Genomic DNA, 57,671 nt, shown 5'->3' on the forward strand with positions numbered 1-57,671 from the left:
GTCCAGCTTCATCACCTCCGACCCGAGGTCCCGCAGCGTCTCCTTGGACAGCGCCTCGAGCGCGGCCGCCTCCCCCTTCGCGCCGGCGACCATCGCCTTGAGGGCGTCGACCTCCACCGTCCACGCCGTGGTGTGCGAGCCCATGCCCGCGACGCCGGTCGGCGCGGCCGCCCGTCCGTTGACCGAGAGCGGATCGGGGGCGCTGCTGTCGTAGGTGACGACCAGTTCCTCGTTCGAGGAATCGACGATCCAACTGTTCCGCGTCGCCGGCGTCGGTGTGGAGCCGATCTCGGCGTACCTGGCGGCGACGGCCTGGGTCAGCGCGATCATGGGTGGGGTGCCGGTCGCCTTCGGCTCCCCGTCCTTGGGCAGCGGCGGCGGGAACGCTCTGGCCATCTCCGTGGTAAGCCGGTCGAGTGCGGCCCTGCCGGCATTGGCGGCGGCCTCGGCGTCGGTGTCGGCGGTCGGGCCGAGGAAGCCCGAGACCGTCACCGCCCGGGGGTACGAGGTGGCCACCGTCCGTTGGTGTTCGTGCAGCAGGTTGGCGAGGATGAGGGAGGCACGGGGTATCGCGTCGCGCGCCCGTTCGACAAAGTCGTCAACCGCGGTAGCCGCCTCGCTCATCGCCGGGTTGAGGGCGATCCGTCCCTTGACGATGGTGTTCCGTCGGGTGCTCAGCCGGGCCTGGTTGTCGCTCCAGAGCAGGTTCGCGCTGCCCCTGATCTTCAGCGCAGCGCGCATGATCGCCGGCTCCGTGGTCGACAGCCGGAGTTCGTCGGCCAGCTTTTCGATCGCCCGAGCCTCGTCCTGCGCCTGGGACCCATCGGAGTGTCTGGTCATCTCCGCGTCAAGGCGGGCCCAGAGCGCCTTGAGCTTGTCGTGGTCGGCCTTCACCGTGTCGACCAGCGTGGGGTTGAGCACCAGCCAGGCGTCCGACTCGCGCATGGCGGCGTCGAAGGCGAACATGCCCCACAGATCGTCGCGCAGGCTCTTCGCCTGCTCCGGGTCGGGCGCCAAGGTGGCGCCCGCCAGCGGCCCGGCGCCCTCGACGGCGAGGATCCGCTTACGTTTCGCTGATTCCGCCGATCCCTTCGATCCCCGCTCCGACGCCGCCGGCACCGTGGCGAACGGGAGGTAGTTGAGGTAGGCGAGGTGGTGGGCGATCGCCTGCGCGAGCGCGGTGGCCGCTGCCGCGTTGTCGCCGCGTTCGGCCGCCGCCGTCGCCGTGTCGAGCTGGGCTGTCGCCTGCCAGGCCCAGTGTTCGAGCGGGCCGACCCGCCGCTCCCGGTCGGGCAGCATGTCGAGCAGCCGCATGCCGGCCGAGTCTGGGTCGGCCATCCACGACTCGGCGTGCTCCTGCGCTGTCCGGAGCACCTCGACCGCCTCCTCGACCGGGAGGCCGTGGACGCTGGCCCGGACGGCGTCGACCAGGGCCGACCAGGCGACCGTGTGGTCTCCCATCGGGCCGCCGAACGGGGAGGGTGTGCGCTGCTGGGAGCTGATGGACAGGTTCTTGACGTTGCCGTCGTCGTCGAGTACGACCAGCGGCTTCATCCGTACGGTCGCCATCGCGGGCAGGTCGTGGTGCGGTCGCGGCGTCAGCGACGCATCCGGCAGATTCTCCTCGTCCGACTCATCCGATTCGTCCCCGGAGCGGTCGAGTCCGGACGGTGCCCGGGTGAGCGTCAGGGTCTTCGATCGTTTGGTCTGCGGTAGCGACAGATCCCGCCCGGTGTCGGTGTCCGTGTCGCGGTCGGAGAGGTCCACGCCCGACAGCGACAGCGACAGGTCGGAGGTGAGCGATCGGTCCAGCCGGGTCGGGGTGCTCGTCCGGCGGAGCGTGTCCCCGGTGTCCATCAGGTCGGGCTTGCGGGCGGAGCCCGAGTCGCTGTCCTTCAGGGGGGTACGGCTGGGGGTCTTGCGCTTGCCGGTGGTGGTCTTCTTCCGCTTCAGCGGCACCGCCGTCTCCTCTCGGATCGGTCCGCACTCAGGCGGTGGCTCGGTAGTTGACGATGAGTTCGAGGTTGGCCAGTTCCGCCGGTTCGCCGTCGAGGGCGAGGCTCAGCCCCGACCCGTCGGCGGGCAGGGTGAGACCGGGAGTGGGCAGCAGGCGGCCGTCGGCCAGCGGCAGGTTGCGGTTGTCGTTGAGCAGGAACCGGGCGCTGCCGCCCTCCTCGTACGCGTAGGCGGCGTAGATGCCGGTGACCTGCCGACCGGACATGCCCGGGAACCAGTCCGGGGTGAGCGGGAGGATCACCCACCGGTCCTCGCCACCGAGGAACCGTTCCCACTCCTGCGGGAACTCCGCGGCGACGTCGAGGTAACGCGACGCCGGGTAGGGCTTGAGCAGACCGCGTACCGCGCTGGTGAAGACCTCGCCCCCGTTGTCGGCCGTGTACCGGAGGGTGAGTTCCACGTCGCCCGGCTCCTGTGGCGGCCGACCGCCGGTCAGCGTCAACCGCCAGGTGGAGACGGCGCCCGTACCCTCGAACGGCAGGTACCGGTCGTCGTCGTAGCGCAGCTCGAACAGGCCGTTGTTGTCGTAACCCTCCGGCACGTCCGACAGGGCGATCTGCTGGTCGGCGCGCCAGTCGAAGCGCAGCGACGCCGGTGGGGTGCCCTGCGGGTCGAGCAGGTGCTTGACCGCTCGGGGATCGGGTTCGAGGACGGTCTTGTGGCCGGTCTGGGTCAGCACCGCGTTCAGCCGGGTGACCGCCCCCTCGGCGTCGGTGAAGGTGACGGCGACGGTACGGATCTGGCGCCGGTAGTGGCCGGGGAAGTCGCGGTCGAACAACTCCTCGGTGAGCGCGAACTCGCACACCCCCTCGGTACGCAGGCGCAGCAGCGCCACCGCGTCGAGATCACGCAATGACACCCGTTTGGTGATCTCCATGCCCCGGCTGTGGCTGTCCGCGTACGCCTTGCCCAGCCGGTCCAGGTCGAGGGTGAGGCTCTCCCCGGCGAGCAGACCGTTGCGCCGGGTCTCCCAGTACGCCGCCTTGACGTACGCCACCGTGCTCTCCGGCACGCCACGCTCGAACTGGAAGGCGCGTTCGGCCGACCGGGCGGTCTCCTCCGCCAGCCCGTACGCCTGGAAGTACAGGGCACCGAGCCGGGTCGCGGTCCACTGGAACAGCTCGGCACCGGTGAACTTGTCGCGCAGGAACGCGGCGACCTCCTCCTGGTGGGCGGTCTGCCGACCGAGGATCTCCAGTTCGCGCTGGATCATGACGAGCTGGTACTCGGCGGCGGCGACCTCCGGCTCCAGTTGGGCCAGGTCGTTGCGGGCCATGTCGAGCTGGAACTGCCAGTCCTGCTGCGCCTGCTCCTGGTCGGAACGTACGCCGAGCAGCTCACCGACGACGCTGAGTCCCTCGCCCAGCGACTCGGCGATCTCGGCGGCGTTCTCCAGCGAGTCGCCGACCTGCTTGCCGCCGTACTCGGTGCCGAGGATGAACGGGCCGACGAGGACCTGCGGGGTGGCGTGGGCGACCGAGGCGTAGATCTTGAGTCCGCTGGCGACCAGGTGCGCCGTGGAGGCCGCCGCCATCGCGGTGAGCTGGGCGATCTGGAGGGCGGACAGCCCGTCGTCGAGCACCCTCTCGTAGTGGGCGATCCGCGCCAGGGCGGAGTCGCGTGCGGCTCGCGCGGAGCGCAGTCCCGCCTCGGCGGCACCGACCTGCGCCTCACGGGCGCCACGGGTGAGGGCGAGGATCTCCCCCTCCTGCCGGGTCTGGAGCAGGTTGAGCTGCTCGGCGTCGCGTCGGTCCAGAGCGCCCAGCAGGTCCTGCCCGAACTGGCGCAGCCGGTCGGCCAGCTCCTGGGCGCGGCGGAACACGACCGCGAACCGCTGGTGCGGTACGGGCACCGCCGTGCCCTGCAACGCCGCCTCCACCCCGACGCCGGAGGCGACGCTGCGCACCAGGTCGGCCGGGTCGATCGGCGGCGCGAACAGCGGCACCGGACGGCTGATCCCCATGATGTCCAGCGACATCCGGATCTTGCGGAGCCGGTCCGCCACCAGGTCCCAGTAGTCGCCGAGCGCGGTGTTGCCGGGCACGTGGAAGTAGGCGTCGGCGACGCTGGCGTGCACCGCCCCGGCGCCGTCGAGCATCGCCCCGCCGGCGGTCAGCACGGCCAGCGGGCCCTCCGGTGACCAGTGGCCGTCGAGCGTCCCGTAGCTGCGCGATTCCGTCAGCGGCCGGGGCCCGGCCACGTCCGGGCGTACGCCGAGCAGGTCGTGGGCGAGGATGTAGAGCATCCGTGCCTCGTCGATGCTCTCCGGTGTGTACTGGCGGAACAGCAGGTCCGCCCAGTCGAGCAGGTTGTCGATGTAACCCATGACGGTGGCCCGCCGGTAGGCGATCGGGCGCAGTTCGGCGATGGCGTGCGGGTCGAAGGGGTCGTCGCGGTAGGCGTCGAGCATCCGACCCCGGTCGCCCATCAGGTCGTACTGGCGTTGGAGTTCCTTCGCGACGGCCAGCGCCTCGTTCAGCGGGACGAGGTCGTCGGGGGAGGGCAGGCCGGGCGGCGGCGTCACCGTCACGGCCGCGACCTCGGCCAGCGCCCGCCGGTCGGCGGTGGTCAGCTCGCGTACGCCGTGGAAGACCGGCGCCACCGACCGGAGCGTCTCCAGCGTCGGGCCGAGCCGTCGCTCCAGCGCGCCGGTGTCGGCGCCGATGCGCTCCAGTTCGGCCAGGGCGCCGGTGAGGTCGTCGGCGAGGGCGGCCGGGTCGACGGCGAGGAAGGGCAGGAACCGCCAGTACCGGTCCGGCCGGGTCGGGTCGAAGACGTACTCGTACCAGACCCGCGCGTCCTCGAACCGCTGGGCGCCGTTGAGTGCCTGCGCGATGAGCAGCGGAGCGTGGAAGAAGATCTCCCAGTAGTAGATGCCGTTGGCGCTCTGGAAGTCCAGGTGGGCGCTGCCGGGCAGCCAGGCCGGGTTGACCCTGCCCGGCCGGACCCGCACCGTCGTCGCGTCCGAGAGGTCGGTACGGAACGCGGGCAGCTCGTCGGTCTCCTGGGTCGCGGTGTCCAACAGTCCCGCCACCCCACCGGCCAGCAGTCGCTGGTTCAGCTTGTACGCCGTACTCGTGGTGAGCCGGACGATCTCGTGCTGGAGCGAGGCGAACTCGTACGGCCGGGGCACGGTCGCCGAGCGCGGATACGTGACGTACGTGGTGTCGAGGAACAGGAAGAGATCGGTCGCCGCGTCGAGGGCACCGGTGATCCCGGTCGGCAGGTCGCCCCAGTGGCCGGCGATCCGGGTGAAGGCACCGAGCGAGCCGAGTTCCCCACCGGCGGGTACCGCGGCGTAGACGTCACCGCTGAGGGCGTACCGGCGGTCGCCCTGCTGGAAGACCGCGTCGAGCGGCCGGGCCAGCGTACGCGGATAGCCGTCGTCGACCAGGTCGGGAATCGTGCCGTCGGCGCCGAGCGTGTAGCGGACGTACTCGGTGCCGTTGGTGAGGTGGAGCCGGCCGCCGTCGACGTAGCCGGCGTCGACCGACCACCAGCGGGCCAGCAGGTCGACCTGCGGCGGCGGTTCCAGCGTGCCCTTGGCGGGCTTGTGGCCGGCCTTCACCGCGGCCTCCAGGAAGGAGGCGCCCAGCCTGCCGAGCAGTCCACCGGCGAACCGGTTGAGCAGCGAGATCCGGTCGGCCTCCGGCAGCGCGCCGGCCTCCCAGCCCCGGTCGACGGGACGCAGGGTGTTGAGGTCGGTCGAACTCACCCAGCCCTTCAGGTCGGCGGAGAAGAAGTACTCGACCCCGTTGGTCCCGGTGTACGCGTAGTCCACCTTGTTCCAGCGCGGCAGTCGCTCGGTGTTGGTCTGCAGGTCCTTCGGGTATCCGGCGTCGGCCGGGGCGGTGAGACCGTTGGAGTAGCGCAGGTACTGGTTGCCGGAGAAGGCGAAGACCTGGTCACCCCGGGTGAGACCGGCGTCGACCACGCCACTGCGGGTGATCGACCGTCCGGTCCGGCCCCACCGGCCCGAGATCGGCGAGCTGGGTCCGGAGCGGCTGCGGCCGGGGCGGATCAGGACGTACCTCTGGGCGGTGTTGTCGAAGAAGTAGCGGGAGCCGTCCGGTAGCTCCACGGCCGCGTCGATCCGGTCCCACGCGGGCAGGATCTCGGCGCTGCCCCGGATCGGCGCCGGTGTCGGCGGATCGGCCGGTGCCGGCACGACCGGCCGGCAGAGGAAGCTGCCGCCCTTGTGGTCGACACTGAACCAGGCGCCCTCGGTGAACGACGCGGGCGAGCTGAACCAGACCACCCCGAACGGGTCGATGCCGCCGGGCTCGTCGAGGATCAGGCTGAGGTCACCGGTACGGGGCGGCTCGCTCGGGATCCCCTCGACCGGGACGGTGTACAGCTCGGGGGTGAGCGCGAAGGCCGCCCCGGTGATCTCCCCGGCACCGGTGGTCGCGGTGTAGGTCACGACGATCGCCTGGTGGTCGCCGGACCCCGACTGGCCGGGCAGCGGGCCGGAGCGTACGGACAGGGCGACGTTGCCCAGGCCGTCCGGGCGCGGCGCGCCGGTGGCGAGGACCTGGGCCGGCACCCACTCCTGGTTCAGGTTCCGGAACGAGAAGTAGATCTTGACGCTCTGCTGCACGTCCGGGGCACTGACCTGCTGGGTGTCGCCGGTCTTCTTCGCGATGATGGTGGTGGAACCGGTTCCCTCCGGCGTGACCGTCTCGATCGTCGCCCAGAAGACGAAGACCCGGTCGAACGCGTGCACCGGGTACACCTTCTCGGCGTCGATCTGCACGTCGACCTTGAGCCACGGCCCCCAGGTGGCGGAGAGCCGGTCCCCGTCGCGGAACGTCGCGCCCCGGTAGTAGTACCGCCGGGGACTGGTCCGGGTCCGTCCGAACAGGACCAGCGACCGGCTCCCCTCCGCCGCCTCCCGCGCCGCGTAGACGTAACCACCCGCGATCGCGAGCCGGGACACCTCGGTGTACTCGTCGAGGTAGCGCTTGTACGCCGCCTGCGCCGCGCCGGTGGTGACGCCCGCCTGGAGCAGGTCGCTCTCCAGCTGCAGGAACGCGGGTGTCTTGGTGTCGCGCAGCTCGGGCCGGAGGTAGTTCTCCGGGTAGAGGAAGACCTTCCGGTTCGCCTCCCAGGTCCGGTAGTTCTTCATCCAGGCCCACCACCGCTTGATCCGCAGCCGGGCCTCGTCCTCGTCGCGGCGGGTCGGTGCACCCACCGGCTCCAGGTCGAGCAGGTAGCGGTGCAGGTAGAGCTGCGCGGCGGCGATCGCCTCCCGTACCCGGGAGGTGGTGCCCTGTGCGCCCATGTCGACGTCGACGAGCAGCCGTTCGAACAGCGTGCCGGGGGTCGGCGCCGCGACCGGGGCGAGCACCGCCGAGGCGAGCGCGTTCCGGCGTACCGCCGCCAACTCGTCGTGCAGCCGGTCGGTGAGCACCGCGAGGTCGGTCGCGGGCAGCGTCTCGGCGAGCAGGCCGTGCAGCGCGACGACCGCCCGGTCCAGTGCGGCGGCACGTTCCGGTCCGCCAACGGCACCGGCCGGGCCGTGGATCTGCGACCAGATGTCGGAGTGCAGGCGGGACGGACCGGTGCCCAACCGGCGGGCGAGCGCGAACAACTCGCCCAGCTTCAGCACGAACTCCAGCTCGAAACGGTCCTCCTCGCCGGGCGCGGTGGGCAGGAAACCACCGTGCCGTTTCACCCACCGGATCTCGTCGACGTCCCAGCCCAGCAACTCCGCCAACCGCTGGTACGGATCCTCCACCGCCGGACCGGCCGCGAGGACGACGGCCAGGCTGCCGTCACCGCTCCCGTGCGCCAACCGGGCGAACCGGGCGATCGTGTGTACGTCGCTGAGCCGGTAGTCGGCCGCCTCCGAGAACCGGTGCCGGATCTCCTGGGGGAAGGTCCGGTCGACCGTCTCGTACCAGCCGGTGGAGTAGCGGACGTACTCGTCGCCCCGGAGCAGGTAGGTGGCGTCGTCGAGGCTGAACGCGCCGTCGATGCCGGCCTCGAACGCGGCGGGCAGGTCACCCCAGTCGTCCCTGATCGTGCGCGGGTGGCCCGGGTCGACGTACCGCAGGTCGGTGCCGCTGTAGCGGACGAACTGGCCACCACGGAAGGCGTACAGGGTGCCGTCGGGGGCGACGAAGGCCGCGTCGACCGGTGTCCCGGGCGCCTCGAACTCGTTGCGTACCCGGCCCCACAGCTCGGCGGCCGGTCGCACGACCGGGGTGGCGGCGTCGGCGCGCAGGTAGTTCGCTCCCCGGAACAGGTGCACGCCGCCGTCGGCGTCCCGGAACGCGGCGTCGACACCGTCGCGGAACTGCACCGGCAGCTCCGCCAGCTCCGGCGTGCCGGACTGGCTGAACTCCCCGGCGAGCGAGGACTCGATGGTCCGCGGGTAGCCCTCGTCGACGAAGGTGTGGTCGGTCCCGCTGTACCGCACGTACTGGTCCCCGGAGAACAGGTACGTCCGCGTCCCGACCACCATCGCCGCGTCCACCTTGCCGGTGTCGACCACGGTGTTGCGGACCCGGCCGAGGGTGGCCAGGTCGTACGTCGCGTACGCGGACCGGGAGACCACCTGACATCCGCCACCGGCGAACAGGTAGACGTGGCGACCGTTCGCCACCACCGCGTCGACACCGCGTACCGCCGGTGTGTCCTCGAAGGACTCCGGCAGGTTGCGGAACGCCTCCTCGGTGCGCAGGTTCGCCGCGATCGGCCGGGGGTAGCCCGGATCGGCGTCCCGGTAGTCGGTGCCGGTGTAGCGGGCGTACCGGTCGCCGCTGAACAGGAACGTGGCCCCGCCGACCGGGTCCACCACGGCGGCGTCGACCCGCTCGAAGGCGGGCAGGCCCCAGGCCGTACGCACCTCGACCGGGGCGGTGAAGGCACGGTCGGTGTACCGGGTGTACCGCTCGCCGAAGAAGAAGTGGGTGGTGCCGTCACGGCCGACGAACGCGGTCCGCAGGGTCTCGTCCGGCTCCGGGTCACGGCCGTACCCGCGCCACAGCAGACCGATCGGCTGCGGGGCGGACCAGGCCCCGGTCGGGCCGGTGCGCTGCACGTACCGCTCGCCGCGCAGCAGCAGCATGGTGTCGCCCTCGACGATGACGGCGGCGGGCGGGCCGAACCCCGGCCCGGCCGCCCAGAACCCGGCGTCGGCGGTGCCCGGTTCCCCGTCGGGCGTCGTGTAGTCGGCGCCGGAGTAGGTCAGGTAACGCATCCTGCCGGTGTGGTCGGCCGGTTCGAACAGGTAGGTCGTCCCGTTGTACACGTAGGCGAGTGCCACCGCGCTCAGGCCGCCCCAGTGGTCTGCGACCGGTCGCGGTCCGCCGTCCGGCTCCCGCGTCGGGTAACCCTCCCCGGCGTACGTCACGAACTGGTCGCCGCTGAACACGTAGGTCCTGCCGTCCCGGCCGACGAGGACCGCGTCGACCACACCGTCACGGGTGATGTTGTCGCGCGGCAACCCCCACGTCTCGGCGATCGGATAGTCGCGACGCAGCCGTACGTCGTAGCACCCGGTGCCCTTGAACAGGTAGGTGGCGCCGCCCGGTGCGGCGAGTACGGCGTCCAGGCCGGTCGCGAAGGTCTCCGGTACCCCGCGCAGGACCCGGGGCCGGACGGGGACCGTCGTCGGAACCTTCGCCTCGATCGCACCGAGCCGGTGCCAGTGGTCGCCCTCGCCGACCAGCAGCGCGCCGTCCTCGACGAAAGCGCAGCCCACACCCGTCGGTCCGGCGTACTGGCGGTAGAGGACGTCGGAGACGACGTGGCAGCGGGAACCCTCGAACAGGTACACGTTGCCCCGGTCGGCGAAGGCCGCGTCGACCCGGGTGAGAGCCACCGGCAGCTTGCCGAGCCGTGGCTCCCCGGCGAGCGCGGACAGTGGGCGGGGGTAGCCGTCCTGCACCGTCGCATAGGTGCTGCCCTCGTACCGGAGATACTGCTCGCCGGAGAAGAGGTAGGTGTGGGTGCGGGTGACCTCGACGCCGTCGACGGTCTCGACCACGTCCATGACCAGCGTGGCGTCCACCCGCCCGGTCCGGGCCAGGTTGTTCGGCACCCGTCCCCAGGCCGTCGCGACCATCGCCGGGTAGCGGTCGTCGATCCGGGTGTAGTCGGCGGTGGAGTACCGGACGTAACGGTCGCCGGAGAAGACGTACGTCCGGCCGTCCCGGCCCAGGAACGCGGCGTCGACCCGGTCGAACGGGAGGCTGTCCCAGTGCTCCCGCAGCGTCCGGGGTTCGGACCACCAGCGCCGCCGGGCGTCGAAGACCACGAACCGGTCGCCGACGAACAGGTACGTCAGCCCGTCCCGCCCGGTCAGTACGGCGTCCACGTCGGCGAGCCCGGCGCCGAGCGCCACCGGCAGGTTCCACCACCCGTCGCTGAGCGGACGGGGATAGCCGGCGTCGGGTGTCGCGTAGTCCCGGGTCGAGTAGCGCACGTAGTACGGGGTGTTGTCGTCGCTGGCGACGGTGAGCCGGTCCGGCCTGGACCGTACGGTGAACCGGGCCCCGCGCTCGTCCGTCAGCCGCCACACCAGTGGTGTGCCGGCCGCCTCGACCCGGGCGTCGGCCGTGAACGACACACCGTGGTCGGCGAACCGGCGGCGCAGCAGCGGCGACAGCCGGCCGCTGTCCAGCCCCGACCGCCAGTCGGCGGGTACGTCGAACAGGTCGCCCGCCACCCCGAAGAGGTAGGTTCGCCCGTCCAGGACGAACGAGGTGCCCACCTCGCGCAGACCGCCCCAGTCCCCGGCGATGCCGCGCGGGTAGCCGAGGTCCGCCATGGCGTAGTCGGCGCCCGAGTAGCGCAGGTAACGCCCGCCGCTGAACACGTAGGTGTGCCCGTCCAGGCCGGTGAAGGCGGCATCGACCGTCCCGTCGACCAGCACCGGCCCGAGCACACCCCAGCGCTGGGCGGTCGGCACCGGTTGCGGGTCCCGCCCGAGTGCCACGGTCCGGTCGCCCTTGAACAGGTTCGTCACGCCGGCCGCGTCGACGAACGCCGCGTCCAGACCGCTCTCGAAGCCCGCCGGCACGCCGGGGAAGTGCGAGGCGATCCGCCGGGGGTAGCCGTCGTCGGTGCGCAGGCCGTTGTTCTCCAGGCCGTCGTGGTGCCGGACCACCAGGTCACCGGCAAGCAGGTAGGTGGCTGCGCCGTCGGTGTAGGCGGCGTCGACCCGGTCGGCGAACGGCGGCGGGGTGTGTCCCCACACCTCGGCGATAGGGCGGGCCTCGATCTGGTTTCCGCCCGAGGTGCCGATCGTCAGGGTGCGGTCGCCGGAAAAGAGGTGCACCCGGCCGTCCCGGTCGTGGAACGCGGCGTCGATCGCGCTCGTGAACGGTGCCGGCAGGTCGGCCTCACCCGCCCACCACTCGGTGACGGGGCGGGGAAAGCCCTCGTCGACAACCGAGTGGTCGGCGCCCGAGTAGCGGACGTACTGGTCGCCGGAGAACAGGTAGGTCCGGCCGTCCGCGTCGACGTACGCGGCGTCGATCCGTTCCGGGGCGGCGAAGGTGTTCCGTACCGTGCCCCAGGTCTGTTCGGTCGCCACCCACCGGGTGCTGCCCGGCTGCCGTACGAAGGCGCGGGAGGCCCCGGCGGTGTCCCGGCCGATGATCCATTCGGTGCCGTCCGGACGGGTGAGGGCGGCGTCGACCCGGCTGAGCGCGCCCAGGGCGGGGGAGAGTTCGGTGAGCGCGGCCGGCAGGTCGTCGAGCAGGGCCCGGGTGGACGCGGCGTACCGGTAGTAGCCGGTGTCGACAAAGAGGTAGATGGTGCCGTCGGCGCTCTGCAGCAGGGCGTCGAACCGGTCGACCCCGGTCGGCAGCGCCACCGGCTCCGGGAACTTGCCCGCGAGGTCCTGGTCCCGGAAGACGACCTCGACCTCGGTCGGGTCGAGGTCGAGTTTTGCCGCGAGCCGGGCGAAGCCGCGGATGCGGCGGTAGGTCAGTCGGGCGCGGGGATCGTCGGCCACCGTACCCGGATGGTTCTGTTCCGCCGGCTGCCCGAGCAGCGTCTCCAGCGCGTCCACGGAGTCGCCTGCCACCGCCCGGGCGATGCCGTCGATGGTCTCGACGGGTACGCCGAACGCGTCCCGCAGTACGGCGAGCAGGTCGGCGGACTGGCTCTGCGCGTGCCCGTCGAGCGTGGCGGTGATCTCCCCGATGCCGGCGGCGAGTTCGAGCGCGACCCCGTGCAGCAGGTGGAACACGTCCTTGCCGTAGTCCTCCAGGCCGGTCAGGGCGAAGTCCAGGGCGTTGCTTGCGGTCCCGAACCAGGCGATGCGCCCGCGCGGGAGGGTCAGCCACGGCTCCAGGTCACCGGCTTGCACCAGGAGCCGGATCAGCCCGTCGCGTTCGTCGGCATCCAGTCCGAGCCCCGTCAGCGCCTCCGGGTCGAGCACGTACGGCCGCTCGTCGCGCTGGATCGCCGCCAGCCGGTCCACGATCATCGTCTGTTCGGCCGCCGGGAACGGGCCGGGGATCGGCGGAAGCTGTTCCGGCGTACCGAGCAGGGGCTTGATCTCCGGCCTGATCATGGCCTGGTCGAGGAATACACCGTCGAGCGCGTGGACGACGCGGGCGGCGATCGCGGTGTCGGCGAGCGACCGGAAGTCGTCGACGGTGAACGTGCACAGCTCGGCCCGTACCGCGGCGATCTGCGCCTGCATCGCGGCCAGGATGTCCTCGCGGTAGGCGTAGAAGTCGAGGGAGAGGTCCAGGTCGTCCCGGCGCAGCCCGGCCAGGGCCTGCTTGTCGCGGTAGTGTCCGAGTTCGTCGAGGTACCCGTTGAACCGCAGACTGGCGAGCAGATCGGCGACCCGTCCCTCGTCGAGCGGCAGCCCGACGAAGGTGTCCGGGCCCAGGTCCACCGCAACGGTCCGGAACCGGTCGACCCGTTCGCGCAGCGCGTCGAGCACTGCCGGTGCGACGTCGTCGAGGTCGGCGTTGACCACGAAGTCCGTGGCCCCGTCCTCGTCGACGAAGAGGTCCCGGTTGACGATCTCGCCGCCCGGCTCCAGATAGCCGTGGTGGACGAGGTTGTCGTACAACTCGTCCCGGGCGGTCTGGTCGAGGTCGGGTAGCTGCTGGAGGTCCGACGGGTAGAGGAAGGCGGCGGCGGCGGCGCCGCCGCCGTCGTCGCCGTCGGACGGGTCGGGGCCGGCCAGGCCCAGGTCACGGATCAGGGCGAACAGGGGCTCGCGCTGCGGCTCGAAGTCGCGGGCCAGCGGCGGCGGGTCCCCGGCCAGGGCGGTCTCCGTCAGCGTGCCGTCGGCCCGCAGGTACCCGGCCAGCACCAGATTCGTGAAGATCTTCGTGGCCAGCCGCTCGTCCAGGCCGAGGCCGAGAAAGTCCTCCGCGGTGACCGCGCCGAACTCGGTGACCGCGTCGTAGGCCGCCACCTCGACGGCCTCGGCGTCCAGCCGCAGCAGCCGCGCGTCCCGATCGGAGACCACACCCTCGTACGACGTGAGCACCTCGTGCACGACCCGCGCGGCCCGGTCGCCGAACCGGGCCGAGACGAACAGTTCCGGGGTGAGCGCGACCTCGTCCAGCCGGGCCCGCAGCGCGGTCAGCACCGAACTCCGCTCCGAATCCTGGGCGCCGGTGGACCCGCCGGGGAGGAAGTCGGCGAGGTCCGCCGTGGTGAGGCCGCTGTCCCGCAGCCAACCGACCACCGCGGTCAGGGTCTGCGCCAGCCACAGGCTCGACGCCGGATCCGGCGCGTCCAGGATGCGGTGGCTGTCGCGTACGGTCGGGCCGCTGTCGAGCAGGACCGGGAACGTGGTGTGCCGCCACAGGGACGGGTCCCGGTCCAGGACCGACAGCAGCTCGAACAGCTCGTCCACCGAGATCCCGAGCGCCGTGGTCAGCCGGCTCACCCGGTGCAGCAGGGAGAGCGCGCCGAGCCCGATCTCACCCCGGTCGAACGGGCTCGGCTCCTGCGGGGTCAGCGCGTAGTGCTCGCGCAGGGCAACGACGGTGGCGACGAGGTCGGCCTCGGCCATCGCCAGCGCACCGGCCAGCCGGCGACGGTACTCCCGGTTGGCGGGTGCCAGCAGGTCACCGGTGCAGATCAGCTCCGTCCGTCCGGCCGGCGCGGCACCGGGCCAGGGCCAGATCAGGCTCCGCTCGATTCCCTCGGGGCCGGTGTCGAACGTACGACCGAACAGGTCCGGTGAGTTCCCGTCGGGGCTGATCCCGATGGTGTCCATCGGCGCAGCCAGACTGCACACCACCTCGACCGGCAGGCTCAACTGGTCGCGCAGCCGCAGCACGACGGCGAGTACCCGCAGCGCGTCGCCGTCCAACCGGTTGCCGCAGCAGCCGCGCAGCACCAGGTCGAGCTCGGTCAGGGTCAGGCCGGTACGCCGCGCCAGCCGGACGAACCGGCTCACCCGTTCGAACCACTCGACCGGTACGGCACCGTCGCCGACCAGCCTCGTCTCGTCGGCGTCCAGCCCCACCGGCGTGCCGCCGTGGTGGACGAAGAAGACCGACGCTTCGGCCCGGCCCGGTGCCAGGTGCCCGAACAGCAGCTCCCGTACCTCGGCCGAGCTGAGGCCGGTGGCCCGCCGGAAGCGGTCGAGCGTCTCCAGGTCGGCGAGCGACTCCTGCTCGGTGAGTCCGTAGAACGCGCGCACGTCGGCCTCGGTGGGCCGCGCGACGGTCATCACCTCGACCTCCTCCGGCGACAGGCCCAGGTACTCGCGGGCCACGATGTCCGGGTCGGCCGGCACGGCGAACCGCCGGTAGAGCTCGGCCGGGGCGACGCCGAGCCGGGTCAGGTACCGGCGGAGCCGCTCGTCGGCGAGGGAGAACGGCTTGTCGAAGGGGAAGCGCATGGTCCGCAGCCGCTCGTACGGCTCCGCGCCGACGAGGCTCTCCAGGATCTCGTTGACGATGTCCAGGTAGGGCTTTTCGGTGAGGGTGTTCTGGGCGTCGAGAAGGATGTCCTTGATGTCCGGCCGGCGAGCGAGCAGCGAGGCTCCCTCGACGTTTTCCTCCAGGAGCCGGAGCAGGTCGGCCAGGTAGGCGGCGGGGGAGTAGACCGCCCGCGACTCGTCCGCCGGCCGCAGATCCAACTCGCCGAAGAGCAGTTCGTAGTTCGGCAGGGAACCATCCCTCGACATGACGTACCTCTCGTCCACGGCGCCAGCCGTCCCGGGGCGCGGGGCAGCCCGCGCGATAACAGGAAAATGTGTCTCGGGGCGGAACTGTGCCGCCGTTTACCACCCTGCTGTGCTCATGCCGATGGGGCGCCGATGGGCTGCGGTCAAGCAGCTCACCTGCGCTAATGGACCGTGGGGTGGCCGGTAGGACCGGCAGGGAAAGCATGCAGACGGCGCTCCACCGTCGTCAATGGAGAGTCGTATATCTGCGGAAGGGCCGACCGGACGGACGGGGAGGGAAATCCGCGCGTCCCGCCAATCACGGCGATTCTCGACGCGGCAAACTCCCACAATCGGTTCGCATCACATCGGTGCCATGGCGTGCGGCGTGACGACGCTAACAACCGCGCGGTCGCGGTCCCGGCTCGGCGGTGGTGGGCGGGGCGCGGTGCTTCCGTACGGCTGTCCCGGTGACCGCGATGTGCGACCGGACGACGGATCCGCGTTGCCGAAGCCGCGCGCAGGTCACGAAAAAGTTGCCGAGTGCTTCCGAAACTTCCGGGGACTTCGACACCTTCGGCGGGTCGAACGAGGCAGTTGTGACGGTGAATGCGCCGATCAGGACGGTTGTCTCGGGTTCGTGGCGAGCGCGCGGTCACAGTGGACGGCAATTTGAGACCCTTGACACACCTTGGCGGTGCATTTAAGTTGCCGAAAAAGGTTACCGAGTTTACCGAAAGTTTCGGAGTGCGACCCGATCGGCCTGTCACCGGTCGGGCGGCGGACGTGGCCGGATCTGAGGGGTTGGATGAGAAGCCAGTTGCCAGTGGAAACCCTTCATACGCCAACGCGTACGCACACCGCCGCCGCGCCGGAGACCACCCGTGCGCCGCGCCCGCGCCGCCACCGCCGGAGCTGGCGGCGGGCCCTGCGTCGGGACTGGCAGCTCTACTCGCTGGCGCTGTTCCCGCTGTTGTTCTTCCTGGTCTTCCGCTACCTGCCGATGATCGGCAACGTGATCGCGTTCCGCCGGTTCCAACCCGGCGGCAACCTGTTCGGCGAGTACTGGGTCGGCCTGCGGTACTTCCGGATGTTCCTCAACGACCCGACGTTCTGGGAGGTGTTCACCAACACCCTGGTGCTGGGCACGCTGACCCTGCTGTTCTGCTTCCCCCTCCCGATCGTGCTGGCGCTGCTGCTCAACGAGGTCCGTACCCGCAGGCTCAAGCGCTTTGTCCAGTCCGTGTCCTACCTGCCGCACTTCCTGTCGATCGTGATCGTGGCCGCCATGGTCATGCAGTTGCTCGCGATGGACGGGGCGGTGAACCAGCTCGTACGCGGTCTCGGCGGCGACGCGGTGCCGTTCCTCCAGCAACCGGAGTGGTTCCGGGCCATCTACGTCTCGTCCGAGGTCTGGCAGACCGTCGGCTGGGGCACGATCCTCTACCTCGCCGCGCTCACCACCATCGACGACAACCTGTACGAGGCGGCCCGGATCGACGGGGCCAACCGGTGGCGGCAGACCTGGCACGTCACCCTGCCCGGCATCCGGCCGACGATGGTGACGCTCCTGATCCTCAACATCGGCACGTTCATGGCGGTCGGGTTCGAGAAGGTCCTGCTGCTCTACAACCCGCTGACGTACCCGACCGCGGACGTGATCTCCACCTACCTGTACCGGATGGGCTTCGAGTCCAGCAACTTCAGTTACGCCGCCGCGATCGGGCTCTTCGAGGCCGTGATCGGGCTGATCCTGGTCCTGTCGGCGAACACGATCTCGCGTCGCACGGTGGGAACGAGCCTGTGGTGACCGTCGGAACCGACACCGCCACCGCGAAGACCGGTCGGCGACGGGGCGTGCGCCCGACCCGGGGCTACCGGTTGTTCCAGGCCCTCAACGCGGTGATCCTGACCGGCGTCGTGATCGTGACCCTGTACCCCTTCGCCAACATCGTCGCCCGTTCCCTCAGCGAAGAGGCGTACCTCATCGCCGGGAAGGTCAACCTCGTCCCGCGCGGGTTCGACCTGACCGCGTACCGGCTCGTGATGTCCGACTCGATGTTCTGGACGAACTACCGCAACACCCTGGTGTACACCGTCGTCGGGACGCTCATCGCCCTCGTTCTGACCACCTGTTACGCGTACGTGCTGTCGAAGCCGCAACTCAAGGGGCGCGGGGCCCTGGTCGGCATCGCGGTGTTCACCATGTTCTTCTCCGGTGGCCTGATACCCAACTATGTGCTGATCACCAGCCTGGGGATGAAGAACACCCTCTGGGTGGTCGTCCTGCCCAACGCCATCAACGTGTTCAACCTGCTGGTGATGAAGGCGTTCTTCGAGAGCCTGCCGGTCGAGTTGGAGGAGGCGGCGGCCGTCGACGGGCTGAACACGTACGGCACGCTGCTGCGGATCGTACTGCCGTTGTCGAAGGCCATCATCGCCACGATGGTGCTGTTCTACGCGGTGTCCTTCTGGAACTCGTGGTTCAGCGCGTTCCTCTACATGGACCGGCTGGATCTCTTCCCGGTGACGGTCTACCTGCGCAACCTCATCTCGGGAGCCACCGGCGCGCAGTCGGCCGGCGGCGTGGCCGAGGGGGACGCGGTCCAGGCCGCGGCCACCCTCCAGGCCGTGACGATCGTGCTCACCACCCTGCCCATCCTGGCGGTCTACCCGTTCATCCAGCGGTTCTTCGTGTCCGGCGTGATGCTCGGCGCGGTCAAGGGCTAGCCCGTACGTCCCATCACCGTTTCACCCGCACCGACCCCGACCCACCCACCACCACCGCCCCGAAAGGACGGGCCATGCTCGACAGAACGTGGCGCCGCGTAGCGATAGCCGCTGCCGGTCTGCTCACCCTCAGCCTCGTCGCGTGCTCCGAGGAATCCCCGCAGACAACGGACCTGTCCGCCAACCGGGCCGGTGCCATGGCCGACTACGGCGTCGGGGACCAGTTCAAGGCCACCGAGCCGCTTTCCTTCTCCACCCTCTACAACAACCACTCGTTCTACCCGCTGAAGAACGAGTGGCTGTTCTGGTCGGAGCTCACCAAGCGCACCAACGTGAAGATCGATCCGGTCGCGGTGCCGTTGAGCGACTACGAGCAGAAGCGCAGCCTGTTGATCGGTGCCGGCGACGCCCCGCTGATCATCCCGAAGACCTACCACCCGCAGGAGAACGCCTTCGTCTCCTCCGGGGCGATCCTTCCGGTGAGCGACTACATCGACCTGATGCCGAACTTCAAGGACAAGATCGCCAGGTGGAAGCTCGAGCCCGAGATCAACACGCTGCGCCAGTCGGACGGCAAGTACTACCTGCTCCCCGGGGTGCACGAGAAGCCGCTGCACGACTACTCGGTCGCCGTACGGGTCGACATCCTCGACCAGCTCGGCCTCCAGGTCCCGAAGACCTGGGACGAGTTGTACACGGTGCTGAAGGCGATGAAGGCGAGGTACCCGGACACGTACCCGTTCTCCGAGCGGTGGGGCAAGCCCACTCCGGGCGGCAACCTGTTGAACATCATCGGTGCCTCCTACGGCACCCAGGCCGGCTGGAACTACCAGCACACCACCTGGGACCCCGGCGCCAAGAAGTTCGTCTACACCGGCGCTACCGAGCAGTACAAGCAGATGCTCCAGTACGTCAACAAGCTCGTGGCCGAAGGGCTGCTCGATCCGGAGAGCTTCACCCAGACCGATGACCAGGCACGCCAGAAGCTGGCCAACGGCAAGTCGTTTGTCATCGGCGCCAACGCGCAGACCCTGGTCAACGAGAACCGGCCGGACCTGGCCAAGACCCAGCCGAACGCGAAGCTGGTCAAGATTCCGCTGCTGGTGGGCCCGGCCGGGGAGATCAACCCCACCTCCCGCCTGGAGAACGGCATCATGATCTCCACGAAGGCCAAGGAGAGCAAGAACTTCGTGGCCATGATGCAGTTCGTCGACTGGCTGTGGTATTCCGACGCCGGCCAGGAGTTCGCCAGGTGGGGCGTCGAGGGGACCACGTACACCAAGGACGCCTCCGGTAAGCGCATCCTCACCGCCGACGTCAACGTACTCGGGCTCAACCCCCAGGGAAGCAAGCACCTGCAGAAGGAGTTCGGCTTCTACAACGGGGTGTTCACGTACGGCGGCAACCCCGAACTGGTCCAGTCCTTCTTCTCCCCGGAGGAGCAGGAGTTCCAGAAGGTGATGAACGCGCGCAAGCCGGTGGTGGTGCCGCCGCCGTACCCGTTCACCGACGAAGAGCGTGAGCAGGTGTCGCTGTGGGAGACGCCGCTGAAGGACTTCGTCACCCAGAACGGGTTGCGTTTCATCCTCGGGCAGCGGCCCTTCGCCGAGTGGGACGCCTATGTGGGTGAGCTGAAGGCGAAGAACTCTGAGCAGTACATCACGCTGGTCAACAAGGCCTACGAGCGCTACCAGAAGGAAAACGGCTGACCGCGCGGTCCGGCCGGGTCCACCACCGGGCCCGGCCGGACCGGGAGGAAGGGAAACAACCGTGAGTGACACCGCGCGGGCCGGGCGACAGGTCGGGGAGGGGCCCCTCTCCCGGGCCGCCGCGTTCGTCTACACCCTGCTGGCCGTCGAACTGCTGGTCCTGGTCACCACCCTGCCGGGCCTGGTCCCGCTGGTCCTGCTCGACCGCGACGCCAGCAACCTGCCGCTGGTCGCGACCTGCCTGCTCCCGGTCGGCCCGGCGATCTCCGCCGCCCTGTACACGCTGCATCACCAGCGCCCCGACCTGACCGACCTGCGCCCCGCCGGCAGGTTCTGGCGGGCCTACCGGGACAACCTCCCGGGCGTGCTCCGGGTCTGGGTCCCGACGGTGCTCTGGCTGACCATCATCGCGATGAACCTCGCGAACCTCACCGCGGCCGCCGTCCCGGCCTGGTGGGGGGTGCTGCTGGTGCTCGTCGGGGCCGGGGTGGCCCTCGTCGGGGCCAACGCCCTGCTGGTCGCCTCCCTGTTCACCTTCCGCACCCGCGACGTGCTCCGGCTGGCCCTGTACTTCCTCGTGCGTACGCCGAGCGTCACGTTCGGCAACGCCGTCCTGCTGGCCGCGGCGGCAGGGCTCACCGCGGTCTTCTCGGAGGCGGTCCTCGCGCTGCTCGGCGCGGTCCTCGTCCTGGCGTTCCTGCGGGTCGGCGAACCGATGATCCGCGGCATCCGGAAGGAGTTCACCGCATGACCCTGCCCGTCACCTCGAAGGTCGCGTTCGGCGGCGACTACAACCCCGAGCAGTGGCCCGAGGACGTGTGGAAGGAGGACTACCGGCTCTTCGACGCAGCCCGGATCGACACCGTGACGCTGGGCGTGTTCGACTGGGCCCTCACCCAACCCGCCGAGGGCGTCTACGACTTCTCTCCACTGGACCGAATCGTCGAGCGGGCCGGCGCACAGGGACGCCGGATCTGCCTGGCGACCGGGACCGGCGCGCATCCGGCGTGGCTGGCGCGGGCGTACCCGGAGGTGACCCGGACCGACTTCGAGGGCCGCCGGCACCGGTACGGGCAGCGGCACAACTCCTGCCCCAGCTCCCCGGTGTTCCGCAGGTTCTCCAGCGAACTGGCCCGCCGGGTCGCCCGGCGGTACGCGGGAAACCCGGCGGTTGTCGCCTGGCACATCGGCAACGAGTACGGCGGCGCCTGCTACTGCGAGCGGTGCGCCGCCGGTTTCCGCGACTGGCTACGACGCCGGTACGGCAGCCTCGACGCCCTCAACACCGCCTGGTACACGACATTCTGGTCGCACACCTTCACGGACTGGGAGCAGATCGAGCCGCCGTCGGCGTTGACCGAACACTGGCGCGGTCCCGACCACACCGCCTTCCAGGGCATCACCCTGGACTATCAGCGGTTCATGTCGGACGCCATGCTGGGCAACTTCCTCGACGAGCGGGCGGCGATCCGGGAGTCCAGCCCCGACGTGCCGGTCACCACCAACTTCATGGGCATGTACCGGCCTCTCGACTACCATCGCTGGGCGCCGCACCTGGATTTCGCCTCCTGGGACAACTACCCGCCGGACGACCGCTCGGCCGCCCGGATGGCACTCACCCATGACCTGATGCGCGGTCTCAAGGACGGCCAACCGTTCTGGCTGATGGAGCAGACCCCGAGCGTGACCGCGTCCCGGGACGTCAACCCGCTGAAGCGGCCCGGACTGATGCGGCTGTGGAGCTGGCAGGCGGTGGCGCACGGCGCCGACGCCGTGCTCTTCTTCCAATTGCGGGCCTCCCGGGGGGCCTGCGAGAAGTACCACGGCGCGGTCATCGGCCATGCCGGCCGCTCCGACACCCGGGTGTTCCGCGAGGTCGCGGAGCTGGGCGTCGAACTGGACCGGCTCGGCTCGGTGGCGCTGGGCGCGCGGACCCCGGCCCGGGTCGCGCTGCTCTTCGACTGGGACAGCTGGTGGGCGTTGGAGATCTCCGACGGCCCGTCCCGGCTGGTCCGCTACCAGCAGGTCGTCCAGGCGTACCACCGGGCGCTCTGGGACGCGGGCGTCGACCTGGACGTGGTCGCGGTGACGGCGGACCTGTCCCGCTACGACGTCGTCGTGGCGCCCGCCCTGCACATGCTCAAGGGTGACCTGGCGAAACGCCTGGAGGCGGTGGCCGCGCGCGGCGGATCGGTGCTGACCACGTACCTGTCGGGCCGGGTGGACGAGCACGACAACGCCTTCCTGATGGACGTGCCCGGTCCGCTGGGCCCACTGATGGGAGTCCGCGTCGACGAGTGGGACGCCCGGGATCCGGAGGTGGTCAACCCGGTACGACTCGACACCGGCGCCGGCCCGCTCGACGTCGAGTCGAGGCTGCTGTTCGAGTTGGTGATCCCGCAGGGGGCGGAGGTGGTCGGCAGGTACCGGGCCGACTTCTACGCCGGCACCCCGGCGGTCACCCGGAACTCCTTCGGCCTCGGTCACGGTTGGTACGTCGCCGCCGGGCTGGACCAGGCGGGGGTTTCCTGGGTGGTCCGGCAGGTGCTGGTACGGCACGATCTGCTCGGCCCGTACCCGGAGGTGCCGGATCTGGAGTCGGCCGTGCGGGTCACCCCCGACGGGATCCGGCTGCTGTTCCTGCTCAACCACCGGGACGAGCCGGTCGAGCTGACCGCCCGTACCGGTGGCGTCGATCTGATCACCGCTGACCGGGTCGAGGCCGGCCGTCCGTTCCGGCTGCCACGGCTCGGGGTTGTCGTCGTGCGGGAGGACCGGTGACCACCGGCCAGCAGCCCGTGCACGCCGCCTGGCTGCCCCCGGAGGCGTTCGGCTCGCTCGGCTCGCGCCGCGTCCTGGTGCACGGGGACGGTCTGCTCGTCGACACCGTGTTCGCCGAGGTCGCCGCCGCCTGTGCCGGGCACGGCGGCCGGGCGCGGCGCACGGGCGGTTACCCGTCCACGCCCGGTGACCCGGCGACCGCCGGTGACCTGGCCGACGAGGCCGCCGACCTGGTGCTCGCGCTGCGTGGCGGCGAGCCCCTGCCCGCACCGGCGGCACGGGTCCTGGCGGCGGGACGGACCGCGCCGGACGCCACCCTCGGCGACGAGGGGTTCCTGCTGGCCCGCGACGCGGGGGTGACGGTGGTGCTGGCCGACGCCCCGGCCGGCCTGCTGTACGGGCTGTTCCACCTGGTCCGGCTCGGCGCGGCGGCCTTCGGCGACCTCCCGGCCCCGCAACGGCACCGGCCCGCGATGCGTCTGCGGATGCTCGACCACTGGGACAACGTGTCCGTGCATCCGGTGATGGGGCAGGTCGAGCGGGGCTACGCCGGCGGCTCGATCTTCTGGCACGACGGCGCCGCCCGCCGCGACCCGGTCCGGGTCCGGGAGTACGCCCGGCTGCTCGCCGCCTGCGGGATCAACGCCATCTCGGTGAACAACGTCAACGTCCACGCCACCGAGGCGACGCTGCTGACCGAGCGGCTCGGCGACGTGGCCGCGATCGCGGAGATCATGCGCCCGTACGGCATCCGGGTGCACCTGTCGGTCACCTTCGCCGCCCCGGTGGTCCTCGGCGACCTGCCGACCGCCGACCCATCGGACGAGCGGGTACGCGCCTGGTGGGCGACCACCACCACGAAGGTGTACGAGCGCATCCCCGACTTCGGCGGTTACGTGGTGAAGGCCGACTCCGAGGGACAGCCCGGCCCGTTCACGTACGGTCGCGATCACGCCGAGGGTGCGAACCTGCTCGCGGAGGCGCTCGCCCCACACGGGGGAGTGGTGCACTGGCGGGCGTTCGTCTACAACCATCGGCAGGACTGGCGGGACCGGGCGACCGACCGGGCCCGAGCCGCGTACGACCACTTCGCCCCGCTCGACGGGCGGTTCCGGGACAACGTGATTCTCCAGGTGAAGTTCGGCCCGGTGGACTTCCAGGTGCGCGAGCCGGTCTCACCGGTGATCGCGGCCATGCCGGCGACCCGGCTGGCGGTGGAGCTGCAGGTGACCCAGGAATACACCGGCCAGCAGCGGCACGTCTGTTACCTCGGTCCGTGGTGGAGCGAGGTGTTGCGGTTCACACCAGGGGAGCCGGGGAAGCCGGGGGAGCAGGGGGGACGGACGGTCGCCGACGTCGCCGCGGGCGGGTCGGCAGCGGGAGGCGGACTGGTAGCGGTCTCGAACGTGGGCGACGACCCGTTCTGGACCGGACATCCCCTGGCGCAGGCCAACCTGTACGCCTTCGGCCGGCTTGCCTGGGATCCCCGGCTGGACCCGCTGGCCGTCCTCGACGAGTGGATCGAGCTGACCTTCCCACCGTCGACGACGGGCGACCCGGACCTGGTACGGCAGACACTGCACGCGGTGATGGACGACTCGTGGCGCACCTACGAGCGCTACACCGCGCCGCTCGGGGTCGGCTTCATGGTGCGGCCCGGGCACCACTACGGCCCCGACGTGGACGGGTACGAGTACACCCCGTGGGGCACCTACCACTTCGCCGACCGGGACGGCGTCGGCGTGGACCGTACCCGCGCGACGGGGACGGGCTTCACCGGCCAGTACCCACCGCCCTGGAACGCGGTGTACGAGTCACGCGAGCAGTGCCACGACGAACTGCTGCTCTTCTTCCACCACGTGCCCTACGGGCACGTCCTGCACGACGGAACCACCGTCATCCAGCACATCTACGACACCCACTTCGCCGGGGTCGAGCAGGTGGAGGCGATGCGGCAGCGGTGGCGGCTGCTCGACGGGGTGATCGACCCGGCCGTGCACCGCCGGGTGAGCGAGCGCCTCGACGAGCAGTTGCGCAGCGCCACGGAGTGGCGGGACCAGGTCAACACCTACTTCTTCCGGAAGTCCGGGGTGCCGGACGCGTGGGGACGCCGCATCCACTGATCCGGCCGGCTCGCCGGGCCCGCTGCTATCCCGGGTCCTCGATCAGGGTGGTCGGCTCGCCGACCCGGAGGTGATCCCCGGGGCCGGTGCGGGGGTCGAGCGCTTCCGCCCTCGGCAGGTGGCATCCTCGCCCGCTGCAATACTGCCGGCTGTGACCCTGTCGAGCGAGAAGAGTCCGTCCGCCGGGCTGATCCTGGTCGCCGTCGTCGAGATGGCGCCCGGGCACGCCGAAGCCGGACAGCGGTACGAGGACGCGGTGCTGGGACTGCTGGACCGGCACGGCGGTGTGGTCGAGCGCCGCCTGCGCGGTACGGATTCCGCAACCGAGGTGCACGTGATCCGGTTCCGGTCCCGAGCCGGATACGAGTCCTTCATGGTCGACCCGGATCGGCTCACCCGTCGCGCTGGTCTCGGCGAGGCCGCGCCGACCACGCGTGTGATCGAGGTACGCGACCTCGGCACGCCCGTCCACGAATCCTGACCGTCCACGGTGGAGGGCACCGTGGCGGTTTGCCGGAGTTACCGGGGTTCGCGCCCGTACGCCGCGGCCAGCCGGGCGAATCCCTCCTCCAGGGTGACCTGTGGTGACCAGCGGAGTGCCGCCCTGGTGCGGCGTTGGTCGAACCAGTGCGCCGTGGACAACTGCTCGGCCAGGAACCGGGTCATCGGCGGTTCCTCGGTCCGCCGCAGCGCCGACCAGACCCGCTCCACCGGGGCGCCACCGATCTTCGCCGCGGCCACCGGCACCCGGAGCCTCGGTGGTGTCGCCCCGGCGGCGACGCAGATCCGGTCGACCAGCTCGGCCACCGTGCGCGGCTCACCGTTGGTCACCACAAAAGCCCGCCCGTGTACGGCGTCGTCGGGAGCCCGGTCGAGCGCGGCGACCATGGCCTCGGCGGCGTTGCTGACGTACGTCGTGTCGATCAGGGCGGTGCCCCGGCCGACCAGGGCCAGCCGGCCGGACCGCGCCCGTTCGACGATCCTGGCCACCAACTGGGTGTCACCCGGTCCCCAGACCAGGTGCGGGCGGACCGCCACGACGGCGAAGTCGGTGGCGTCGGCGGCCAGGGCAAGCAGCTCGGCCGAGGCTTTGCTGCGGGCGTAGTTGCCCCTGGCCCGGTCCGGATCGGCCCGGTCGGCACCGACGCCCACCAGGTCGGTCCCGTGGTGGGCGACCGACGGCGAGGAGACCTGCACGAACCGCGTCACGCCAGCGGCCCGGGCGGCGTCGAGCAGGGTGGTCGTGCCGCCGATGTTGATCTCCTGGAACTGTGGCCATGCACCGGTCATCGACACCTTCGCGGCCAGGTGGACCACCGCGTCCACGCCGTCGACGGCCTCGCGTACGGCCGCCGGATCGGTGATGTCGCCGCGCTGCTCGTCGACCCCGGTCAGGCCGCTGGGCCGGCGCTGCAGGACGCGGACCCGGTCGCCGCGCAGCACCAGGGCGGTGGCGACGGCACCGCCGAGCATGCCGCTGGCGCCGGTGACGAGGACCTTCACAGTCCGCCGAACCTCCCGCCGGCGAGTACCCGTTCCGCCCATCGGCGCAGTCGGGAACGGTCGATCTTCGAGTTGTGCCGGATGTCCGTGGGCAGGTTCGGGACGACCAGTACGGCCGCGACCGTGGGTGCGACCACCGCTCGTACCGCGTCGGTCAGTTCCCGGCCGGCCAGCCCGGCCCGGCGTACCGGGGGCAGGGTCTCGGCGATGACCACGACCTGCGCCGCACCGCGCGGCCCGACGCCGACCACGGCGGCCCGGGCGATCTGCGGCAACGACTCCACCTGTTGCTCGATCCCGACCGGGGTGAGGACGCCCTCCGACGTGATCAACACATGGGTCAGCCGGCCCTGTACCCACAGCCGGCCGTCCGGGTCCACATAGCCGACGTCGCCGGTCCGGTGCCAACCCGGGTTGCGCGAGCTGGCCCGCTCGGTGAACCACAGGGCGTCGTACCGGTCCTTGGCATGCGCGGCGCGGACCATGATCTCGCCGGTCACCCCGGGCACGTCGCCGGGCTGCTCGGCGGGTGTGCCGGTCGGGTCCAGGGCGGCGATCGCCACCTGCACGCCGGGCAGTGGCCGGCCGACGCAGACGCCGTCACCCGGTCCGGCGTCGACGATCTCGTCGAGGGTGATGTCCGTGACCGGGAGGACCTCGGTCATCCCGTACGGGGTGTGCGGCTGCGCCTTCGGCATCAGCGCCCGCGCCCTGGCGAGCAGTACGGCGGGCACCGGTGCGCCCGCACTGAGCAGCAGCGTGACCCCCTCCAGTGCGGCACGATGCCGGGCGTCCAACGCGTTCCCGGTGTCGACCACGTTGCGTAGCGCCGCCGGTGAGGCGAACACCGCCGAGGCGTCGACCGCGGCCGTTGCCTCGGCGAGGGCGGTGGCGGTCAACGTACGGGGCGCGGTCACCCGCATGTCCGGGATCGCCGAGGCGGCACCGAGGGCCGGTCCGAACAGTGCGAACGGCGCGAACGCCGCCACGATCCCGGTTTCGGCGTCGATACCGAGGTCGGACAGTGCGTCGCGCATCGCGGCGAGCTGACGGTGGGTGTAGACCGCGCCCTTCGCCGGCCCGGTCGAGCCGGAGGTGAACAGGACCGCCGCGTCGTCGTCCGGTTCGGGCGCGGCGGGCAGTTCCCGGCCACCCGCACCGAGACGGGCGAGCCGGCCCAGGGTCAACGCGCCGAGTGCGGCGGCGCCCGGCCCGGCCCCGAACCGTCGTCCCGGCCAGCGCAACGCGCGGGCGACGGCCAGTCCCTGACCGACGGCGATGATGTGCGCGGGGGCGGCACCACGCAGTGCCCGGTTCATGCCGGCCAGTCCCAGCCCCGGGTCGGCCACCACGATCACCGCGCCGATGCGCAGGCACGCGTAGACGGCGGCGGTCAGGTCGGCGCCGGGCGGTACGAGCAGCGCCACCCGGTCGCCCCGGCGTACTCCGGAGGCGGACAGTCCCGCCGCGATCTCCCGGATCCGCCGCCACAGCAGCGACCAGCTGACCTGCCGGCCGTTCCGGGCCATCTCGACCAGCGCGACGGACCGGTCGTCGGCGCGCTCGGCCAACGTCGCCCAGAGCGGACGCCACGGCGGTACGGCTTCGGGCGTGGCGGTCGGGGCCGGGGTCGACCGGTCCAGGTCGGCCACCCACTGCGCGACCGCACCGGCGACGTCGGCGTCCTCGGCGAGCAGGTGACCCGCTCCTTCGAACCGGTGCAGTTGCGCGTGCGGCAGTCGGGTACGCAGATCCCGCAGGTGTGCGGCACCGAAGACCGGGTCCCGTGGCCCCCACAGCAGCAGCGCCGGTACGTCTGCGAGCCCGTCCAGGTGCTGCGCGACCTCCTGCAACGCCGACCAGCTCGGATGTTCGGGGCGCAGCGGGATGTCCGCCACAAAATCGCCGATCGCCGCGCGCCGCCCCGGCGTCCGGTACGGGGCGAGGTAGCCGTCCCGGACCGGGGTCGGCAGCCACGGATTCGCCAGTGCGAGAGTGGCCTGCAGGAACGTGGGAGTCCACACGGTGACCGTCGGCAGGATGCCGGGCAGTCCGGCCAGCCGGATCAGCGAGGGTGCCGGTGATCCGCTCGGTTGGTGTACGGCCGTGTTGGTGAGCACCACCCCGCGGAGCTGGTCGCGGTGGTGCAGCGCCCAGCCCAGGGAGATGGATCCGCCCCAGTCGTGGCCGACCGTGACGACCGGTCCGGTGAGGTCCAACGCGTCGGTGACCGTACCGAGGTCGTCGATCCGTTGGGCGAGCCGGCGTACCGTGCCGGTGCGTTCCGAGAACCCCATGTCCAGGTGGTCGACCGCGACCACCCGCCACGGCGGGGCGTCGGGCCGGCTGAACCGGGCCAGCAGGTGCCGCCACAGGTACGACCAGGTCGGGTTGCCGTGTACGCACAGCAGGGTGCCGACGTACCGGGTGTCGCCGGGGTCCGCTGCGCCGGTGTCCAGCACATGCCAGGTCCGCTCCACGCCCTGGCTGTCCACTGCGGTGACCGACCGGGACCAGGCGGGGTCCAGACCGGGCAGGACAACCGGCGGCAGCCCTTGACGGCCGTTCACCACACGATTTCCAGGGCGCAGGTGTTCAGGCCGGAGCCGACTCCCATGCACAGCACCCGGTCGCCGGAGCTGAGTGAGTCGGCGTGGTGCGCGAGGGTCAACGGCAGCGACGCCGGTCCGACGTTGCCCAACAGGGGGAACGTCGTCGGGACCCGGCGCGGGTCGAGGCCGAGCCGGTTGACGACTCCGCGCGTGTGGGCGGCCGAGACCTGGTGCATCACGTACAGGTCCATGTTCTGCCAGTCCCACGGTCCGACGTGCGCCCAGGTCGCCTCGGCCAGTCCCAGGCCGGCGTCGAGCAGACCCTTCGCGTCCGTACTCATCATGGTGTTGTCCCCGACGCACAGCTCGTGGTGCTGGGTCGCGGCCCGGCCCACACCACCGACCAGCCGGTGCCCGGCCGCGTGCGTGTCCGCCGGTCCCAGGACCATCGCCGCCGCGCCCGAACCGAGGGTCAACGTGGCGAACTGCTCCCGGACCTCCTCGCGGGTGGCGTCGGGGCGGCGCAGCCGGTCGATGGTCGCCTGTTGGGCCTGCCGGGAGCTCTCTCCCGCGACGATCAGCGCGTACCGGATCTGCCCGGCGTCGATCATGTTGGCGGCGACCTGGATCCCGTTGACGAACCCGAGGCACGCGTTCGCGATGTCGAAGTTCAACGCCGAGTGGGGCAGTTCCAGCGCGTGATGGATGGCGACTGCCGTCGATGGCTCGAGATGTGCCCGGGACACCGACGTGTTGATCATCAGGCCGACGTCGCGGGCATCGACGCCGGCTTCCGAGAGCGCCTTCGCTCCGGCCATCGCCGCTCCGTCGGCAAAGGAGAAGCCCTCCGGCCACCACCGTCGTTCCCGGATGCCGGCGATCCGCTGGAGCATTCCCCGGCGCATGCGTAACCGTTGAAGGGTGTCGCCCAGTTCGTCGTCGATTTGGTCAGAGGTCACGATGACCGGCGCCTCCAAGGCCGCCACTGACAGTACCGCCGTGTTCGTGTAGCGATACTCAGCATTGCCGTCGGTCATCCAGCCTCCGTCCGTAGCCCGTACCTCGGGGCTCGAAGTTATCCACTCCGGCCTCCGTTCACCAATGATCAATTGTCTTGGCGGTGAACATCACCCCGCGTACCGGCGTCACGCGCGGCTCGCGTCGACTTTGGGTGCTTGTTTGGCGACCATGAGTAGCCGAAATCGACTCCCTACCACCGGTTTCCCGCGCCGTATCCACGAGCGTCGGTCGGATTGTCGACGAGGTCGTGGATCGCGGCTACCCGTCGACGAATCCGACCGGTTGGTCAGGTTCCTAGGATGCTTAGGCGTTGTGCTCCGGGCAACGGAGATGTCGGTGCGGGCCGATGTGTCGAGCACCGGAAAAGGGACATCCGCCGGAGAACCGGGCGGGGGATGCGGGCTAGCATGGCCCGGTTCCTTGGCGGCGGCTGAAACGAGGCGACATGGGGTGGTTCCGGTCTTTGCTGGGCAGGAAGAAGGTCCAGCAGGATCCGACCCGGCAGGAGGCACTGCTCCACGATGTCCGGCGGTCCGGCGCCCGGGCGGAGGTCCGGTTTCCCGACCAGGCCGACGCGGTGGCGCGGTTGCTCGACGGTGACGACGGGTTGTCGGTGGCGGCCCGGATCATGCGCGAGTTCGCCGACGAGGCCCACGCGGAACTCCACGCCCAGGCAGCCGACCTCAACCGGCGGCGTGGTTACCGCCTCGTGGTCGACCGACGGAACTACCGACCGCTGTGGCAGGCCGCCGGGCCGGAGTTGCGCTGGCCACTGTTCGCCCTACCCGGCGGCCTGCACCCGTACGTGCAGGTGGCCGCGGCCGTCACCGTCGTCGGCGCGCAGGCGTCCCGGATCGTACGGGTGACCGACCCGTACCCGTTGCTGGCCCACGTGTTCGAGGTGTTCGACCTCACCGCCGCCGGCTGGGAGTACGGCCGGGTCCAGGTGGACGTCGACGGTGCCGCCCTGGCCAACGGGCTGATCTACACCGCCCGGGAGATCCGGGGCGCGATGGACGACCCACCTCCGCTGCCGCCGCCGGTCCGCGAACTGATGCGACGCAACAACACCATCGACGTGTACGACCCCACCGGCACCAGGGTCGTCGGCGCGATCAATCTGGGCGGGGAGTTGAGACCTTCCCTGCTGGTCTGAGACCCGGCGCGGGATCTCCGGAACCGGGCGGGTCAGCGCGGGTCAGCGGCGTCGGGCCGCGGTCAGCGCCACCACGAACTGGCCACCGCCGGGCTCGATGCTGGCCGTGACGGGAAGCGCGGGGGCGAGTCGGGAGAAGCGGTCCACCAACCAGTCCGCCGTCTGCTCGGCATCGGCTCGGTCCGCGCACCGGACCACGATCTCCCGGCCGCCCTTGCGGTCCAGCCGGTCGGCAACCGTGAGCAGCACCGCCGGCTCCATCAGGACGATCTCCGCCGGCCAGGGGATCACCGGAGTGACCGCGCCCTTTTTCGTGTTGCAGCCCCGGTGGGCCAGGCGCTCCCCACCGGCGAAGTCCGTACCGGCCTTCTTGCCCGCCGCCCGTTGGTTGGTCGTCCTGCTGTCGACACTCGGGCCGCGCGGGTCGTTCACCGACGTGGCCCGGTCGACCGGTTCGTCACAGACCCAGCAGCGCCAGCCGTCCCGGTCTGCAATGTCTTCGAGCTGGCTCATTCGGGGGCTGCCGATCGTCGGAGGGCTGTGGACACCGCACACGCTAGCCTGCCGTCCGGTCGAGCGATCATCGGCCGCGACAGCGCCTCTGCGCGAAGTCGACACGTCTCCGCGCCCCGCCCGTGGACGAGAGACGCGAAGGGCGCCGAGGAAAGAGTCGACATTCTCCTCCGTGCGTTGTCGATTTGAGGGCTGTGCCTTCGTGTAGCTGTCGAGAGGTCGGTGATGGGCCGGCCGCTTCGGCGAGGAGGCCACCGTGGGCAGGGTTGTCGTGGTGGAGAACGTGACGCTCGACGGGGTCATGCAGGCGCCGGGCGGCGCCGAGGAGGGCACCGGGCCCGGCGGCGACCTCGTCCGGCTCGCCGACCAGGACCGGACGCTCTGGGACCGGGCCCTGATCGCGGAGGGTCAGGACCTGGTCAGGTGGTGCCTGCGTCGCGCCCGGCCCGGCCCCTACCAGGTGCAGGCCGCGATCAACGCGGTGCACAGCGACGCCACGACGGCCATGGACACCGACTGGGTGCAGATCCTCGCGCTGTACGACCACCTGACGGCGCTGACGCCCGGCCCGGTTGTCGCGCTGCACCGCGCGGCACCGCGCGGTGGCGTTGGCCGAGGTGCGGGGGCCGGCCGTCGCCCTGCCGCTGGTCGACGCCCTGACCGGCCTCGACCGCCACCATGTCTTCCACGCCGTACGCGCCGACCTGCTCCGCCGTCTCGGAGGTACCGGGCAGGCCGAGGCGGCCTACCGGCGTGCCGCCGCGCTGACCGACAACAACGCCGAACGCCGCTTCCTCGACGCCCGCCGCGCCGCCCTGCCCCGCTGACCGCACCGGCCGGGTGGGGGATTGTTCCGGTGAGCCGTACGCGTCGTCCGGTGATGCGGGACCGGTGGGTACATCCCTAAGGTGATCCCATGCCTGCCACAGTCAGTTCCACGAAGACCCGAGCGGCGCTGCGTACGTCGGCGCGCATCTCGGTGGAGATTCTGCTGGTCCTGGTGATGACGTGGGTGGCGCTGTGGGTGCTGGGTCGCACCTGGTCGGTGGTCTGGCCGCTGGTCGTCGCCCTGCTCCTCACGACCCTGACCTGGCCGATGGCCCGTTTCCTGCGGCGGCACGGGTGGCGTCCCGCCCTGGCCGCGTCGGCGGTGACCGTGCTGTTCCTGCTGGTCGCCGCGGGGACCGTGGTGCTGATCGCGGTGCCGGTGGCGTCGCAGTCCGGTGACCTGGTCAGCGGCGTGGAGGACGGCATCCAGCAGGTGCGGGAGTGGGCGGCCGGCCCGCCGCTGAACATCGGCGACGACCAGGTCACCCAGGCGTTCGACGCCGCGATCGCCCGCGTTCAGGACAGCGTCGGCAGCATCATCACCGTCACCCTCTCCGGGGTGGGCACTCTGGTCAACGGAGTGGTCACCACCGTCCTGGCGATCTTCCTGATGTTCTTCTTCCTCAAGGACGGTCCGAGGTTCCTGCCCTGGCTGACCCGGCAGTTGCCCGGCCGGCTCGCCACCGACGTCCCGGTGGTGGCCGAGCGGTCGTGGGACGCACTGGGCGCGTTCGTACGGTCCCAGGCGTTCGTCGGGCTGCTGGACGCGGTCTTCATCGGCCTCGGCCTGTGGATCGTGGGCGTGCCGCTGGTGCTGCCGTTGGCGGTGCTGACCTTCGTGTCGGCGTTCGTGCCGATCGTCGGCGCCCTGTTCGCGGGCTTTGTTGCGGTCCTCATCGCGCTGGTGTCGAACGGCCCGACGGACGCGCTGATCGTGCTGGCCATCATCATCGCGGTCCAGCAGCTCGAGGGGAACGTGTTCCAACCCATCATCCAGAGCCGTGGCCTGGGCCTGCATGCGGCGGTGGTCCTGCTGGCGGTGACGCTGGGCGGCAGCCTCGCGGGGATCGTGGGAAGCCTGCTCGCGGTGCCGGTCGCCGCCCTGATCTCGGTGGTGTGGAACTACGTACGGGAGCAGCTCAGCGACCCGGAGCCGGAGACCGGTGAACCGGACCCCGACGAGTCGGTGCCCGCGGCGGAGCCGACCTGATCCGAGGTCGGACCGGGGAGGCTTCGGCCACGGGGTTAATGGCTTGCCGATCGTCGTCACGGATTCCACGATCGGTGCCATGCTCCGATCAGAGGTAATGGATTACTACCGGCGTGGCGGCGAACGGGACCGGCTCGCCGACGGGCAGGGCCGGCTGGAGTATCTGCGTACCTGGGACGTGCTGACCCGGGTGCTGCCGGGGGCGCCGGCGGAGGTGTTGGACGTCGGTGGCGCGACCGGGGTGTACGCCGGGCCGTTGGCCGAGGCGGGTTACCGGGTGCATGTCGTGGATCCCGTGCCGGAGCACGTCGTCGCGGCGGCGTCCCGTCCCGGTGTGACCGCCGAGGTCGGGGACGCGCGGGAGTTGCCCGTGCCCGATGCCAGCGTCGACGCGGTGTTGCTGCTCGGGCCGCTCTATCACCTGCTCGAACGGGAGCAGCGGGTCTCGGCGTGGCGGGAGGCCAAGCGGGCGGTCCGGCCGGGTGGTGTGGTGGTGGCGGCGATGATCTGCCGGTGGGCGTCGATGTTCGACGGTTTCGTGCACGGCTACTACGACGATCCGTCGTTCCGGGAGCTGGTCGAGGGTGTCCTCGTCGACGGGGTGCACCGCAACGTCGACCCGGAGAAGAGTTTTTTCACCAGCGCGTACTTCCACGATCCGGCGGAGGTCGCCGGGGAGGTGACGGACTCGGGCCTGGTGGTCGAGCGGGCGGTCGCGGTCGAAGGCCCGCTCTGGCAGGCCGGCCCCCGATTGGCCGGGATCCTGGCCGATCCCGACCGGACGGAGTTGATGCTGGACATGCTGCGGCGGGTCGAGGAGGAGCCGACCCTGCTCGGCGCCAGCAGCCACTTCCTCGCGGTGGCCCGACACCGGTAAGCCACTGTCGCAGGTACGCCCGGGGCCCGCCGTCCACGACGGCGGGCCCTTCCGTATGCCACCTCGGCGGCAAAAACCACACAACCAAAGATCTGTACGGCACCCCCGCCCGACGCTGCCCGGTCGGCCGCCGGAGCCGGTCCTCCGCAGGTCGGATACACCTACTCGTTGGTCGATATGTCCTGGATCACCCTGGATCGAGTCACGGAGATGACAAGAAAGTTACGACCATATGTTGACTGCCCACAGAAACGGGCGTAAACAAAAGCAAAGCCAAAACGAGCAAGCGGGTGAACAGACATGTACGCCGAGGAACGCCAGCAGGAGATCCTGCGTACCGCCAGGGCGGACGGGCGTGTGGACGTGATGGCGCTGGCCGAGGGCATGAACGTGACGGCCGAGACGATCCGCCGGGACCTGACCGTGCTGGAGCGGGCCGGCATGCTCCGCCGGGTGCACGGCGGGGCGATCCCGGTGGAACGGATCGGGTTCGAGCCCGCGCTCGCCACCCGGGACGCCGTCCTGATCGCGGAGAAGGAACGGATCGCCAAGGCCGCCCTGGCCGAGGTGCCGGAGGAGGGGGCGATCATCCTCGACGCCGGCACCACCACCGCCCGGCTGGCCCAGTTGCTCCCCACCGACCGCGAGCTGACGGTGGTGGTCAACTCGCCGGTGCTCGCCGCGACCCTCGGCACCCGGAGCAATCTCAGTGTGTTGCTGCTCGGCGGGCGGGTTCGGGGCAAGACGCTGGCCACGGTGGACGACTGGGCGCTGCGCCCGCTCGCCGAGATGTACGTCGACGTGGCCTTCATGGGCACCAACGGCTGTTCGGTCGAGCGGGGGATGACCACTCCGGACCCGGCGGAGGCGGCGGTGAAGCGGGCCATGATCGCCGCGGCCCGCCGGGTGGTGCTGCTCGCCGACCACACGAAGATCGGCAACGACTACCTGGCCCGGTTCGGCACCCTCGCCGACCTGGACCTGCTGATCACCGACAGCAGACTCGACGAGGAACTGGCCGACGACGTCGAGGCCGTGGGCGTACGGGTGGTCCGGGCATGATCGTCACGGTCACCCTCAACCCCAGCCTCGACCGGGCGATGGAGATCGGCGCCCTGGTCCGCGGCGAGGTGATCCGGGCCGCGTCCGCACACCTCGATCCCGGTGGCAAGGGGGTCAACGTCTCCCGGGCCCTGCTGGCGAACGGGGTGGCGTCACGGGCCGTGGTGCCCTGTGGCGGGGAGGAGGGCGCCCAGCTCGTCTCGCTGCTGCGGGCCGAGGGGGTCGACCTGGTCGCGGTGCCGATCGCGGGGCGTACCCGGTCCAACATCACGCTCGCGGAGCCGGACGGCACCGTGACGAAGATCAACGAGTCCGGGCCGGTGCTCGCCGCGGACGAGTTCGCCGCGGTGACCGAGGCGGTGCTGGCCGCGGCCGACACCGCGCGCTGGGTGGTGGCCTGCGGCAGCGTTCCACCCGGCCTGCCGGCACGGGCTTTCGGTGAGCTCTGCGCCCGGCTGGTCGCCGCCGGGGTACGGCTCGCCGTCGACACCAGCGGGCCGGCGCTGCGGGCCGCGGCGCAGGCGGGCGCCGCGCTGGTCAAGCCGAACCGGGAGGAGTTGGCCGAGGCGGTCGGCACGCCGCTGCGTTCGCTCGGTGACGTGGTCGACGCCGCCGAGCGGTTGCGCGGCTGGGGGGCCGGTGCGGTCCTGGCGAGCCTCGGTGCCGACGGCGCGGTCCTGGTCGACGACAACGGGGTGTTCACCGGCGAGTCGCCGGTCGAGTTCCCGCGCAGCACCGTCGGCGCCGGCGACGCGCTGCTGGCCGGCTTCCTCGCCGCCGGGGCGCACGGACCGGAGGCGCTGGCCGAGGGGCTGGCCTGGGGGGCGGCGGCGGTCAGCCTGCCCGGTAGCCGGATGCCCGGCCCGGACGACCTGAACCGGCACACCGTACGGCTGCATGCCCGGCCGGACCCGGTCCGGCCGCTGATCGCGGGGGGATGACGGCCATGGCGGCGCACTCACCACCCGAGGCAAAGACCACGGGGTACGGCGACAGACCCGGAACCTCCGGGATGACAGACGAATCCACCTGCGCGCAGGCGCGAGCCATCCTCTGCGAAGGAGTCCCCTCATGGCCGTCTCATACACCCCCGAGGTCCAGGGAGCGGGGTTCAAGGCCCAGGTCCAACGGATCGGTGGCCATCTGGCCGGCATGGTCATGCCCAACATCGGCGCGTTCATCGCGTGGGGTCTGATCACGGCACTGTTCATCCCCACCGGGTGGCTGCCCAACGAGCACCTGGCCCAGCTCGTCGACCCGATGATCGGGGTGCTGCTGCCGGTCCTGATCGGATACACCGGTGGCCGGCTCGTGCACGGTCAGCGGGGCGCGGTGGTCGGCGCGGTCGCCACGATGGGTGTTGTCGTCGGCGCTGACGTACCGATGTTCCTCGGCGCGATGATCATCGGTCCGCTCGCCGCGTACGTGCTCAAACTCTTCGACGGGCTGGTGCAGGACCGGATCCGTCCCGGTTTCGAGATGCTGGTCGACAACTTCTCCGCCGGCATCATCGGCGGCGGCCTCGCGCTGATCGGGGTCTGGGTGATCGGCCCGGTGGTCGAGCAGCTCACCACCTGGGCCGGAGACGCCGTCGACTGGCTGATCAGCAACAACCTCCTGCCGCTCGCCTCGGTCCTGGTCGAGCCGGCCAAGGTGCTCTTCCTCAACAACGCCATCAACCACGGCGTGCTCAGCCCTCTGGCGGTGGCCGAGGCCCAGGAGACCGGCAAGTCCATCCTGTTCATGATCGAGTCGAACCCCGGCCCCGGTATCGGCCTGCTCACGGCGTTCCTGCTCTTCGGACCCCGCAGCCTGCGGCCGAGCGTGCCGGCCGCCATGATCATCCAGTTCCTCGGCGGGATCCACGAGATCTACTTCCCGTACGTGCTGATGAAGCCGCGGCTGATCCTCGCCGCCATCGCCGGCGGAGCGACCGGTGTCGGGACCTTCATGATCACCGGAGCCGGTCTGGTCGCCACCCCGTCACCGGGCAGCATCTTCGCCTACGCGGCGGTCACCCCCAAGGGCGGCTGGTTCGGCGTCTTCCTCGGCGTCCTGCTCGCCGCCGCCGTCTCCTTCGTGGTCGCCTCCGCGCTGCTCGGCTTCGGCCGGCTCAAGAGTGACCAGGAAGCGGCGGAGGAAGTCGACGAGGCCGCCGCAGAGGGCCAACTGCCCGAACCACGACAGCCGGCCACCGACGGCAGCCCGGCCGGGACCCGTACGGCGAACGCCGAAGGCTGACCCACCACCACCGTACGAACGAGAGGGGTGCCCGCCATGGGCAGCATCAACGGCAAGGACGTCCGCAAGATCGTGGTGGCCTGCGACGCCGGCATGGGCAGCAGCGTGATGCTCGCCAGCCAGCTCCGGAAGCAGCTCAAGAAGTTCTCGGTCACGGTCGAACACACGCCGGTCAACTCCATCCCGGCCGACGCCGACGTGGTGGTCACCCACAGCGGGCTGGCCGCCCGGGCCCGGGCCAGCGCCCCGGACAAGATCGTCGTGCCGTTCCAGGTGTTCATCGGCGACCCGGCCGTGACCAAAGTGGTCAAGGCGATCGAGAAGGGCGACGAGATCAGTGGCTGACAACCTGGCCGAGCTCCTCGACCCCGCGGCCCTGCGCCTGCACGAGAGCGCGGTCGACCGTGACGACGCGATCCGCCGCTGCGGGCAGGTGCTGGTCGACATCGGCGCGGCCGACCCCGCGTACGTGGAGACCATGCTCGCCCGCGAACGCTCCGTCCCCACCTACATCGGCGAGGGGGTGGCCATCCCGCACGGCACCCTCGCCGGCAAGGACCTCGTCCACCGCGACGCGCTGGCCGTGCTCCGGTTCCCCGACCCGGTGGACTGGGACGGCCAGCCGGTCACCGTCTGCGTCGCGATCGCCGCCCGAGGCGACGGGCACGTCGAGATCCTGGCCCGCCTCGCCGACATCCTGCTCGACCCCGACCAGGCCCGCGAACTGCGCGAGGCCTCCCAACCCGACGACGTGCTGCGCCTGTTCGCGGCGGCACGGGAGGACAGCAACTCATGAAGGTCGTTCGTTTCCACGCCCCCGGTGACGTACGGATCGAGGACGTACCGGAGCCCACCCCGGGCACCGGCGACGTCAAGATCCGGGTACGCAACTGCTCCACCTGCGGCACCGACGTCAAGATCTCCAAGTTCGGGCACCACCACATCCACCCGCCACGAGTGATGGGGCACGAGATCGCCGGTGAGGTGGTCGAGACCGGGGCGGACGTCACCGGCTGGGCCCCCGGCGACCGGGTCCAGGTCATCGCGGCGGTCCCCTGTGGGCAGTGCGCCGAGTGCCGGCGGGGCCGGATGACCGTCTGCCCGAACCAGGAGTCGATGGGCTACCACTACGAGGGCGGGTTCGCCCAGTACCTGGTCGTACCGGCCAAGGTACTCGCGGTCGACGGGCTCAACCGGATCCCGGACGGGGTGGACTTCGCCGAGGCATCGGTCGCCGAACCGCTCGCCTGCGTCCTCAACGGACAGGAACTCGCCCGCGTCGGCACCGGCGACGACGTGGTGGTCATCGGCTCCGGCCCGATCGGCTGCCTGCACGTACGGTTGGCCCGCGCCCGCGGTGCCGCCCGGGTGTTCCTGGTCGACCTCAACCGGGCCCGGCTGGACCTGGCCGCCGACCTGGTCGCCCCGGACGCGGCGATCTGCGGCGCGGAGGTCGACCCGGTGGACGAGATCCTGAAACTTACCGACGGCCGGGGCGCCGACGTCATCATCACCGCCGCCGCTTCGGGCGCCGCCCAGGAGCAGGCGATCCAGATGGCCGCCCGGCAGGGCCGGATCAGCTTCTTCGGCGGCCTGCCGAAGGACAACCCGATCATCGCCTGCGACTCCAACCTGGTGCACTACCGGGAGCTGACCATCGTCGGCGCCAACGGTTCCAGCCCGGCCCACAACGCCGAGGCACTACGGCTGATCGCTACCGGGGCGGTGCCGGTCGCCGACCTGATCACCCACCGGCTCCCGCTGGACCGGGCGATCGACGCGTTCGGCATCGTCGCCCGTGGCGAGGCCATCAAGGTCACCATCGAGCCCTGAGCTGTAGCGGGCCGAGCTGAAGAGGGAGGGCCACTCATGCCCACGCGTACCGTCGCCGTTGGATCCGCCAGCGGTCTGCACGCCCGCCCGGCGGCGCTGTTCGTCGCCGCCGCCGCGGCACAGCCGGTCCGGGTCACGATCCGGGTCGGTGACAAGCGGCCGGTACCGGCCAACAGCATGCTCTCGGTGCTCTCCCTCGGCGCCAAACGCGGCACCGAGGTGGTCATCGAGGCCGAGGGGGAGGGGGCCGAGGCCGCCCTGGACGCCCTCGCCGACCTGCTGGTCCGGGACCTCGACGCCGAAGAGGCCGCCGATGCCTGAGTCGTCGGCTCCGCAGCCGCTGCGCGGCATCGGGGTCAGCCGGGGCGTGGCCGGTGGCCCGTTGCTCCGGGTCGGTGCGGTGCCCACCCTGCCCGCACCGGCCCCGGTGGACGATCCGTCGGGAGAGGCCGATCGGGCGATCGCCGCGCTCGCCGAGGTGGTCGCCGAACTCGGCCGGCGCGCCGACCGGGCCCGCGAGCAGACCGTCGCCGACGTGCTCCGGGCCCAGGCGATGATGGCCGACGACCCGGTCCTGGCCGACGGCGTACGCGAGGAGGTGGCCGCCGGTCGGGACGCGCCGCACGCCATCGACGCCGCCTTCGCCACTCACCGGGCGGCGTTCGAGGCGGCCGGGGGTTACCTCGCCGAACGGGTCGCCGACCTCGACGACCTGCGTGACCGGGCGGTCGCGGTGTGCCTGGGACTGCCGATGCCAGGGGTGCCCGCACCCGGTCACCGGTACGTGCTCGCCGCCCGCGACCTCGCCCCGGCCGACACGGTCGACCTGGACCCGGAGCAGGTCGTCGCGCTCGTCACCGAGGTCGGCGGCCCGACCAGCCACACCGCGATTCTCGCCCGCGCACTGGGGCTGCCCGCGGTCGTCGGCGTCATCGGGCTCGGGGACCTGGACGACGGAACCGTGGTGCTGGTGGACGGCACCACCGGTCTGGTCGAGGCCGGTCTCGACGACGCAGCCCTGGCCGCCCGCCAGTCGGTCGCGAAGGCAGCCGCCGCCGGCACGGCAACCGTGACCGGGCCGGGGCGTACCTCCGACGGGCACCCGGTTGCCCTGCTGGCCAACGTCGGGGCCGCGCGGGAGGTGCCGCCCGTCGACGACGCGGAGGGCGTCGGCCTGTTCCGAACCGAACTGCTCTTCCTCGACCGGACCCGCGAACCCGGTTTGGACGAGCAGGCGGCGGCGTACCGGGAGGTGTTCGACCGGATGGCCGGACGCCGGGTGGTCATCCGTACCCTCGACGCGGGCGCGGACAAGCCGTTGCCGTTCCTGCGTCAGGCGGAGGAGCCGAACCCGGCGCTCGGGGTCCGCGGGTTGCGGGTGGCCCGGCGACAACCGGCGGTCCTGCGTACGCAGCTCGAGGCGATCGCCCGCGCGGCGGCCGACACGGGCGCGGACGTGTGGGTGATGGCCCCGATGGTCGCCACCCGCGCCGAGGCGGCCGGTTTCGCCGAGGCGGTACACGCCGCCGGCCTGCCGAAGGCCGGGGTGATGATCGAGGTGCCGGCCGCGGCGCTGCGCGCGGGTCAGCTCCTCGACGTTGTCGACTTCCTCAGCATCGGCACCAACGACCTGAGCCAGTACACGTTCGCCGCCGACCGGCAGTGCGGCGACCTGGCCGAACTGCTCGACCCGTGGCAGCCCGCGCTGCTGCAGCTCATCGCGGTTGTCGCGACCGCCGGGCGGGCAGCGGGCAAACCGGTCGCGGTCTGCGGGGAGGCGGCCGCCGACCCCCTGCTCGCCCCCGTCCTGGCGGGCCTCGGCGTCACCAGCCTCTCCATGTCCGGACCCGCCCTGCCGTGGGTACGGGCGGCACTGGCCGAACACACCTTCGCCGACTGCGAGCGGTTGGCGAAGCTGGCCCTCGACGCCGACGACGCCCGCCACGCCCGGGCACTCGTCGGCGTCGCCTGACACGGCAGCTGCGAAGGCCCCGAGTCTGCCGCGTCACGGCCCGGGCGCGTGCGGACGGCCGCCACGCGGCCGGGCCACCGGAGGCGCCGAACTCAACCGCAGGAGGTCTCCCGTTCGAGTCTGGCCGGGAGCATGCGGGTACCGCGGGCGTGGTCGTAGTAGGTGGCGTCCCGGTCGGTGGCCGGTGCGAGGTCGATCGGCCCGTCCTGCTCGACGAGGGCGTCGTCGATCGCGCGGGTACCGGCGTCGGACTTGACCCAGGCGCCGATCGGGTCGCTGAACAGCACACCCCCGACGTTCCACGCCACGTGTTCCAGAGCGGCGGCGTCGAGCGTGATCGCGATGGTCGAGCAGGGCGGCACCACGGAGAGGAGGAAGTACCCACCGAAGCGGCGTCGTTCGGCGAGCGGCGGACCGCCCAGGGAGAAGTTCAGCAGATGTACGTGGCGCAGGGGAGCCGCCGAACGGTTCTGTAGCCGGGTGATGACGGTGCCATTGCCGTCGTCCCACTCGTCCCAGTACGCCACCAGATCGGCGTTGCGGCGACTGTCCTGCTCCTGCTGCTCCCTGGCGAGATCCTGTTGCTCCGCGATGACCTGCCGCTGGCTGTTGAACGCGAGGTACGCCACGATCCCTCCCGCAATCGCCACCACACAGGCCAGCACGCTCGCCGTCGCCTGGATCCAGAGCGCCCACAGTTCCGTACGGCGGTACCGGTTGTCATCGTTGTCCGCCACGTCGGCGTCCTCCTTCGCGTTTTCGTCGGGTCCGATTCCGGGCAGGACAAGGGTAGGGGCGCTGGGCGAGCCGGCACCGGTCCGCCGGGTGCTGACAGAGACGGTAGAGCGAGCACTGTGGCGCACCCCGCCGCCCAGGGTCGTACGATTGCCGAATCGAATAGATGATTGGCGATCTTCGGGGGATTCAGTGGTCGATCAGCCGGTACGTCGTGTCTTCACCCCACCGCCGCAGCCCGGCCCGTCCGGATCGGACGGTTCGGCCGCGACACCACCACCGGACCCGGTACGCATCACCGGGGTCGCGTCCGGCTTCATGACGGCGAAGGCGCTCTTCGTCGCCGCCGAGGTCGGCCTCTTCGCCGCAGTCCCCGCTGAGGGCGCGTCCGCCCGCACGATTGCCGAGCGGTGCGAACTGCCGGAGCGCAGCGCCCGTGCCCTGGCCGACCTGATGGTGGCGGCGGGCCTGCTCGAACACGACGGGCGGCACTACCGCAACGCGCCCGACGCCGAGGCGTTCCTCGCCGGCCGTGGGCCGCTGGACCTGCGCGCGATGCTTCGTTACTGGGACACGGTCAGCTATCCCACCTGGACCAGGGCATCCACCGCCTTCCGGACCCGCCAGGGCGTACGCGCCGAACTCGACGGGGCGCAGACCCAGGCGTACGAGTCGGCGGTGGCCCTGGTGACGGCGGAGACGGCCGCGGACGTCGCCGCGGCGTACGACTTCGGCCCGCACCGGCGGGTGCTCGACGTCGGTGGTGGGATCGGGACCTTCGCCAGACCGATCCTGCGTGCCTTCCCGCGGTTGACCGCGACCCTGCTCGACCTGCCCGAGGTGGTGGAGGTGGCCCGCGCGGAGGTCTCCGGTGACCCCCTGGCGGACCGGATAGAGCTACGCGGTGCCGACGTGTTCGTCGACCCGCTGCCGGAGGGGCACGACGCGGTGATCGTGGCGAACTTCCTGCACCTGTTCTCCCCGGAGCGCAACGTCGAGTTGCTGACCCGGCTGCGCGCGGCGGTGGCGCCGCAGGGGCGGCTGCTGCTGGTCGACTGGTGGCGCGACCCGGTGGCGCCGCATCCGGCGACCCGGCTCGGGGCGGGGGAGTTCCTCATGATCAGCGGTGGCGACACGTACGAGGCGGCGGACGTGGCCCGGTGGCTCGAGGTGAGCGGTTGGCGGTTCGTCACCCACCTGCCGCTGCCACCACCGTCCGGACTGATCGTCGCGGAGCCGGAGCCGGAGCCGGAGCCGGAGCCGGAGCCGGACCGGTGAGTGGGAGCGAGGGCGGGTGGCCCGTCCCCGCGCCACGGCCCGGCGGGCGGGCGGTCCCGACGCCGGCCGGTGACCGGCATGGTGCGGCGACCGCGTCGGGTGGTGCGGCGGCGCGTCCCCGGGATCGACTTCGCCGGATGAGGGGCTTTGCCGGTAGGTTCTTCGCCGTGGAGGAAGTCGACCGTGCCATCATCGCCGCGCTGACCGCCGACGGCCGTTTGTCGTACACCGACCTGGCCGAGAAGGTGGGGCTGTCGGTGTCCGCGGTGCACCAGCGGGTACGCCGGCTGGAGCAGCGGGGTGTCATCACCGGTTACACCGCGAAGGTGTCGTTCGACGCGTTGGAGTTGCCGCTGACGGCCTTCGTGGCGGTCCGGCCGTTCGACCCGTCGCAGCCGGACGACGCGCCGGAGCGGCTTGCCCACCTGCCGGAGATCGAGTCGTGCTACTCGGTGGCGGGGGAGGACTCCTACCTCCTGCTGGTGCGGGTCGCCAGTCCGGTCGACCTGGAGCGGGTGCTGCAGGAGATCCGTACCTCGGCGAACGTGACCACCCGGACCACGGTGGTGCTCTCCACCCCGTACGAGAGCCGGCCGCCGAGGGTCAGTCGCGCCCCGCGGTGACCGGCGGTCCGGCCGCGCCTCCGGTGTTCCAGCGCAGGATCACCCGGCGTTCGTGCTCGTAGCCGAGCGCGGAGACGGTGGCCGTGTCCAGCCGGAGCAGGCCGCCGCCGCTGGCGGGTAGCCCGATCCAGCGGGCGCCGGCGACCCGGAGGCTGTGCCCGTGCGCGACCAGGGCGACATCACCGTCGGCGAGCAGTTCGGTGGCCCGGTTCAGGATCCGGTCGAGCCGTCCCCCGACCTGCTCGGGGGACTCACCGTCCGGACAACCGTCGGTCCAGAGGTTCCACCCCGGCCGTTCCTGTTGGATCTCCTTGGTGGTGCGTCCCTCGTAGTCGCCGTAGTTCCATTCGGCGAGGTTGTCGTCGACCGTGGTGACGGTCAGGCCCGCCAACTCGGCCGTGCGCAGCGCGCGGGTGCGGGGGCTGGAGATGACGGCGGCGAAGCGCCGGCCGGCGAGCTGGTCGCGAACCGCGCGGGCCTGGCCCTCCCCGGCGGGGTTGAGGGCCAGATCGGTGTACGAGGTGTGCCGGTGTGCGGCACTCCACTCGGTTTCGCCGTGCCGGATGAGAACGATCTCTGCCACCCGGTTAGTTAAGCACGCCCACCAGGACTAGCTTCCTAGGATGCCCTACCGGGTGTGCGCCCACCCACCGAAGCCACCAAGGTTTTCACCGACCCGGAACCGGGGACTCACAAGAAGGCCGGAAACCGGACTAGTCACGAGGAGTCGAAATGAGCCTCACCGATAAGGCCAAGCAGAAGGCCGAACAGATGACGGGCGCCGCCAAGGAGAAGTACGGCGACGCGACCGACAACGAGCAGATGCGCGCCGAGGGGTCCCGGCAGCAGGCCGGTTCCAAGGCCAAGCAGGCCGGCGAGAACGCCAAGGACGCCGGCAAGAACATGAAGGACGCCTTCAACAAGTAAGCGTGTGGACGGCAGTGGGGCCACCGGTGTTCACCGGTGGCCCCACTGGTCGTACGGGACAGATCAGGTCAGGGTGCTCGGCTCGTGGGTCGCCCACCAGGCCTGCCCGGACTCGGGCAAGGTGTCGATCGGGTCGTAGTAGGCGTATCGCCGGCCGACCGCGGCCAGGTCGGCCGATTCGATGGAGGTGCGGTAGTTCTTGGTCCAGTAGGAGATGCCGCGCTCGCGGTCGTACTCGGTGAGCATGTGCACCCAGCGCTTGCCGACGAACGGCACGTCGCAGACGATCCGTGGGGTGGCGTAACCCGGCAGGTAGCCCATCATGTCGTGCTGGAGTTGCTGGGCGTGCCAGACCGGCACCCGCCAGTGCTCGGCGTTGGGGATCATGTCGCACATGTAGAAGTAGTACGGCAGGATGCCGGCCTCGCCCTGGAGCGCGAAGCAGAGGTCGAGCAGGTCCGGTGCGGTGGCGTTCACACCGCGCATCAGTACGCCCTGGTTGCGTACGTCGCGTACGCCGACCTCAAGTGCGGTCTGCGCGGCTCGGGCGACCAGTGGGGTGAGTGACTGGGCGTGGTTGACGTGGGTGTGGATGGCCAGGTTGACGCCCCTGCGGGCGGCGGTGCGGGCGACGCGTTCGAGGCCTTCGACGACGTCGGGCTGCAGCCAGTGCTGGGGGAGTCCCATCAGGGCCTTGGTGGCGAGCCGGATGTCGCGGATGGTCTCGATTTCGAGCAGGCGCATCAGGTACGACTCGAGGTTGCGCCAGGGGACGTTGGCGACGTCGCCGCCGGAGACGACCACGTCGCGTACGCCGGGGTGGGCGCGGAGGTAGTTGATGTGGCCGTCGTAGCGGTCAACCGGCTTGAGGCTGAGTTTGAGCTTGTCGACGGTGGGGGTGGAGTTGCCGACGAGGTCCATCCGGGTGCAGTGCCCGCAGTACTGGGGGCAGGTGGAGAGCAGTTCGGCGAGGACCTTGGTGGGGTAGCGGTGGGTGAGGCCCTCGGCGACCCACATGTCGTGTTCGTGGAGCGAGTCGCGGGTGGCGTACGGGTGTGACGGCCAGTCGGTGCGCCGGTCCGAGGCGACCGGGATCATGTAGCGGCGGACCGGGTCGGCGAGGAATGCCTCCGTGGTCATCGGCGCGTCCGGCACCATCGTGTTGATCATCTGTGGTGGGACCAGCATCGACATGGTGGCCAGCGCGGCCTGGTCGGCGGCGAGGTCGGTGTAGAAGCTGTCGTCGACGAGGTCGCCGAGTACGGCGCGGAGCTGTTTGGCGTTCTTGACGCAGTTGGTGCGTTGCCACTGGGCCGATTCCCACTGTTCGCGGGTGACGTGGCGCCAGCCGGGGAAGCGGGTCCAGTCGGGTTCGACCAGTGGTCGGCGGCGGTATTCGTACGGTTGGCCGGCGAGTGGTGTGGTGGTGTCGGTCGGCCGCGGCTGCGGGATGGCCTCAACTGGGTGTGTCTGCGTCACGGACCCTCCTCGGGCTGCGCGGTACCGGTGACGGTCCGAAGGCTACTGGAAAATATCCTGTGCAGGAATTATTCTGCCGTAAGTTTTCCCGCTACGCGATCTGTTGGCAACGTGACTGACTTTGGAAGGGGCGCTTCGATGAGCTCACCCGTGGGGCTGCACCGTGTGCTCGAACCGGTCGGCGTGTTGCCTCAGGCGGCGTGGCGGCTCGATCCGGGTGGTCCGGTGGGCGCGGACGAGGTACGGATCCGGGTGGAGCGGTTGAACCTGGACGCGGCGAGTTTCCGGCAGTTGTCGGAGAAGCACGGTGGCGACGGGGCGGCGGTGCGGGCCGAGGTTCTGGAGATCATCACATCTCGGGGCAAGATGCATAATCCGGTCACGGGCTCGGGCGGCATGCTGATCGGGGTGGTGGACGAGGTCGGGCCGTCCTCGCCGCTGAGGGTGGTGCCGGGCGATCGGGTGGCGACCCTGGTGTCGCTGACGCTGACCCCGCTGGTGGTCACCGACGCCCTGGCGGGCTGGGACGGGCTCGGCGAGCAGGTGCCGTGCGCCGGGTACGCGGTGTTGTTCGCCCGGTCGGTGGTCGCGGTGCTGCCGGACGACCTCGATCCGCGGTTGAGTCTGGCGGTCCTGGACGTGTGCGGAGCCCCGGCGCTGACCGCCCGGGTGGTGTCGGGGTACGTGTCCCCGTCGGTGGCGGTGCTGGGCGGGGGCGGTAAGAGCGGGGCGTTGGCGTTGGCTGCCGCGCGGCGGGCGGGTGCCGGTCGTACGGTGGGGGTGGTGCCGGTGTCGGCGGAACGGGACCGGCTCCTCGCGGCCGGGCTGGCCACGGAGGTCGCGTTGGCCGACGCCCGTGATCCGGTGGGGTTGGCGGCGGCGGTGTCCGGGGCGTTGGGTGGTCCGGCGGACGTGACGGTGGTCTGCGTGGACGTGCCGGGGTGCGAGCACGGGGCGATCCTGGCGACCGCGGACGGCGGTACGGTGATCTTCTTCTCGATGGCGACGAGTTTCGCGGCGGCGGCGTTGGGTGCGGAGGGGTTGGCCGCGGACGTGACGATGCTGGTCGGGAACGGGTACGTGCCCGGGCACGCCGAGTTGGCGTTGGAGCTGGTGCGGTCCGAGCCCGGGGTGCGTGCGTTGTTCGAGGCCCGGATCGCGGCAGACTGATCACATGACTTCCCCCTCGACTCTGTACCGCGGTGGCCACCTCTACTGCCCCGGTGATCCGACGGCGACCGCGTTGTTGGTCCGGGACGACCGGATTGCCTGGATTGGCGCGGACGCGGACGCGCCGCCCGCCGACGTGGTGGTGGATCTCGCAGGTGCGCTGGTGACGCCGGCGTTCGTGGATTCGCACGTGCACGCGACCGACACCGGGCTGGCGTTGTCCGGGCTGGATCTGTCGTCGGCCCGGTCGGGGGCGGAGGTGAGCGCGGCGGTGGCGGCGTTCGCGGCGGCTCTCCCGGCGGACGCCGTGGTGTTGGGGCACGGTTGGGACGAGTCGTACTGGTCGGATCAGCGGCCACCGTCGGCGGCGGAGTTGGACCGGGCGGCGGGTGGGCGGCGGGTGTACCTGTCGCAGGCGTCGATCCATTCGGCGTTGTGTTCGTCGGCGTTGCTGGCGGCGGCGCCGGAGGTGGTGTCGGCGACCGGGTACGACGCGTCGGGTTGGTTGCGGCGCGACGCGCACCACGTGGTGCGGGCGTTGGCGTTCGGGTCGGTGACCCGGGAGCAGCGGGTGGCGGCGCAGCGGGTGGCGTTGGCACGGGCGGCGTCGTTGGGGATCGCGGCGGTGCACGAGTGCGGTGGTCCGGACATTTCCGATGAGGTGGATTTCGCGGGTGTGTTGGCGTTGTCCGGTGACGGTGGGCCGGAGGTGTTCGGCTACTGGGGTGAGTTGATGGGGGCGGCGCGGGCGCGGGAGTTGGGTGCGGTGGGTGCCGGTGGGGACCTGTTCGCCGACGGGGCGTTGGGTTCGCGTACGGCGCATCTGTCGTCGGCGTACCTCGATGGTGACGAGGGTGCGTGCGGGCACGGGTACGTGTCGGCGGAGCAGGTCCGTGACCATCTGTTGGATTGTGCGCGGCACGGGATGCAGGGCGGGTTCCACGCGATCGGGGACGCGGCGATCGGGACGGTCCTGGACGGGTTCGCGCTGGCGGCGGGGACGTTGGGGGTGGATCGGCTGCGGGCGGCCCGGCATCGGGTGGAGCACGCGGAGATCATGAGCAAGCGGTTGATCGCCGGTTTCGTCGAGTACGGGATCGTGGCGAGCATGCAGCCGGCGTTCGACCGGTTGTGGGGTGGCGAGGACCGGATGTACGCGCAGCGCCTGGGGGTGGCGCGGTCGTTGGAGTCGAATCCGATGGGTGCGATGCACGGGGTGGGTGTGACGTTGGCGTTCGGGTCGGATTCGCCGGTGACGCCGTTGGATCCGTGGGGTTCGGTGCGGGCGGCGGTGGCGCATTTCAATCCGGCGCAGCGGATGAGTGCGAGGGCGGCGTTCGCGGCGCACACCCGTGGTGGGTGGCGGGCGGTGTTCCGGGACGACGAGGGTGTGTTGGCGCCGGGTGCGCCGGCGACGTTCGCGGTGTGGTCGGCGCCGGCGGGGGTGGAGCGGGGGTTGCCGGTGCTGGTGGCCCCGGATGTGGAGTTGCGGGGGCCGGAGGATCCGACGCTGTTGCCGGTGTGTCGGCGTACGGTGCGGCGCGGTCAGGTGATCTACGAGGCGCTCGACTGAGCGGCCCCGGCGGGTTTCGAGAAGGGAACGTCGTGACGAGCAAGCTCGCGTTGGACGCGGCGGTGGTGGCCCGGGCGCGGGAGTTGGCGCGCCGGGCCGGGCAGCCGGTGGTGGATCTGGCCCGTGGTCATACGACGGTGTCGGTGGAGCGGGCCGTGTTGCGGCTGGCCGGGGTGACGGGGGCGGATCCGGACGGGATTCCGTGGGTGAACCGGTTGGTCGATGCGGTGGTCGACGAGGTCGGGTTGGCGCACGGGGTGTCGTTGCCGGTGTTCGACGCGTTGGCGCGTGAGGGTCTGGCCGGTGGTGAGGTGGGGCCTGCGTTGACGTTGTTGGCGCAGAAGGCGGCGGCTGGGTCGGTGGGTTTCGCGGTGCCGTCGGGTAGGGCGGCGACGGCGGCGCGGTCGGCGGCGCGGCGGGCGACGGGTGCGGGGTTGCGGTTGGTTGACCGGCGGCGGGCCGAGCGGGAGCGGCTGGTGCGGCGGTACGGGGATCCGGTGCGGCGGCCGTGGATCTACCTGATCGTGGCGACGGGGGATATCTACGAGGACATTCCGCAGGCGCAGGCGGCGGCGCGGGCGGGTGCGGATGTGATCGCGGTGATCCGGTCGACGGGTCAGTCCCTGTTGGATTATGTGCCGGAGGGGGCGACCCGGGAGGGTTTCGCGGGAACGTACGCGACGCAGGAGAATTTCCGGTTGATGCGGGCGGCGTTGGATGAGTCGTCGCGGGAGCTGGGCCGGTATGTGCGGTTGACGAATTACGCGTCGGGGTTGTGCATGCCGGAGATGGCGGCGTTGGCCGGCCTGGAGCGGCTGGACATGATGTTGAACGACTCGATGTACGGGATCCTGTTCCGTGACATCAACCCGATCCGTACGTTCGTGGACCAGCGGTTTTCGCGGCAGGTCCACGCCCGGGCGGGGATCATCATCAACACCGGTGAGGACAACTACCTGACCACTGCGGATGCGGTGGACGAGGCGCACACGGTGACGGTGTCGCAGTTGCTGAACGAGTTCTTCGCGCACGAGGCGGGGTTGGCGGACTGGCAGTTGGGGCTGGGGCACGCGTTCGAGATCAATCCGGATGTGCCGGAGTCGTTCCGGTTGGAGTTGGCGCATGCGTTGCTGGCCCGGGAGTTGTTCCCGGAGGCGCCGTTGAAGTGGATGCCGCCGACGAAGCACATGACCGGGGACGTGTTCCGGGGGAACCTGTTGGACGGGTTCTTCAACCTGGCGGGGGCGATGACCGGGCAGGGGATTCTGCTGGTCGGGATGATGACCGAGGCGGTGGTGACGCCGTGGTTGTCCGATCGGGACATCGCCCTGCAGAACGTGCGGTACGTGTTGGGTGCGGCCGGTGGGTTGCACGAGGATTTCGTGCCGGCGCCGGGTGGGTTCATCCAGCAGCGGGCGTCGCGGGTGTTGGACGAGGCGGTGGGGTTGTTGTCCCGGATCGCCGACGACACGTTGTTGAACGCGATCGCGGAGGGCACGTTCGGGATCATGAAGCGTCCGGCGGATCGGGGCAAGGGTCTGTCCGGGGTGGCGGCGCACGCAGAGGGTTACTACAACCCGGCGACGGAGTTGCTGGAGCGCGATCAGATGGCGGCGGCCGGGCGGGGGGTGGCGGCGTGACCGGGTCGGTGGTGCGGCCGTACGGGGACACGACCGGTGACGGCATGGTGCAGGTGTCGTTCACGTTGCCGCTCGCGCACGACAAGCGGGCCGAGGGTGCGGCGTTGCAGTTGGCCGGGAAGATGGGCCTGGAGCCGGCGATGCTGGTGCACGCGAAGCAGATGGGTGACGGGTTCACCTTCTTCGTCGTCTACGGGCGGGTGGGTCATCTGGTCGACACCGATGCCGTACGGGTGGTGGAGCGGGATTTCCCGTTGTTGTCGGCGAAGGACGTCAACGCGTTGGTGAAGTCCCGGCTGCGGCGCAAGTTGTCGGTGGTGGGGGCGTGTATCGGGTCGGATGCGCATACGGTCGGGATCGACGCGATCCTGAACGTGAAGGGTGTGGCGGGTGAGAAGGGTCTGGAGTACTACCGGGAGTTGAAGGTGACGAACCTGGGCGCGCAGGTGAGCGTGCCCGAGTTGGTGGAGGCGGCCCGGGTGGAGAAGGCGGACGCGGTGCTGGTGTCGCAGGTGGTGACGCAGCGGGATGCGCATCTGCACAACACCCGGGAGATGTCGGCGGCGTTCCGGGAGGCGATGCCGGCGGGTCGGCGGCCGTTGCTGATCGTCGGTGGGCCCCGGTTCGACGAGTTGATGACCGGTGAGCTGGGTGTGGATCGGATCTTCGGTCGGGGGACGACGCCTCGGGAGGTGGCCAGTTATCTGGTGCACGAGTTGGTGGTCAACCGGGAGGCCCGGGTCGGTGCGGCGAAGGGGACGCGGTGATGGGTGACGAGCGGGTCGGGTTGACGGTGGTCCACCGGCGGTATGTGCCGTACGGGCACGCGCACTATGCGGGGGATCTGGTCGACGGGGCGTACGCGTTGGGGTTGTTCGGGGACGTGGCGACGGAGGTGTGTATCCGTACCGACGGGGACGAGGGGTTGTTCGCCTCGTACGGCGAGGTGCAGTTCCGGGCGCCGGTGCGGGCCGGTGACGTGCTGGAGGTGGTGGCGACGGTGACCCGGGTCGGTACCCGGAGCCGGACGATCGACTTCGAGTGCCGGGTGGTGTGTCGGGGGCGGCCGGAGTGGGGGGCTTCGGCGGCGGAGGTGTTGGATCCGCCGTTGGTGGCGGTGACGGCGACCGGGACGGTGGTGGTGCCGGCACCACCACCGGGTGGGGCGCCGGGCGCGGTGCCGCGGCTGCTGTGAGCGGGTACGCGGTCTGCGCCGACGTCGGTTCGACGTTCACGAAGGTCGCGGTGGTGGAGTTGGCCACCGGGGCGTTGGTGGCTTCGGCGGCGCGACCGACGACGGTCGGTTCCGATGTGCTGCACGGCCTGGATGCCGCGGTCACGCAGGCGGCGGGCCCGGATGCCGCGTCGATGCCGTGGTACGTGTGCTCGTCGGCCGGTGGCGGGTTGCGCCTGGCGGTGGTCGGTTACGAGGAGTTGGTGACGGCGCGGGCGGGGCAGCAGGTCGGGCTGTCGGCCGGGGCGCGGGTGGTGCACGTCGCCGCGGGCCGGTTGGACCGGGCGGGTGTGACCGGTCTGCGGGCGGCGCGCCCGGACGTGGTGCTGCTGGTCGGGGGGACCGACGGCGGTGATGGTGAGGTGCTGTTGCACAACGCGGCCCGGTTGGCGGCGGCCCGGTGGCGGGTGCCGGTGGTGGTGGCCGGGAACGTGGAGGTCCGTTCGGAGGTCGCCGGGGTGTTGGCCGACCGGGGGGTGCCGGTGACGGTGGCCGGGAACGTGTTGCCGCGGATCGGGGTGTTGGCGCCGTTGTCGGCGCGGGCGGCGATCCGGGATGTGTTCCTGCGGCATGTGATCGGTGGGAAGCGGCTGTCGCGCGGTGGCCGGTTCGCCGGGTTGGTTCGGGCGGCGACCCCGGAGGCGGTCCTGACCGGGGTGGAGGTGCTCGCCGACCAGCTCTCCGGTGACCTGGTGGTCGTCGACGTCGGTGGTGCGACCACGGACGTGTATTCGGTGCTGACGCCGGACGAGCGGGCGAAGGGGCCGGCGCGGGCGGCCGCGGGCACGTTGTGGCGGGCCCGGACGGTCGAGGGTGACCTGGGGATGCGGTGGAGCGCGCCGGGGGTGGTGGCGGCGGCGCAGGCGGAGCGGATGCTGGTCGCGGGTGAGGTGGAGTTGTTGACGGCCGCGGCCGCCGACCGGGCGGCGGATCCGGGGTTCCTGGCGGTTGATGCGGGTGCGCGGGCGGTCGACCGGCGGATCGCCGGGTTGGCGGCGACGGTGGCGTTGCGGCGGCATGCGCGGGGCGCTTCGGTCGGCGACGGCGGGGGCCGTGATCTGCGGGACGTCCGGTTGATCATCGGTTCGGGGGGTGTCCTTCGCCACGCCGGGGCGCAGGATGCGGTGGCGGTTCTCGATGTGGTGTTGGCCGACCACGGCGGTGGGTGGGCGTTGCCGAGGGCGGCGACACCGGTCGTTGATGATCAGTATGTGCTGGCCGCCGCGGGGTTGTTGGCGGCGGAACATCCGGTTACGGCGGTCGCCCTGTTGCGCCGGTATCTGCTCGCCGGGGATTGATCGGCGACTCGCGGGGTCCGACACGCCGAATTGATCGGGCCGACTTGGCCGCTGGCGGTTGACAGGGCCGGGGGTCCACCACGTACCGTCTTTGAGTCCTACCACGGGAAGCGGCTGTTGTTCGCTTCGTCCCTTCGTCCGCTGGCCGAGTGACTGTTTTCGATGTCGCAGCGGCCAGGTCCAGCGGGCGGGGGTCGGCGGGGCGGCGCGAACCGGCCGCGGTTACCGGTGTAAGGGCAGGATGACGTGCACGGCCAGTAGACAACGGCCTGACGGGGACAGCCAGTCCTCCTCCGGTCGGTCCGAAGGTCGTGACGGGTCATCTCTGCCACACCGGCCGGGAAGGGCCTGGGAGCATCGGGGCGCGGCCATTGGCCGCGCCCCGATTTTGTCTGCCCGGACGGCACCCGTTTTCCGGCGGGCCGGTGCTGTCGGGGCCGGACGTGGTGGTGGGTACGGGGCGGGCCGGTAGCCTTCGCCGGGGAACATCCGCCGCCGATCGGTGCGGTGGTGGCCGGACTGGTGGTGAGGCGCAGGTGGCGATGGTGGACTCGGCGGACACGCGGCTCGGGACGGGTCACGAACCGGTGGTGTCGGCCGGTGAACGGCCCCGGCCGCTGCCGTTGTGGGTCGCGGTCCTGGCGGCCCTGGCGGGCGGTGGGGCGCTGCTGCTCGCCTTCCCGCCGTACGGGCTGTGGTGGCTGGCGCCGGTCGGGGTGGCGTTGCTCGCCGCCGCGACGCACCGGCGCCGGTTACGGGCCGGCGCCGGACTGGGCGCGTTGACCGGGTTGGCCCTGTTTGTGCCGATGTTGGCCTGGACGAACCTGCACACCGGTTACCTGCCGTGGCTGCTGCTGTCCGGGTTGCAGGCCGGCTACCTGGCCCTGCTGGGGTTGGCAACCGCCCTGGTGAGCCCGGTGGTGGACCGGTGGCGCTGGTCGTGGCCGGCGGTGACCGGGGTCCTGTGGGTGGCGCAGGAGGCGCTGCGGGACCGGACCCCGTTCGGTGGGTTCCCGTGGGGGCGGCTGGCGTTCAGCCAGGCGGATTCGCCGCTGGTGCGGTGGGCGGTCCTCGGCGGGGCACCGCTGGTGACGTTCGTGACCGCGCTCGCCGGCGGCTTCCTGGTCGCCGCCGTCTGGTGGGCGGCCACCGGATGGCGTCGCCCCGCCGCCGTGGACCCCTCCTCCGGCTCCGGTCGGGTACGGGTCGGTCTGCCGGCGTTCGGTGCCGCCGTGGCGGCGGTGGCGGTGGTCCTGGTCGGGCTCCTGGTGCCGTTGGGTTCCGGCGCCGGCTCCGGTGCCGCCACCGTGGCGATCGTCCAGGGCAACGTGCCCCGGCTCGGGTTGGACTTCAACGCCCAGCGGCGGGCGGTGCTGGAGAACCACGCGAACGCCACCATCGACCTCGCCGCCCGGGTTGCCGCCGGTACGGCGACCCAACCGGACCTGGTCGTCTGGCCGGAGAACGCCAGCGACGTCGACCCGCTGCGCGACCGGACGGCGGCGAACGAGATCACCGCCGCGGCGGACGCGATCAAGGCGCCGATCCTGGTTGGCGCGGTACTGCTCGGCCCCGGTCAGGGGCAGATCCGCAACACGGGACTGCTGTGGCTGCCGGGAACCGGCCCGGATCTGGACCAGATGTACTTCAAACGGCATCCGGTGCCGTTCGCGGAGTACATCCCGTTGCGCAGCATCGCCCGCAGGGTCAGCTCCGAGGTCGACCGGGTCCGGTCGGATTTCGTCGCCGGCACCCGGCCCGGTGTCATCACCACCGGTGGGGTGACCCTCGGCGACGTCATCTGCTTCGAGGTCGCGTACGACGAGGTGGTCCGGGACACCGTCACCGGTGGGGCCCAGCTGCTGGTGGTACAGACGAACAACGCCACGTTCGACGTGGCCGAGGCCCGCCAGCAGATGGCGATGGTGCAGTTACGGGCGGTCGAGCACGGCCGTGAGGCGCTGATGGCCTCCACGGTCGGGGTGTCCGGGTTCGTCGGGGCCGATGGGCGGGTAACCGGTGCGACCGGGTTCAACACCCCAGCGGTGGTGGTCCGGGAAGTGCACCTCGGGGACGCCCGTACGGTCGCCACCCGGGTCGGTTTCTGGCCCGAGGTGGTGCTGGTGGGTCTGGCCGTCGCGGCGCTCGTGACGGCCGTGGTGACCCGCCGACGCCGGGTGGTCCCCGCAGACGGTCCGTCGGTGGCGGGGGGTGATGTCGACCCCGCGACCGCGGCAGATGCGGAGGAGCGGTGAGTGAGACAACCGGTGCGGTCGAGCGCATGACGGGATATCCGGGCGTGGGACGCGTCCTGGTCGTCATTCCCACGTACAACGAGGCGGACAACGTTGTTGTCATCACCGAGCGGCTGCGTCAGGCGGTTCCGTCGGTGGAGGTCCTGATCGCCGACGACAACAGCCCGGACGGGACCGGGGCGGTCGCCGACCGACTGGCGGCTGCGGACGAGTTCGTCCACGTGCTGCACCGGCCCGGTAAACAGGGCCTGGGGGCGGCGTACGTGGCCGGGTTCGGCTGGGCACGCGACCACGGGTACGACGTGGTCGCGGAGATGGACGCCGACGGCTCCCACGCCCCGGAGGAACTGCCCCGGCTGCTCGACGCGGCCCGTGACGCCGACGTCGTCATCGGTTCCCGGTGGACCTCCGGCGGTGAGGTGGTCAACTGGCCGTGGCACCGGCAACTGCTCTCCCGGGGCGGGAACCTGTACACCCGGCTGGCGTTGGGTATGCCGATGTCGGACGCCACCGGCGGGTACCGGATCTACCGGCTGCCGGCGTTGGACAAGATGGACTTCGAGTCGGTCGCCTCCCAGGGGTACTCGTTCCAGGTGGAACTGTCCTGGCGGGCGCACCGGGCCGGATTGCGGACCGTGGAGGTCCCGATTACCTTCGCCGAGCGGGAGCACGGGGCGAGCAAGATGAGCCCGCTGATCATCGCCGAGGCGCTGTGGCGGGTGACGCTGTGGTGCCTGCAGGAACGCCGGGTCGGGTTGGGGCGCCGACGTGCCCTTTTCGGTGACAGTACGTCGCGGTGGCCGTAGAACCGGCCCGTGTCATGCTTGAGGGGCGGGATTCCGCTGCCGTTCATCATCCGGATGGGGTGACATGCGCCGAGGGCTGAGACTGGTGCCGTTGGCACTACTGCTCGCCGTGGTCATCGAGATCGTGGTTTTTGTCCTGGTCGGCCACGCGATCGGGTTTGGTTGGGCGATCCTGCTCGTGCTCGCCGCCTCGATGCTGGGCCTGGTCCTGCTGCGCCGGGAGGGGATGCGGGCCTGGCGTGGCTTCCGCAGCGCCGCCGAGGCCGGCAGCCCACCGGGCAAACAGGTCGTCGACGGGCTGGTCGGGCTCGGTGCGGGTCTGCTGCTGGCAGTACCGGGCCTGGTCAGCGGGGTTATCGGCCTGCTGCTGGTGATACCGCCGGTGCGCGTGCTTGCCCGCCGTGGTGTCCAGGTGGCAACGGAGCGCCGGGTGTCGGCGATGGTCGCCGGTGACCTGTTCGGGCCCCGTCGGGTACGGGTCCGCCGTGGGGCGCCGCAGCCGACACCGCAGCCCGCCGAGCCACGGCCACCGACCGCCGGGCCGGCGATCGAGGGCGAGATCGTCGACCACCGCCCGAACTGACCCCGGCAACCCGCACCGCGTACGCAAAACCGCCCCACGGCCGACAGCCGTGGGGCGGTGGTGGTTGTTGTGCTGGTGGTGGTCAGACGCGACCGCGTCGGGTCCGAACCTCTTCGAGTCGCTCGGTGAGGATTTCCTCGAGCTCGGCGATCGAACGGCGCTCCAGCAGCATGTCCCAGTGGGTACGCGGCGGCTTCGCCTTCTTCTGCTCGGGCTCGGTGCCATCCACCAGCCGCGCGACGCTGCCGTCGAACTTGCACTCCCAGGTGATCGGAACCTCGGCGTCAACGGCGAAGGGCACCTCGAACTGGTGGCCCTTGGCGCAGAGGTACTCGCGGGTCTGGCGCGGCGCGAGCTCCGTGTTCCGGTCGGACTCGTAGCTGACTGCTCCCAGACGGCTTCCGCGCAGCATGCGCTCGCCCATGATCGGCATTCCCCTCGGTCGTGGTGCTGGTCTTATCGGTGTAACGATGGGTACCGGGTCGGCGATTCCCGACACCTTCGGCAAACGTACTTCTGATCAAACATTCCGAGCGTAGCCGGACACCGCAAGCCGTGATCCGGCCCACCACCGTACCCGATGGGTTCTGGGTTGTTTGTGCGGTTTCGCCGTTTGGTTCCGGTCTGGGTCAGGTGGGGGGAAGCGGGGCCGGCGGTGCGGGTGCCGGCGCGAGCGCCCGGCTGCTCAGGCTCGCCAGCGCCGCGGCCAGGTCGCTGACCTGTACCGACAACCGGGCCACCCGGTCGGCCGCGGCGTCCCGTTCGGCCTGCGCGGCGTCGAGCCGGGCGACCAGTTCCCCGATTCGCGCCTGTGCCTGCGCGGTCGCCTCCCGGGC

42 protein-coding genes (2 of these 42 running past the window's edge) are annotated in these 57,671 nt (G+C 71.1%); 31 read left to right on the forward strand and 11 right to left on the reverse strand.

Annotation, left to right across the window (positions count from 1 at the left end):
- Positions 1 to 1,959, reverse strand: the 5' portion of a protein-coding gene (locus tag ACWEFB_RS01245) for a hypothetical protein (protein WP_452281062.1). It extends 510 nt beyond the left edge of the window; only the first 1,959 of its 2,469 coding nucleotides appear in the window; its start codon is at positions 1,957 to 1,959; the stop codon falls past the left edge of the window.
- A gap of 28 nt (positions 1,960 to 1,987) precedes the next feature.
- Entirely contained in the window at positions 1,988 to 15,145 is a 13,158-nt protein-coding gene (locus ACWEFB_RS01250; protein ID WP_452281064.1) for a hemopexin repeat-containing protein, read from the reverse strand.
- A gap of 805 nt (positions 15,146 to 15,950) precedes the next feature.
- On the opposite strand from ACWEFB_RS01250, the gene ACWEFB_RS01255 reads away from it, so the two are divergent.
- The 7 genes from ACWEFB_RS01255 (at position 15,951) to ACWEFB_RS01285 (ending at position 24,948) form a co-directional block, all read left to right on the forward strand.
- Entirely contained in the window at positions 15,951 to 16,934 is a 984-nt protein-coding gene (locus tag ACWEFB_RS01255) for an ABC transporter permease (protein WP_452281066.1), read from the forward strand.
- Positions 16,931 to 17,854: a carbohydrate ABC transporter permease gene (locus ACWEFB_RS01260; protein WP_452281068.1), complete on the forward strand. Its 924-nt coding sequence runs from the start codon at positions 16,931 to 16,933 to the stop codon at positions 17,852 to 17,854. The genes ACWEFB_RS01255 and ACWEFB_RS01260 overlap by 4 nt, the downstream gene beginning before the upstream one ends.
- Before the next feature lie 74 nt (positions 17,855 to 17,928).
- On the forward strand, positions 17,929 to 19,563 hold the full coding sequence (locus ACWEFB_RS01265; protein WP_452281070.1) for an ABC transporter substrate-binding protein: 1,635 nt from the start codon (positions 17,929 to 17,931) through the stop codon (positions 19,561 to 19,563).
- A 61-nt stretch (positions 19,564 to 19,624) separates the two neighbouring features.
- Positions 19,625 to 20,314, forward strand: coding sequence for a hypothetical protein (locus tag ACWEFB_RS01270; protein ID WP_452281072.1), 690 nt, complete (start codon positions 19,625 to 19,627; stop codon positions 20,312 to 20,314).
- Positions 20,311 to 22,344 carry a beta-galactosidase gene (locus ACWEFB_RS01275; protein WP_452281074.1) on the forward strand — a complete coding sequence of 678 codons (2,034 nt, stop codon included), beginning with the start codon at positions 20,311 to 20,313 and terminating at the stop codon, positions 22,342 to 22,344. The genes ACWEFB_RS01270 and ACWEFB_RS01275 overlap by 4 nt, the downstream gene beginning before the upstream one ends.
- Positions 22,341 to 24,467, forward strand: coding sequence for an alpha-glucuronidase (locus tag ACWEFB_RS01280; RefSeq protein ID WP_452281076.1), 2,127 nt, complete (start codon positions 22,341 to 22,343; stop codon positions 24,465 to 24,467). Before ACWEFB_RS01275 ends, ACWEFB_RS01280 begins: the two co-directional genes overlap by 4 nt.
- A 151-nt stretch (positions 24,468 to 24,618) precedes the next feature.
- Positions 24,619 to 24,948, forward strand: a complete 330-nt coding sequence (locus tag ACWEFB_RS01285; RefSeq protein ID WP_452281078.1) for a hypothetical protein — start codon at positions 24,619 to 24,621, stop codon at positions 24,946 to 24,948.
- A 38-nt stretch (positions 24,949 to 24,986) separates the two neighbouring features.
- On the opposite strand, the gene ACWEFB_RS01290 is transcribed toward ACWEFB_RS01285, so the two are convergent.
- The 3 genes from ACWEFB_RS01290 to ACWEFB_RS01300 are packed head-to-tail and all read right to left on the reverse strand — an operon-like array spanning position 24,987 to position 29,481.
- Positions 24,987 to 25,970, reverse strand: coding sequence for an NAD-dependent epimerase/dehydratase family protein (locus tag ACWEFB_RS01290; RefSeq protein WP_452281080.1), 984 nt, complete (start codon positions 25,968 to 25,970; stop codon positions 24,987 to 24,989).
- On the reverse strand, positions 25,967 to 28,540 hold the full coding sequence (locus ACWEFB_RS01295) for an alpha/beta fold hydrolase (RefSeq protein WP_452281082.1): 2,574 nt from the start codon (positions 28,538 to 28,540) through the stop codon (positions 25,967 to 25,969). The genes ACWEFB_RS01290 and ACWEFB_RS01295 overlap by 4 nt, the downstream gene beginning before the upstream one ends.
- Positions 28,537 to 29,481: a 3-oxoacyl-ACP synthase III gene (locus ACWEFB_RS01300; protein ID WP_452281084.1), complete on the reverse strand. Its 945-nt coding sequence runs from the start codon at positions 29,479 to 29,481 to the stop codon at positions 28,537 to 28,539. The genes ACWEFB_RS01295 and ACWEFB_RS01300 overlap by 4 nt, the downstream gene beginning before the upstream one ends.
- A 506-nt stretch (positions 29,482 to 29,987) precedes the next feature.
- Between ACWEFB_RS01300 and ACWEFB_RS01305 the strand changes: the two genes are divergently transcribed.
- Entirely contained in the window at positions 29,988 to 30,698 is a 711-nt protein-coding gene (locus ACWEFB_RS01305; protein WP_452281086.1) for a hypothetical protein, read from the forward strand.
- A 42-nt stretch (positions 30,699 to 30,740) separates the two neighbouring features.
- On the opposite strand, the gene ACWEFB_RS01310 is transcribed toward ACWEFB_RS01305, so the two are convergent.
- Positions 30,741 to 31,211 carry a hypothetical protein gene (locus tag ACWEFB_RS01310; RefSeq protein ID WP_452281088.1) on the reverse strand — a complete coding sequence of 157 codons (471 nt, stop codon included), beginning with the start codon at positions 31,209 to 31,211 and terminating at the stop codon, positions 30,741 to 30,743.
- A gap of 572 nt (positions 31,212 to 31,783) precedes the next feature.
- Here ACWEFB_RS01310 and ACWEFB_RS01315 point away from each other — a divergent pair.
- The 11 genes from ACWEFB_RS01315 (at position 31,784) to ptsP (ending at position 41,234) form a co-directional block, all read left to right on the forward strand.
- Positions 31,784 to 32,038, forward strand: coding sequence for a hypothetical protein (locus ACWEFB_RS01315; RefSeq protein ID WP_452281090.1), 255 nt, complete (start codon positions 31,784 to 31,786; stop codon positions 32,036 to 32,038).
- Positions 32,039 to 32,127: 89 nt separating this feature from the next.
- Positions 32,128 to 33,249 carry an AI-2E family transporter gene (locus tag ACWEFB_RS01320; RefSeq protein ID WP_452281092.1) on the forward strand — a complete coding sequence of 374 codons (1,122 nt, stop codon included), beginning with the start codon at positions 32,128 to 32,130 and terminating at the stop codon, positions 33,247 to 33,249.
- A gap of 79 nt (positions 33,250 to 33,328) precedes the next feature.
- Positions 33,329 to 34,126 carry a class I SAM-dependent methyltransferase gene (locus ACWEFB_RS01325; protein WP_452281094.1) on the forward strand — a complete coding sequence of 266 codons (798 nt, stop codon included), beginning with the start codon at positions 33,329 to 33,331 and terminating at the stop codon, positions 34,124 to 34,126.
- A 300-nt stretch (positions 34,127 to 34,426) separates the two neighbouring features.
- Positions 34,427 to 35,188 carry a DeoR/GlpR family DNA-binding transcription regulator gene (locus tag ACWEFB_RS01330; RefSeq protein ID WP_452281096.1) on the forward strand — a complete coding sequence of 254 codons (762 nt, stop codon included), beginning with the start codon at positions 34,427 to 34,429 and terminating at the stop codon, positions 35,186 to 35,188.
- Positions 35,185 to 36,129, forward strand: a complete 945-nt coding sequence (pfkB, locus tag ACWEFB_RS01335; protein WP_326558443.1) for a 1-phosphofructokinase — start codon at positions 35,185 to 35,187, stop codon at positions 36,127 to 36,129. The genes ACWEFB_RS01330 and pfkB overlap by 4 nt, the downstream gene beginning before the upstream one ends.
- A gap of 130 nt (positions 36,130 to 36,259) precedes the next feature.
- Entirely contained in the window at positions 36,260 to 37,429 is a 1,170-nt protein-coding gene (gene mtlA / locus ACWEFB_RS01340) for a mannitol-specific PTS transporter subunit IIC (protein ID WP_452281098.1), read from the forward strand.
- A gap of 36 nt (positions 37,430 to 37,465) precedes the next feature.
- Positions 37,466 to 37,774, forward strand: a complete 309-nt coding sequence (locus ACWEFB_RS01345) for a PTS lactose transporter subunit IIB (protein ID WP_452281100.1) — start codon at positions 37,466 to 37,468, stop codon at positions 37,772 to 37,774.
- Entirely contained in the window at positions 37,767 to 38,225 is a 459-nt protein-coding gene (locus tag ACWEFB_RS01350) for a PTS sugar transporter subunit IIA (protein WP_326558440.1), read from the forward strand. Before ACWEFB_RS01345 ends, ACWEFB_RS01350 begins: the two co-directional genes overlap by 8 nt.
- Positions 38,222 to 39,262: a zinc-dependent dehydrogenase gene (locus ACWEFB_RS01355; protein WP_452281102.1), complete on the forward strand. Its 1,041-nt coding sequence runs from the start codon at positions 38,222 to 38,224 to the stop codon at positions 39,260 to 39,262. Before ACWEFB_RS01350 ends, ACWEFB_RS01355 begins: the two co-directional genes overlap by 4 nt.
- A 36-nt stretch (positions 39,263 to 39,298) precedes the next feature.
- Complete coding sequence (locus ACWEFB_RS01360; protein ID WP_452281104.1) at positions 39,299 to 39,583, forward strand: HPr family phosphocarrier protein; 285 nt, start codon at positions 39,299 to 39,301, stop codon at positions 39,581 to 39,583.
- A complete protein-coding gene (gene ptsP, locus ACWEFB_RS01365) occupies positions 39,576 to 41,234 on the forward strand; it encodes a phosphoenolpyruvate--protein phosphotransferase (RefSeq protein WP_452281106.1) in 1,659 nt (552 codons plus the stop codon). Before ACWEFB_RS01360 ends, ptsP begins: the two co-directional genes overlap by 8 nt.
- Positions 41,235 to 41,326: 92 nt before the next feature.
- On the opposite strand, the gene ACWEFB_RS01370 is transcribed toward ptsP, so the two are convergent.
- The gene (locus ACWEFB_RS01370; protein ID WP_452281108.1) at positions 41,327 to 41,971 is read right to left on the reverse strand and encodes a hypothetical protein; all 645 of its coding nucleotides are present in this window, start codon (positions 41,969 to 41,971) and stop codon (positions 41,327 to 41,329) included.
- Between the two features lie 190 nt (positions 41,972 to 42,161).
- Between ACWEFB_RS01370 and ACWEFB_RS01375 the strand changes: the two genes are divergently transcribed.
- Complete coding sequence (locus ACWEFB_RS01375; protein WP_452281110.1) at positions 42,162 to 43,247, forward strand: methyltransferase; 1,086 nt, start codon at positions 42,162 to 42,164, stop codon at positions 43,245 to 43,247.
- A gap of 167 nt (positions 43,248 to 43,414) precedes the next feature.
- Positions 43,415 to 43,870 (forward strand): Lrp/AsnC family transcriptional regulator, encoded by a 456-nt coding sequence (locus ACWEFB_RS01380; RefSeq protein ID WP_452281112.1) that lies wholly within the window; start codon positions 43,415 to 43,417, stop codon positions 43,868 to 43,870.
- Here ACWEFB_RS01380 and ACWEFB_RS01385 read toward each other — a convergent pair.
- Positions 43,851 to 44,453: a histidine phosphatase family protein gene (locus tag ACWEFB_RS01385; RefSeq protein WP_452281114.1), complete on the reverse strand. Its 603-nt coding sequence runs from the start codon at positions 44,451 to 44,453 to the stop codon at positions 43,851 to 43,853. The genes ACWEFB_RS01380 and ACWEFB_RS01385 overlap by 20 nt on opposite strands.
- A gap of 149 nt (positions 44,454 to 44,602) precedes the next feature.
- On the opposite strand from ACWEFB_RS01385, the gene ACWEFB_RS01390 reads away from it, so the two are divergent.
- A complete protein-coding gene (locus ACWEFB_RS01390; protein ID WP_326558431.1) occupies positions 44,603 to 44,797 on the forward strand; it encodes a CsbD family protein in 195 nt (64 codons plus the stop codon).
- Positions 44,798 to 44,860: 63 nt separating this feature from the next.
- Here ACWEFB_RS01390 and ACWEFB_RS01395 read toward each other — a convergent pair whose 3' ends face one another.
- Positions 44,861 to 46,276, reverse strand: a complete 1,416-nt coding sequence (locus ACWEFB_RS01395) for a KamA family radical SAM protein (RefSeq protein WP_452281116.1) — start codon at positions 46,274 to 46,276, stop codon at positions 44,861 to 44,863.
- A gap of 138 nt (positions 46,277 to 46,414) precedes the next feature.
- Here ACWEFB_RS01395 and kdd point away from each other — a divergent pair, with 138 nt between their 5' ends.
- The 9 genes from kdd (at position 46,415) to ACWEFB_RS01440 (ending at position 56,835) form a co-directional block, all read left to right on the forward strand.
- Positions 46,415 to 47,446, forward strand: a complete 1,032-nt coding sequence (kdd, locus tag ACWEFB_RS01400) for an L-erythro-3,5-diaminohexanoate dehydrogenase (RefSeq protein ID WP_452281118.1) — start codon at positions 46,415 to 46,417, stop codon at positions 47,444 to 47,446.
- A gap of 4 nt (positions 47,447 to 47,450) precedes the next feature.
- On the forward strand, positions 47,451 to 49,019 hold the full coding sequence (locus tag ACWEFB_RS01405) for an amidohydrolase (protein WP_452281120.1): 1,569 nt from the start codon (positions 47,451 to 47,453) through the stop codon (positions 49,017 to 49,019).
- 32 nt (positions 49,020 to 49,051) lie between these two features.
- Complete coding sequence (kamD, locus tag ACWEFB_RS01410; protein WP_452281122.1) at positions 49,052 to 50,659, forward strand: lysine 5,6-aminomutase subunit alpha; 1,608 nt, start codon at positions 49,052 to 49,054, stop codon at positions 50,657 to 50,659.
- Positions 50,656 to 51,426 carry a lysine 5,6-aminomutase subunit beta gene (kamE, locus tag ACWEFB_RS01415; protein ID WP_326558427.1) on the forward strand — a complete coding sequence of 257 codons (771 nt, stop codon included), beginning with the start codon at positions 50,656 to 50,658 and terminating at the stop codon, positions 51,424 to 51,426. Before kamD ends, kamE begins: the two co-directional genes overlap by 4 nt.
- The gene (gene kal / locus ACWEFB_RS01420) at positions 51,426 to 51,854 is read left to right on the forward strand and encodes a 3-aminobutyryl-CoA ammonia lyase (protein ID WP_452281125.1); all 429 of its coding nucleotides are present in this window, start codon (positions 51,426 to 51,428) and stop codon (positions 51,852 to 51,854) included. The genes kamE and kal overlap by 1 nt, the downstream gene beginning before the upstream one ends.
- The gene (locus tag ACWEFB_RS01425; RefSeq protein ID WP_452281127.1) at positions 51,851 to 53,191 is read left to right on the forward strand and encodes a glutamate mutase L; all 1,341 of its coding nucleotides are present in this window, start codon (positions 51,851 to 51,853) and stop codon (positions 53,189 to 53,191) included. The genes kal and ACWEFB_RS01425 overlap by 4 nt, the downstream gene beginning before the upstream one ends.
- Before the next feature lie 542 nt (positions 53,192 to 53,733).
- A complete protein-coding gene (gene lnt, locus ACWEFB_RS01430) occupies positions 53,734 to 55,446 on the forward strand; it encodes an apolipoprotein N-acyltransferase (protein ID WP_452281404.1) in 1,713 nt (570 codons plus the stop codon).
- Between the two features lie 26 nt (positions 55,447 to 55,472).
- A complete protein-coding gene (locus ACWEFB_RS01435) occupies positions 55,473 to 56,252 on the forward strand; it encodes a polyprenol monophosphomannose synthase (RefSeq protein WP_452281406.1) in 780 nt (259 codons plus the stop codon).
- A 64-nt stretch (positions 56,253 to 56,316) separates the two neighbouring features.
- Positions 56,317 to 56,835: an FxsA family protein gene (locus ACWEFB_RS01440; RefSeq protein WP_452281129.1), complete on the forward strand. Its 519-nt coding sequence runs from the start codon at positions 56,317 to 56,319 to the stop codon at positions 56,833 to 56,835.
- Between the two features lie 82 nt (positions 56,836 to 56,917).
- Here the strand turns inward: ACWEFB_RS01440 and ACWEFB_RS01445 are convergent, their stop codons facing one another.
- Both ACWEFB_RS01445 and ACWEFB_RS01450 read right to left on the reverse strand, forming a co-directional pair.
- A complete protein-coding gene (locus ACWEFB_RS01445; protein ID WP_452281131.1) occupies positions 56,918 to 57,259 on the reverse strand; it encodes an RNA polymerase-binding protein RbpA in 342 nt (113 codons plus the stop codon).
- A 205-nt stretch (positions 57,260 to 57,464) separates the two neighbouring features.
- Positions 57,465 to 57,671, reverse strand: partial view of a hypothetical protein gene (locus ACWEFB_RS01450; protein WP_452281133.1) — the final stretch only. 924 nt of this gene lie beyond the right edge of the window; 207 of the gene's 1,131 nt are visible here — the last part of the coding sequence; the start codon falls outside the window, past its right edge; its stop codon occupies positions 57,465 to 57,467.

Source organism: Micromonospora sp. NPDC004704, from assembly GCF_053601675.1.

Coding starts and splice junctions, on each gene's coding strand:
- ACWEFB_RS01250 (WP_452281064.1), bottom strand. CDS start 15,145: ATGTCGAGGGATGGTTCCCTGCCGAACTACGAACTGCTCTTCGGCGAG.
- ACWEFB_RS01265 (WP_452281070.1), top strand. CDS start 17,929: ATGCTCGACAGAACGTGGCGCCGCGTAGCGATAGCCGCTGCCGGTCTG.
- ACWEFB_RS01275 (WP_452281074.1), top strand. CDS start 20,311: ATGACCCTGCCCGTCACCTCGAAGGTCGCGTTCGGCGGCGACTACAAC.
- ACWEFB_RS01305 (WP_452281086.1), top strand. CDS start 29,988: ATGGGGTGGTTCCGGTCTTTGCTGGGCAGGAAGAAGGTCCAGCAGGAT.
- ACWEFB_RS01310 (WP_452281088.1), bottom strand. CDS start 31,211: ATGAGCCAGCTCGAAGACATTGCAGACCGGGACGGCTGGCGCTGCTGG.
- ACWEFB_RS01320 (WP_452281092.1), top strand. CDS start 32,128: ATGCCTGCCACAGTCAGTTCCACGAAGACCCGAGCGGCGCTGCGTACG.
- ACWEFB_RS01325 (WP_452281094.1), top strand. CDS start 33,329: ATGCTCCGATCAGAGGTAATGGATTACTACCGGCGTGGCGGCGAACGG.
- ACWEFB_RS01330 (WP_452281096.1), top strand. CDS start 34,427: ATGTACGCCGAGGAACGCCAGCAGGAGATCCTGCGTACCGCCAGGGCG.
- pfkB (WP_326558443.1), top strand. CDS start 35,185: ATGATCGTCACGGTCACCCTCAACCCCAGCCTCGACCGGGCGATGGAG.
- mtlA (WP_452281098.1), top strand. CDS start 36,260: ATGGCCGTCTCATACACCCCCGAGGTCCAGGGAGCGGGGTTCAAGGCC.
- ACWEFB_RS01345 (WP_452281100.1), top strand. CDS start 37,466: ATGGGCAGCATCAACGGCAAGGACGTCCGCAAGATCGTGGTGGCCTGC.
- ACWEFB_RS01355 (WP_452281102.1), top strand. CDS start 38,222: ATGAAGGTCGTTCGTTTCCACGCCCCCGGTGACGTACGGATCGAGGAC.
- ACWEFB_RS01360 (WP_452281104.1), top strand. CDS start 39,299: ATGCCCACGCGTACCGTCGCCGTTGGATCCGCCAGCGGTCTGCACGCC.
- ptsP (WP_452281106.1), top strand. CDS start 39,576: ATGCCTGAGTCGTCGGCTCCGCAGCCGCTGCGCGGCATCGGGGTCAGC.
- ACWEFB_RS01390 (WP_326558431.1), top strand. CDS start 44,603: ATGAGCCTCACCGATAAGGCCAAGCAGAAGGCCGAACAGATGACGGGC.
- kdd (WP_452281118.1), top strand. CDS start 46,415: ATGAGCTCACCCGTGGGGCTGCACCGTGTGCTCGAACCGGTCGGCGTG.
- ACWEFB_RS01405 (WP_452281120.1), top strand. CDS start 47,451: ATGACTTCCCCCTCGACTCTGTACCGCGGTGGCCACCTCTACTGCCCC.
- kal (WP_452281125.1), top strand. CDS start 51,426: ATGGGTGACGAGCGGGTCGGGTTGACGGTGGTCCACCGGCGGTATGTG.
- lnt (WP_452281404.1), top strand. CDS start 53,734: ATGGTGGACTCGGCGGACACGCGGCTCGGGACGGGTCACGAACCGGTG.
- ACWEFB_RS01435 (WP_452281406.1), top strand. CDS start 55,473: ATGACGGGATATCCGGGCGTGGGACGCGTCCTGGTCGTCATTCCCACG.
- ACWEFB_RS01440 (WP_452281129.1), top strand. CDS start 56,317: ATGCGCCGAGGGCTGAGACTGGTGCCGTTGGCACTACTGCTCGCCGTG.
- ACWEFB_RS01445 (WP_452281131.1), bottom strand. CDS start 57,259: ATGGGCGAGCGCATGCTGCGCGGAAGCCGTCTGGGAGCAGTCAGCTAC.